The sequence below is a fragment of the Shewanella sp. 10N.286.52.A9 genome (assembly GCF_041468985.1).
Lineage (GTDB): Bacteria > Pseudomonadota > Gammaproteobacteria > Enterobacterales > Shewanellaceae > Shewanella > Shewanella japonica.
In genome coordinates this window covers 57,672-115,342 of the sequence record NZ_JBFRJQ010000007.1, presented here as the reverse complement: position 1 = coordinate 115,342, position 57,671 = coordinate 57,672, and the positions used below count along the sequence as shown (strand labels likewise).

45 protein-coding genes (1 of these 45 only partly in view) are annotated in these 57,671 nt (G+C 40.8%); 17 read left to right on the top strand and 28 right to left on the bottom strand.

Going from position 1 to position 57,671, the window contains the following annotated elements; translation table 11 throughout:
• Positions 1–61: 61 nt before the first annotated feature.
• A complete protein-coding gene (locus AB4128_RS06670; protein ID WP_055023066.1) occupies positions 62–1,120 on the bottom strand; it encodes a glycosyltransferase in 1,059 nt (352 codons plus the stop codon).
• Positions 1,121–1,130: 10 nt separating this feature from the next.
• Complete coding sequence (locus AB4128_RS06665) at positions 1,131–2,462, bottom strand: oligosaccharide flippase family protein (protein WP_055023065.1); 1,332 nt, start codon at positions 2,460–2,462, stop codon at positions 1,131–1,133.
• 419 nt (positions 2,463–2,881) lie between these two features.
• On the opposite strand from AB4128_RS06665, the gene AB4128_RS06660 reads away from it, so the two are divergent.
• Positions 2,882–3,241 carry a hypothetical protein gene (locus AB4128_RS06660; protein WP_055023064.1) on the top strand — a complete coding sequence of 120 codons (360 nt, stop codon included), beginning with the start codon at positions 2,882–2,884 and terminating at the stop codon, positions 3,239–3,241.
• 11 nt (positions 3,242–3,252) lie between these two features.
• Here AB4128_RS06660 and AB4128_RS06655 read toward each other — a convergent pair whose 3' ends face one another.
• The 6 genes from AB4128_RS06655 to AB4128_RS06630 form a co-directional block, all read right to left on the bottom strand.
• A complete protein-coding gene (locus AB4128_RS06655) occupies positions 3,253–4,536 on the bottom strand; it encodes an O-antigen ligase family protein (protein ID WP_372037284.1) in 1,284 nt (427 codons plus the stop codon).
• Positions 4,476–6,074, bottom strand: a complete 1,599-nt coding sequence (locus tag AB4128_RS06650) for an exopolysaccharide biosynthesis protein (RefSeq protein WP_235530839.1) — start codon at positions 6,072–6,074, stop codon at positions 4,476–4,478. Before AB4128_RS06650 ends, AB4128_RS06655 begins: the two co-directional genes overlap by 61 nt.
• Before the next feature lie 10 nt (positions 6,075–6,084).
• Positions 6,085–7,296, bottom strand: coding sequence for a polysaccharide biosynthesis/export family protein (locus tag AB4128_RS06645; protein ID WP_055023062.1), 1,212 nt, complete (start codon positions 7,294–7,296; stop codon positions 6,085–6,087).
• 55 nt (positions 7,297–7,351) lie between these two features.
• Positions 7,352–7,747: an STAS domain-containing protein gene (locus AB4128_RS06640; protein ID WP_055023061.1), complete on the bottom strand. Its 396-nt coding sequence runs from the start codon at positions 7,745–7,747 to the stop codon at positions 7,352–7,354.
• Between the two features lie 617 nt (positions 7,748–8,364).
• Positions 8,365–8,763 (bottom strand): ATP-binding protein, encoded by a 399-nt coding sequence (locus tag AB4128_RS06635; protein ID WP_055023060.1) that lies wholly within the window; start codon positions 8,761–8,763, stop codon positions 8,365–8,367.
• A 200-nt stretch (positions 8,764–8,963) separates the two neighbouring features.
• Positions 8,964–10,151, bottom strand: a complete 1,188-nt coding sequence (locus AB4128_RS06630; RefSeq protein ID WP_055023059.1) for a fused response regulator/phosphatase — start codon at positions 10,149–10,151, stop codon at positions 8,964–8,966.
• Between the two features lie 256 nt (positions 10,152–10,407).
• On the opposite strand from AB4128_RS06630, the gene AB4128_RS06625 reads away from it, so the two are divergent.
• Positions 10,408–13,896, top strand: a complete 3,489-nt coding sequence (locus AB4128_RS06625; protein ID WP_372037283.1) for a PAS domain S-box protein — start codon at positions 10,408–10,410, stop codon at positions 13,894–13,896.
• A gap of 26 nt (positions 13,897–13,922) precedes the next feature.
• Complete coding sequence (locus AB4128_RS06620) at positions 13,923–15,449, top strand: sigma-54-dependent transcriptional regulator (RefSeq protein WP_372037282.1); 1,527 nt, start codon at positions 13,923–13,925, stop codon at positions 15,447–15,449.
• 120 nt (positions 15,450–15,569) lie between these two features.
• On the opposite strand, the gene AB4128_RS06615 is transcribed toward AB4128_RS06620, so the two are convergent.
• From AB4128_RS06615 to AB4128_RS06600, 4 genes are all read right to left on the bottom strand, one after another.
• Positions 15,570–17,039 carry a capsule assembly Wzi family protein gene (locus tag AB4128_RS06615; RefSeq protein ID WP_372037281.1) on the bottom strand — a complete coding sequence of 490 codons (1,470 nt, stop codon included), beginning with the start codon at positions 17,037–17,039 and terminating at the stop codon, positions 15,570–15,572.
• Positions 17,040–17,210: 171 nt separating this feature from the next.
• Positions 17,211–17,669: a hypothetical protein gene (locus AB4128_RS06610; protein ID WP_372037280.1), complete on the bottom strand. Its 459-nt coding sequence runs from the start codon at positions 17,667–17,669 to the stop codon at positions 17,211–17,213.
• 125 nt (positions 17,670–17,794) lie between these two features.
• Entirely contained in the window at positions 17,795–17,950 is a 156-nt protein-coding gene (locus tag AB4128_RS06605) for a hypothetical protein (protein WP_156669144.1), read from the bottom strand.
• A 368-nt stretch (positions 17,951–18,318) separates the two neighbouring features.
• On the bottom strand, positions 18,319–18,930 hold the full coding sequence (locus tag AB4128_RS06600; protein WP_372037279.1) for a LysE family translocator: 612 nt from the start codon (positions 18,928–18,930) through the stop codon (positions 18,319–18,321).
• 199 nt (positions 18,931–19,129) lie between these two features.
• Between AB4128_RS06600 and AB4128_RS06595 the strand changes: the two genes are divergently transcribed.
• Positions 19,130–19,741 (top strand): tRNA-uridine aminocarboxypropyltransferase, encoded by a 612-nt coding sequence (locus AB4128_RS06595; RefSeq protein ID WP_372037278.1) that lies wholly within the window; start codon positions 19,130–19,132, stop codon positions 19,739–19,741.
• Positions 19,742–19,788: 47 nt separating this feature from the next.
• Here the strand turns inward: AB4128_RS06595 and AB4128_RS06590 are convergent, their stop codons facing one another.
• From AB4128_RS06590 to AB4128_RS06580, 3 genes are all read right to left on the bottom strand, one after another.
• Positions 19,789–21,261, bottom strand: coding sequence for an NAD(P)/FAD-dependent oxidoreductase (locus AB4128_RS06590; RefSeq protein WP_372037277.1), 1,473 nt, complete (start codon positions 21,259–21,261; stop codon positions 19,789–19,791).
• Positions 21,262–21,391: 130 nt separating this feature from the next.
• Positions 21,392–21,700 carry a 2Fe-2S iron-sulfur cluster-binding protein gene (locus AB4128_RS06585; protein ID WP_282166910.1) on the bottom strand — a complete coding sequence of 103 codons (309 nt, stop codon included), beginning with the start codon at positions 21,698–21,700 and terminating at the stop codon, positions 21,392–21,394.
• 29 nt (positions 21,701–21,729) lie between these two features.
• On the bottom strand, positions 21,730–22,926 hold the full coding sequence (locus AB4128_RS06580) for a cytochrome P450 (RefSeq protein ID WP_372037276.1): 1,197 nt from the start codon (positions 22,924–22,926) through the stop codon (positions 21,730–21,732).
• 264 nt (positions 22,927–23,190) lie between these two features.
• On the opposite strand from AB4128_RS06580, the gene AB4128_RS06575 reads away from it, so the two are divergent.
• Both AB4128_RS06575 and AB4128_RS06570 read left to right on the top strand, forming a co-directional pair.
• Entirely contained in the window at positions 23,191–23,562 is a 372-nt protein-coding gene (locus AB4128_RS06575) for a hypothetical protein (RefSeq protein ID WP_065109166.1), read from the top strand.
• 150 nt (positions 23,563–23,712) lie between these two features.
• Positions 23,713–24,162, top strand: a complete 450-nt coding sequence (locus tag AB4128_RS06570) for a hypothetical protein (protein ID WP_211028300.1) — start codon at positions 23,713–23,715, stop codon at positions 24,160–24,162.
• An 85-nt stretch (positions 24,163–24,247) separates the two neighbouring features.
• Here the strand turns inward: AB4128_RS06570 and AB4128_RS06565 are convergent, their stop codons facing one another.
• From AB4128_RS06565 to AB4128_RS06520, 10 genes are all read right to left on the bottom strand, one after another.
• Positions 24,248–26,878 carry a glycoside hydrolase family 3 C-terminal domain-containing protein gene (locus AB4128_RS06565; RefSeq protein ID WP_372037275.1) on the bottom strand — a complete coding sequence of 877 codons (2,631 nt, stop codon included), beginning with the start codon at positions 26,876–26,878 and terminating at the stop codon, positions 24,248–24,250.
• A gap of 111 nt (positions 26,879–26,989) precedes the next feature.
• Positions 26,990–27,745 (bottom strand): DUF6445 family protein, encoded by a 756-nt coding sequence (locus tag AB4128_RS06560; protein ID WP_244899784.1) that lies wholly within the window; start codon positions 27,743–27,745, stop codon positions 26,990–26,992.
• Between the two features lie 65 nt (positions 27,746–27,810).
• Positions 27,811–29,328 carry a tryptophan halogenase family protein gene (locus tag AB4128_RS06555; protein ID WP_372037274.1) on the bottom strand — a complete coding sequence of 506 codons (1,518 nt, stop codon included), beginning with the start codon at positions 29,326–29,328 and terminating at the stop codon, positions 27,811–27,813.
• A 119-nt stretch (positions 29,329–29,447) separates the two neighbouring features.
• Positions 29,448–30,461 carry a cupin-like domain-containing protein gene (locus AB4128_RS06550; protein WP_372037273.1) on the bottom strand — a complete coding sequence of 338 codons (1,014 nt, stop codon included), beginning with the start codon at positions 30,459–30,461 and terminating at the stop codon, positions 29,448–29,450.
• Positions 30,462–30,502: 41 nt separating this feature from the next.
• Positions 30,503–31,222: a SapC family protein gene (locus tag AB4128_RS06545; RefSeq protein WP_055023044.1), complete on the bottom strand. Its 720-nt coding sequence runs from the start codon at positions 31,220–31,222 to the stop codon at positions 30,503–30,505.
• A gap of 79 nt (positions 31,223–31,301) precedes the next feature.
• Positions 31,302–32,891: a tryptophan halogenase family protein gene (locus tag AB4128_RS06540; protein WP_372037272.1), complete on the bottom strand. Its 1,590-nt coding sequence runs from the start codon at positions 32,889–32,891 to the stop codon at positions 31,302–31,304.
• A gap of 267 nt (positions 32,892–33,158) precedes the next feature.
• Positions 33,159–36,158, bottom strand: coding sequence for a TonB-dependent receptor (locus tag AB4128_RS06535; protein ID WP_372037271.1), 3,000 nt, complete (start codon positions 36,156–36,158; stop codon positions 33,159–33,161).
• A gap of 664 nt (positions 36,159–36,822) precedes the next feature.
• Positions 36,823–37,827 carry a LacI family DNA-binding transcriptional regulator gene (locus tag AB4128_RS06530; protein WP_065109173.1) on the bottom strand — a complete coding sequence of 335 codons (1,005 nt, stop codon included), beginning with the start codon at positions 37,825–37,827 and terminating at the stop codon, positions 36,823–36,825.
• Positions 37,828–38,067: 240 nt separating this feature from the next.
• The gene (locus AB4128_RS06525; protein WP_211028296.1) at positions 38,068–39,387 is read right to left on the bottom strand and encodes a glycoside-pentoside-hexuronide (GPH):cation symporter; all 1,320 of its coding nucleotides are present in this window, start codon (positions 39,385–39,387) and stop codon (positions 38,068–38,070) included.
• Between the two features lie 56 nt (positions 39,388–39,443).
• Positions 39,444–40,778 (bottom strand): GH1 family beta-glucosidase, encoded by a 1,335-nt coding sequence (locus AB4128_RS06520; RefSeq protein ID WP_372037270.1) that lies wholly within the window; start codon positions 40,776–40,778, stop codon positions 39,444–39,446.
• Between the two features lie 298 nt (positions 40,779–41,076).
• On the opposite strand from AB4128_RS06520, the gene AB4128_RS06515 reads away from it, so the two are divergent.
• The 7 genes from AB4128_RS06515 (at position 41,077) to AB4128_RS06485 (ending at position 51,191) form a co-directional block, all read left to right on the top strand.
• On the top strand, positions 41,077–42,372 hold the full coding sequence (locus AB4128_RS06515) for a sugar MFS transporter (protein WP_372037269.1): 1,296 nt from the start codon (positions 41,077–41,079) through the stop codon (positions 42,370–42,372).
• Positions 42,373–42,434: 62 nt separating this feature from the next.
• Positions 42,435–45,074 (top strand): exo 1,3/1,4-beta-D-glucan glucohydrolase, encoded by a 2,640-nt coding sequence (locus AB4128_RS06510; RefSeq protein ID WP_372037268.1) that lies wholly within the window; start codon positions 42,435–42,437, stop codon positions 45,072–45,074.
• 133 nt (positions 45,075–45,207) lie between these two features.
• Positions 45,208–47,274 (top strand): family 16 glycosylhydrolase, encoded by a 2,067-nt coding sequence (locus AB4128_RS06505; protein ID WP_372037267.1) that lies wholly within the window; start codon positions 45,208–45,210, stop codon positions 47,272–47,274.
• A gap of 325 nt (positions 47,275–47,599) precedes the next feature.
• Positions 47,600–48,421: a 3'(2'),5'-bisphosphate nucleotidase CysQ gene (cysQ, locus tag AB4128_RS06500; RefSeq protein ID WP_225442205.1), complete on the top strand. Its 822-nt coding sequence runs from the start codon at positions 47,600–47,602 to the stop codon at positions 48,419–48,421.
• Between the two features lie 95 nt (positions 48,422–48,516).
• Positions 48,517–49,422 (top strand): fructokinase, encoded by a 906-nt coding sequence (gene mak / locus AB4128_RS06495; protein ID WP_055023036.1) that lies wholly within the window; start codon positions 48,517–48,519, stop codon positions 49,420–49,422.
• A gap of 465 nt (positions 49,423–49,887) precedes the next feature.
• Positions 49,888–50,466 carry an ElyC/SanA/YdcF family protein gene (locus AB4128_RS06490; protein ID WP_327271688.1) on the top strand — a complete coding sequence of 193 codons (579 nt, stop codon included), beginning with the start codon at positions 49,888–49,890 and terminating at the stop codon, positions 50,464–50,466.
• A gap of 35 nt (positions 50,467–50,501) precedes the next feature.
• Complete coding sequence (locus AB4128_RS06485; RefSeq protein ID WP_055023034.1) at positions 50,502–51,191, top strand: DUF2982 domain-containing protein; 690 nt, start codon at positions 50,502–50,504, stop codon at positions 51,189–51,191.
• Positions 51,192–51,283: 92 nt separating this feature from the next.
• On the opposite strand, the gene AB4128_RS06480 is transcribed toward AB4128_RS06485, so the two are convergent.
• The 3 genes from AB4128_RS06480 to galE all read right to left on the bottom strand — a co-directional run bounded on the left by AB4128_RS06480 (position 51,284) and on the right by galE (position 53,436).
• The gene (locus tag AB4128_RS06480; RefSeq protein ID WP_055023033.1) at positions 51,284–51,718 is read right to left on the bottom strand and encodes a polymer-forming cytoskeletal protein; all 435 of its coding nucleotides are present in this window, start codon (positions 51,716–51,718) and stop codon (positions 51,284–51,286) included.
• A gap of 170 nt (positions 51,719–51,888) precedes the next feature.
• Positions 51,889–52,386: a ferredoxin-type protein NapF gene (gene napF / locus AB4128_RS06475; protein WP_055023032.1), complete on the bottom strand. Its 498-nt coding sequence runs from the start codon at positions 52,384–52,386 to the stop codon at positions 51,889–51,891.
• Between the two features lie 36 nt (positions 52,387–52,422).
• A complete protein-coding gene (gene galE / locus AB4128_RS06470; protein ID WP_372037266.1) occupies positions 52,423–53,436 on the bottom strand; it encodes a UDP-glucose 4-epimerase GalE in 1,014 nt (337 codons plus the stop codon).
• A gap of 359 nt (positions 53,437–53,795) precedes the next feature.
• Between galE and phhA the strand changes: the two genes are divergently transcribed.
• The 4 genes from phhA to AB4128_RS06450 all read left to right on the top strand — a co-directional run.
• Entirely contained in the window at positions 53,796–54,593 is a 798-nt protein-coding gene (gene phhA, locus AB4128_RS06465; RefSeq protein WP_055023030.1) for a phenylalanine 4-monooxygenase, read from the top strand.
• 34 nt (positions 54,594–54,627) lie between these two features.
• Positions 54,628–54,966, top strand: coding sequence for a 4a-hydroxytetrahydrobiopterin dehydratase (locus tag AB4128_RS06460; RefSeq protein ID WP_055023029.1), 339 nt, complete (start codon positions 54,628–54,630; stop codon positions 54,964–54,966).
• 220 nt (positions 54,967–55,186) lie between these two features.
• Positions 55,187–56,725 carry a transcriptional regulator TyrR gene (tyrR, locus tag AB4128_RS06455; protein WP_055023028.1) on the top strand — a complete coding sequence of 513 codons (1,539 nt, stop codon included), beginning with the start codon at positions 55,187–55,189 and terminating at the stop codon, positions 56,723–56,725.
• 344 nt (positions 56,726–57,069) lie between these two features.
• A protein-coding gene (locus tag AB4128_RS06450; RefSeq protein ID WP_065109183.1) for a fumarylacetoacetate hydrolase family protein crosses the window boundary here: on the top strand, positions 57,070–57,671 show its 5' portion. Its footprint extends 385 nt past the window's final position; only the first 602 of its 987 coding nucleotides appear in the window; the start codon lies at positions 57,070–57,072; its stop codon lies off the right edge, out of view.

Sequence of the window (57,671 nt, the reverse complement as noted above, 5' to 3'; positions counted from 1 at the left end):
ATCGATAATTCACTCAAGTTTATCTTGGCCTTATAAAGGCATTTTAAGGTCAGTGATGCGTTTACAGTTTGTTGTCTTGCATAAACTCACTTGATACGCCATCTTTCGCAATGCGAAGTTTTTGCATCATGCTAATACATTTTTGACCGACGCCTTCGATAACCAGGTATCCCCAAGAAGGCATTACCCATTGCGCATAAGCTGCAATTAAAGTGGTTACTGTACGACCCGTTTCAGATTGCAAAATACTTGGTGAAGTCGAAATCGCTTGGTTTACCAGTTTTACCGCAGCACCACCATCACCTAAGCGAATCGCTTGTCTTGATAAATAACGTAACTGGTAAGCACGCGCAGCTTTCTCATGGCGTGCAAGTAGCGTAGGGGCGAAATCACGTGCTTTTTCAATCATCTTTTCCCACGAAGCATATTGCTTCATTAGATTTGCAGATAAACCACCATGATTAAGACGGTAATACGTTAGTGGCTCTGGTAAGCCTTCAATTTTCCAAGAGGTAGTTGCAGCAATACGTAACCAACATTCAATATCTTCAGATTGACGGAAGCTCTCATCAAAATAACAGCTATAACGTTCTGCTGTACTCATTGATTGGTAGCGAATGTCATTTAATGTAGTACGGCGAATGACTGGTGCGCTGCCATTACCAACAGGGTTGCGACATAATAAGTGGGCAGCATCAATATCAGTTAGTTTTGGCATTTGATAAAAATCAATAAACTTGCCTGTGTAATCAATGAAACTTGAGCGAGAAAAGCTAACACCGATTTGTGGATCGCTTTCTAAATGTGCCACGTGACGAGCTAGTTTTTCTGAGTGCCATAAATCGTCGGAATCAATAAAAGCGATATACTCACCTAGTGCATGACGTATCCCCGTGTTTCTCGCTGCTGCTAACCCTTTATTTTTAGCGTGACGAATAATGTGCACACGTGGGTCACCAACAAATTGTTTACAGATTTGGATACTGCGGTCATCGCCGCGGTCATCAATAATAAGTAGTTCAAAATTATCAAATGTTTGACTCAATACAGATTCAATTGCTGATTTAACGAATTTTTCAACATTATAAACTGGCATGACGACTGAGATTCTTGGAGACATAGTGTTTTCCTTAACTGTTTATAACAGTTGATTGAGTAAAAGTGATGCGGCTGCTGTACCAGCAAAGCCAAGGCATGATGATTAAGTAAGTCACCATTACGCTGCATGCGACGGTGGTTAAATCAAACTGGCTAGCGATACTGATAACCAGTGTTAAAAGGGCGGTGATAGAGATATTTAGTTTGAAATTTAAATGGCTGTGTCCATGTGCCAACAGTAGTTGGCTGGCTGCTTCAGCCATCGGACGAACTAAACCGCTTAAACATAAAAATACGAAAACCGAAATTGCATCTGTGCTTATCCATTGCTCGCCGTAGACAAAAGGGACATACAATGGCGCTAAACTGGTTTGTAAGATAATGATTGGCGCAGCAATCGCGGTGATTGCTATGACACTACTACGATATTTCTGCTGTGCTGACTGTTCATCTGATGTTGGGTTACTGCCGCAAATGTGAGAGTAAAAAGCAGTGCCAAAACTTTGTACTAGACCAAGACTGACGCCCAAGCTGACGTTGTAAGCAAAGAAGTAAACGCCAAGAGCTTCAACACCCATGAAATAGCCAATAACAAGGTAATCAATGCTCTGTCTTAGGGTATTAATTAAGTCGCTTAAACTTACTGGTACACTAAAGTTAAGCAGTGCTTTAACTTGATTGGCAGACGGCTTTTGAGTGCTTACTGGTAATTTAGTGTCTTTTTTATGGATGTATATCCAAACCAATACCATCACCACTTTTGGGATAATAATGGCCCATAATCCAAAACCGCTTAAGGCTAAGGTTGCTGTTAACACGCCGTCACCTATGGTTTGCCATAAGTTAGCACTTGCCACTTTACGCATATTGTTATTACGTAAGTTGGCCGTTGCGTACATCATCCCAAAAGGTAAAAGTAGGTAGCTTGATGCAACAAAGATAATTGGCAGCACTAATTGCGTATCTTGATAGTAATATGCAAGTGGAACACTGATTAAGCTCATTAAAGCAAATGCAATCACACAGCTGGCAAGGTTGATAAGGTTAGCGCTGGCAAGGTTGTCACTAAAGTCGCTGTCATCCATACGAATTAACGCAGCGGAAGTGATACGTCTTGTAGGAGTGCAGATTAATTCAAATAAGGTTAAGACGATTGCGACTTGACCAAATATCTCTGGGGTCAATAATCGAGCCGTTATAACGCTTGCACCTAGTCTCACCACTCGACCGCTGAATTGTGCACTAGCTAACCATAAAAGGTTTTTACCTAATGAACGTATGCCTTGATTAAGCATCTCATTAAGCGCTAGCTTTTGATTCAGCATTTGCTTCGATTGTGATTGAAGCTTAGTGATGTTCTGCATGACCGCTATCCTTGATATTAAATTGCATTTTGCTGTTTAGCATTGAGAGCAAGTTGCGTTGATACCTAGGTATTACAGTTATTGTGCCAACTTTTAAGTTATTGATTTTGTGTTATTTTGTTTTTAATTTTTAAAGATTAATATGTGAAGTTAGCATTTTGAAAGTGGAGGATTGCAGAATGCAATTTGCAATAAATCTGCTTTTTGGGGGAAATTTCACGCTGTCAGTAAGCAAGTCAGGGGCTTGATGTCTGTCTAGCTCAAGTAATGAGTATGCTAATAATTTAAAAACGTGATGGATATGACTTCATATTAGGTGACTTAATATTAGGTGACTTAATATTAAGTGACTTCATATTAAGTGATATTTAAAGATAAACTTGTGCTGGGATAGAGCGATTAACCTTGAGGTATAAATAGTGATTAAAGTAAGAACAATAAAAGTAAAAGTAGCAAAAGCAATCAAAACGAGCTTCCCAGACCTAAGGTTATTGATTGGTACATTTCTGGTATCTGGGTTTCTGATAGGTTGTGGTGAAGAACAAGACGTTGCTGCAAAAGCACAAGTTTCGGTAGAAATGCAGGAACAGTGTGGAGAGCAAGAGTTTTTAGTTATTGCTGAAAAAGTGAGTGCTGGTGACGGCCAAGGACATGGTCCAGATATTGGCTCAGATGAATGGCAATCAGTCATTGAATTTAAACTTGGCATTAGAGGGCAGGCAGACGTGCCTGCAAGAGATGATGTTCAATGGTGCCAATTTATTCTTAAAAAGCTATAAGCATTCATTTGTTATGGAGCATCCAGTGCATCTGCTTTAGCAAATACGTCGTCAGGCTCTTCAGCGCGAAGGGCCATGCCTAATACAATAAGACCTGGCCAAAATAAATAGGCGAGAATTTCTAAATTTTCCCCAAAGGTATACAGTCCTAGCATAAGTAAGATAGCCATGCCTACTTTGGCTAATGGGTTGCTAAAAAGGCGTATTAGCAAGGTGATAAAGGTGACTAACATAGGGATGGCTAACGCGACAGCACCTACGACCCCTTTAACAAATAGCAATCCGTACCAAGTGTGATGCGAACCTATCGGCATATACTCCACCATATGTGGGCCTCGCTCGACAATACCATGGCCAAAAACAACTGCTTCGTTCATCCACCGTTCAACAGCAATATCTGCCAAAGCTTGTCTTACTCGAGTAGAGTCGGCACGAGCCGCTTTAACGGCATCGATACTTTGCTCAATTTTAGAAATGGTGGATTCACCGATAACACCGACAAATAACATCACAGGGCTGAGCAATAAGTACAACCAAGGAGAACGCACAAATCTCAGCGTGGTAAAAAAGCCAATTAATGCAAGGTAGCAGACAATGGCAAGTCGAGACTGTGACATGAGGATCATCAGTAAACTGCCGCCGTAGCCCCATCTTCTCCATGTTGCATTTTTTTCTTGTAAGGCAAAAATAAAGTACAAATTCCCTAGCATCCCCAGTGCAGGTGCCCACGGAGTAAATAGTCGCCAACGGGGGACGCCGCTTCCAGGGTCAATTTCATAAAGGCTGACACTAAAAAACTCAGGCCCTGGGCCACCAATGATGCTTAAAGGGGAAACATATAAAGTGCTAGGTAAACCAGCGACCCAAGCAAATACAAACACTGGGAATAACATGATGGTATGTTTGCAAACTCGACAACTTGCGCGGTAAATAATTTCAGGTCGAATAGGTAAGCAACCGATTAAAGGGAATATCGCTAATAAAGCCCAACCTTTAGCCCAGCCAATGGAGGATTTTATAAGTTTGCCCGTGCCAAGGCCAAACTGCAGGTGCCCAACGACCAACGCAATTAACATGACCCACATGCCTAGTACCCAAACATAATGTGTGATGCTAATACGAAATGCGGGTTGGTTATCTAACTTTTTGACAAGAAGTCGCAAAAATAGAATCCAAGCAATCACAGGTGCAATGACGTAAAGCGCACCTAATAACCAGAAAAAGTAACTAAAACTTATGCAGTTGTAGATGATTTTTTCGTCAACATTTTCCGTAATAATGGTTTGCGAATCCATAAAATGCTTAGTCCTACTAATGACATGAATGATGCACATATACCGCCGAAAATAATCAAAATAATGGCGAGTTTATCGGGTGATGCAGGCAAACTTGGTGCTGACAGTAACTGCAACATTGGGTAAGCGGTGTAAATATCTGATTTACCAACATCCATTTTTGCCATGGCTGAAGTTAATACTGCCGAAGCTAATTGATGTTCACGCTGTAAGTCTGCAAGTTTCGCTGCATCGTCATTGCTGTGTTGTAAACGTTGTTCCCATTGATTGATTTGAGCAGTTAACGAGTCAACTTCTGACTGGGTCGCTTTGCGATTAGAGGCGAGTGTGATGAACTCTTGCATCATTTCAGCTCGACCATCAACGTCATCAACAGTGAGCATCATGAGTAGTTTTTCATCTTGAAAACCGATCACGGTATTAAAGCGTTTTTTCATGCTGTCTAAAATACTGTCTAACTCTGCTTTTAATGACACTAAAACAGGATGGCGGGCACCTAATCTGCCAGCATTTTCGATATACATAGTGTTTGCTGTATTGTGCTTTTCAACTAATTGTTGGAACAATTTGTCATTATTTAGCTTTAGCAACATTGCTGCTTGGGCATCACTTAAACCCAAGTGGTTTTCGTATAAAAAGTAACTTGCATTTAACCCTTGTAATTCGGCAAGCATAGTGACTTTACTGTGTCTCAGACGTTCGATAGTAATCGCTAACTCTTTAAATTGGTCAAGTGTGACTAAGCCGCGCTCAGATTGAAAATCTAAAAGTTGCTTTTGGGTTTCTTTTACTCGAGTTGAATAACTTTTAAGGCCTTCTTTTATTCCGATTTCACGTAAAGCAATTTCGTCGGCGCGTAAATCATCTAAAATATTTTGCAACGAGCGATACATTGCCCAGCCTCGCTCTTGAGCTGCTTCTGGACTGTCAGCTTTAATACTGTATTCCATTAAGCCTGTTTGACTAGGTAGTTTTAGTTTAGGCTTTTTAATGGCTGATGCTGAAACATCAAGGTAGTGAGCTGCACTTTGCATTAACAAGGTGCTCATTGAAATTGCTTTGTAGTTTTCTCGTGGATCGATGGCAGAGCTCATGTAAGGCGAAATACTAGAGGTACTTGCTTGACCTAAGCTATCAAGGCTTAAAGATGATCCCGCCGCTGCACCAGGTAAAATAAGTACCCACTTGCTTACGTATTGCGTTGGCGTGAGCATAATGAAAATGCCTGCCAGTAACCAGATGATGAGTAATGCGCCAAAACCTGTTTTAAGATAAAGGCGTTTACGCAATTTAGGCGTCAGTTTACTGCCTTCTAATGTGGCGCGTTTTATCCAATATAAGTAAGCAAGTTCAGAGAAACTTGTTTGCTCACTCGTTTCGTCATTGTTGTCGTCGGCTTTTTCTTGTTTAGTATTTTGTTGGTCAGTGTGTTGCTGGCTATCAGCAATGGCTTTTTCAATAGCTTGTTCTATAACAGGAGCCGCTTGTTGGCTATCCGTGCTGGTTTGAGTCTTATCTTCATCATGAATTCGGCTCATTGCTGACTCCTTACAACCATCCAATAAGGGTGGTTGGTACGACTAACTCAGTCACTGTTCTTGCTATTTCGCGCATGTTGGTAACACGAGAGTCATAACATGCAAGACCATCACCAGGAAGTAACACTGGGTTTGATTGATCATTCCAAGCGCTTTGTATTAGTCCATCAATTGAACGCTCAACAACATCAATTTGATTTGAAAGTGGATTTTTGGTTACAAGTATCACATATCGACTTGCGTTAGTTGATTGCGCACCACCCACACAGTTAGCTGCGATAGCCCCATTGAGTAAGCGAGTACCATATGGAAAACGTGTTGCTTCACGATCGACCGCTGACTGACTGTTTGAGCTAGCTGGCTGTGTTAAGTTTGACATAAATACCCTGATCCCTGGAGCTGTCAATTGTGAAGGTCTAGCAAGTTGATCATTAAATGAATGTGTCGATGGAACATGAACATGATCGCCAGCCATTAATGTCATGCTGGGTACTTTTTCACCTGTTAGCATACCACGTAAATCCATATTGAAAACCTGACCATTACGGATAACTTTAATCGCAGAAATATCAGCATCAGGGCGCACACCACCTGAAGATTTTACAGCGGCACCAATACTACGGTTAATGGCTTGGTCACCAGCATAATTACTACCGTCATCTTTTAGTTCTATCGGTAGTTTTTTATTGATCATGTGTTGACCAGGTTCAAATACCGCACCTGAAGTCGTAATTTCAATTGGCGCCCAGCTGATAGGTAAAATACTAATGCGCACTGCGTGAGCTAACATTAATCTTTCATCAATGAGTAGCTTATTGATATATGTATTAAGCTGCTTAAGTGTTAAGCCTTTTGCTGCAATTGCAGGTAAGTAAGGTAGATAAATATTACCATCGGCATCCACTTCAACATCTTTACTGAATTCTTCACCGTTTAGGATGTTAATCGAGATTTTGTCACCTACTGATAATGACAATGCTTGATTACTTGCATCGACAATCATGGCTTTGTCACCAAAGATTGGCGCGGTTGGAAAAGTGGTATGGTTTGAGGTAACCGCACTGACTTTTCGATTGTAAGGTGTTTGCTGACCAAAATAGTGACAGCTAGTAAGTTGCTTTTCTAAATCACAAACGTCCTGTTGCGCTGGCTGCGAAGGGGTGACGCAAGCGGTTAAACTTGCGACCATTGCGATTGAAATTAGAGTATTAATCATTTTCATTGCGTTATTCCCTTTACGTTTAGTTTAGAAAAATTTCAGTTATTGTCAGTTTTTATTAACTGGCTAAATCAGCGATGACACGTTTATCAAAATCAGACTCTTCGACAATGCTGCTGTGACGTAAAAACTCGAGTGCTAATTTTTCCGTTTCAAAGATTTCGAAAATATGATGTAAACGTGTTAGTTCAATCAGTGATCTCACTGCGGGTGTTGGCGATAACAAAACAATGTTGCCTTGATAATTGAGTGCTTGATTTCTTGCAGATATAAGCACTGATAATCCACTAGAGTCGATATATTCAAGGTGCTGCATATCGATGACTAAACGTGTGTGACCTCTATCGATATAATCAACAAGTGCGGCTCTATAAGTTGGTGTGTGCGCCATAAACATTCTTATTGGTAGGGTTACTACGCTCGCATGTTGCGCTACTTTTAATTCAAATTTCATAACGTGCTCCTAGACTGTAATGATGCTTCTATATGTATTGTTTATTTGAAGCTTGTAGTCTTTAACAGCAGGTACTATGCCAACTTTTTATTCGTTTTATTTCAATTGTTTATGTGTTTGTTTTGTTTTTTCGCTATTGGGGTTTGCTGTTTGCGAAGAGGAAAATTGCTGTTTGCAACAGAGGTTTTTGATGATATTTGCAGTTTGCAATTTGCAAAATGAACGCATATCAATTGATCTGAGGCAGAACTGTGATTGGCTATTACACGTTTAAGAGGCTGGAATGTTGATGTTTAAATATGGGGATAAAGCGCAATACTGAAGTTATGTGTTAAGTGATATAAAAGGGTAAAGAAGCAGGCCCAATAAAAGGGAAATATAAATAAGAGGCAAAGAGAAGCAAGTGGTGAGAGAAGTAACAGTGTTTCGATTCTAAAAATGATTATAGGAACGAGAATACGGCATTAGAAGTTGCAATAGTGGAGTGGTGGCAAATAGTAAGGCTACAAGCTTAAACAATAATGATGGAGGTCGAATTCAGTATCATTCAGCAATAAGCTTGTTCTATGTAAACTTGTAGCCAGTCTTGCTCGGGGCTGCGCAATTTTTGTTGGTCATCAAATTGCTGCCTTTTCTAATGAGAGTCGCAGATGAGTGCCTAATACGGTGGCTTTCTTGTTTACCTTGTCCATCCATTGATCCATGATCCACAGGCCTCTGCCATTAGGTCTATCGTTAGTCGGGCACTTTTTAGGCGCAGAAAGCTCAACAAACTCTGCTGTATCAAGAATATCAACGACGATATTGTCTTTGTTGTTTTGCACTAACAAGGTCACATCCTCTGTGTTATCAGGGCAATGCTGCGATACATTATTAACGGCCTCCAAGATACAGAGCATTAATTTGAACCTTTGCAGAGAGGTAATTTCGTTGGCAATTAAAAAGGCCTCAACTTCATCATAAATCTGTTCAGGTGTCATGAGCTGTAAGTTTAAATTCATTTGTAAACTATTCATTGTTAGTCCTTAAAAGTGGCTATAGCACTTCATGGGTTAGGTTACTTTGCAGTAAATGATTTAGTTATCAACGTTGGCATCAATCAATCTTAATTATCTGATTGTCTTGTATCTTGGCATCACAGATCCAAAATAGCGTTAGCCTGTTCATTGCGATACTTTTCTCATTACTATGCCTTTGTAATTCATAAGCTTAGTGACTAAGTTTCGGGTGCTGTAAACAATAACAGCGACATATCATCCTGAGGTTGATTTTGCTTCCATAGGTTTAATACATAAGTAAGGTGTTTAAGTAGTTTATTGGCAGGCAAATTTTTGGCTTCTGCACAACGCTGCTTGAAACGTGCTAAGCCAAACATGCCATGTTGTGGATGATTGACTTCATAAACACCATCTGAAAAAAGTAGTAACTGTTCGCCAGGATAAAGCTGATACTCACCGGTTGAATATTGACTGTTTTTATCAATACCAATAGGGAGACCAGAAGGCACCGATAATGTTTGGACATCATTTTTGGAAATGATTAAAGGCATTGGGTGGCCTGCACTAGACATGTAAACCTGATGAGTTTTAATATTGATTTTACCAAGGATCACCGTGGCAAATTGGCCTAAATTAGCGGGGTCATCAAACAATAAGTTTAATCTGTGCATTAACACTTCTGGTTCAAGCTGCCAATCCATTCTTTGAGGAGATAAGCCTTGAGCTAGGGTGAAACTTAGCATTGCAGCTCTAGCGCCATGACCCGATACATCAATCACATAAAAACCAATCCACTCTTCATCAATTTTAAAACACTGAAAAATATCGCCAGCAAGTTCTGCTGCAGGTTCAAAAAAATGCTTAACATGCCAATTATCGAATGATAAATCTTCTTTGGGCAGTAAAGATTGTTGTAAAGTCGCTGCTTGCTCAAGCTCAGTTTGCTTGTTGTTTAATTCAATTTCTAACTTTTGGTTATTCTCTAATATTTTTTTTTTGGCTTGTATTAACCTCACAGCGGCTAAAACTTTCACCTTTAAAACAGAGGCTAAAAAAGGCTTAGTAATGTAGTCATCAGCACCAGTTTCCATGGCATAAACCATATCTTCAGTTTTATCGTTACCAGTAAGCAAAAGGAAAAAAGCGGGATTATTTGAGGCTTTTAAACGTTTACATAATTCTATACCCGTCATATTGGGCATACGCCAATCACTGATGATTAAGTCAAAATCATGCAGTTTACAGGTATCAAGTGCTGTTAACCCATCTTCACATTGAGTTATTTCAAACTCGATGTCATCAGGTTGAAAGCTTTGGAGTAAACTTGCTATGTAGTAACGCTCACTAAAAGTGTCTTCAACTAATAATATTGACAACCTTTTGGGCGTTGTACTTGCATTTTGCATAGCTGTTTCCTAAAAATATAGAGATATGTCTGATAAAAGCAATTACTGTACCTAAATTGTTTTAGTGTTTAATATCAGTGTTATAGCGTATGTTGTTATTTAGGTTTATTCATGTTTTTTCATTTTGCGAATAATTTTTTGCAAAATGCAACAAGGTGATTCATAGTGAGTTGTGGCGTGGTTATTGTCAGCTCTGTCAGCGCTTTTTCAGCTTGAAAACATGGATTGATTTGCAAAATGCAATAGGAGAAGGAATTTGTCTTTCAGATTAAAAGCCATCATTGCGATTGGGTTGATGCAATCAGCATTGTTATTGATGCTTATCTATAACGCCTTAGGGGTAATAAAGTCCGCTAATCAAGCCGAAATTCAACAGCAGGGGCATCTGTCTGCCATACTCGTCGCCAATAGTGTCGATGTCACTAATCCACGCCAATCTATATTATTACTTAAGCAATCCCTCGAAGAACATCAAATTAGCCACATAGAATCTGTGCAGGTATTTCAAGCTGATAAACGCTTATATGCCGCTGAGCGCAATAATCTTGGTGAGTTTGCATTAGTTGAACAGCCCGTTCGTATCGATAACCTAGTACCTATTGAAGCCCAGTCGAATAACGGTAGTGGGGTTGCTATTAAGGTAATGGTGAATACTGACGAGTTTGATCACAGCGTTAATGGTGTCGCGATTAAATACAGTGCCTTGATGCTGCTCGTGATTGTGCTGATATCCATTTTATCTTGGTATCAGGGACTTAACCTTATCAAGCATGTGTTCAATATCCAGCGGGCATCTAAACAAGTCCTCGAAGGCGATACAGGGGTTCAAGTTAACGAGCCTGGCACTCAAGATATTACAGATACCACCAATGCTTTTAATGAAATGCTGCAATTTTTAGATCAGCAGCGCCACGATCTTCAAGGTGCTAATGTCCGATTAAATACCATTTTAGATTCTGCAGCAGACGGCTTTGTGATAATTGACACTAGCGGTGTGATAACCGAGGTTAATAAAGCGGTAAGTAGTTTATTTGGTTATCAAAAAGAAGAATTAATAGACCAGAATGTATCCATTCTCATGCCGATGGCTGATAGGTTTATGCATGATGGTTATATTCAGGATTACTTAAAAGGCGGTGACGCCAAAATTGTTGGCTTAGGTGGTGGACGAGCATTAAAAGCTCAACATAAAGAAGGCCACCTTTTTCCGATTGAGTTGTCTATTTCCAAAATGGAAATCGATGGTGATGTGTTATTTCTTGGCTTTATTAAAGACATGTCTGAACTTAAAAAGGAACAAGCATCTGCGGCTCGAACTCAATCAATTCATTTAGCAACATTAGAAGCCAGCCACGATGCGTTAATCACGATTAATATCGCCGGGCGAGTAGAAGAGTTTAATGCTGCAGCTGTGAAGTTGTTTGGCTACGAGCGTGAGGAAGCTTTAGGCGAGTTACTTGAGGATTTGATTATTCCTGAAGGGTTCCATAAGGCGCATAAAAATGGCATGGATCATCATCGTAAAACCGGTGAAGGACCAGTGTTGAATAACCGAATAGAAGTGCCAGCACATAATAAAGCAGGAGACGAATTCCCTGTGGAGTTGCGGGTTATACCGATTCAATTAGATGACGAAATGTATTACACCGCTTTCTTACGTAATATTTCAGAACAGAAATCAAAAGAAGAAGAACTGCGCCAAGCTAAAGAGCAAGCCGAAGAGGGCAGTAAGGCAAAATCTCGCTTCTTAGCAACAATGAGCCATGAGATCCGCTCACCACTTAATGCGGTGCTCGGTAGTGTTGATTTATTGCTTGATTCTAGCTTAGAGAAAGGTCAGAGGATGTACGCTAGGACGGCTAAAGAAGCTGGTTCTGTGCTGTTAAGTACCATTAATGACATTTTGGACTTTTCTAAAATTGAAGCGGGCCAAATGGTGTTGGAGCCCAAAGAGTTTGAACCTGACGAGTTAGTGGCGCAAGTATTACAAATCTTATCCCATAAAGCCCATGATAAAGGGGTTCATTTAGCCAGTTATATCAATCGAAATGTACCGCAAAAGCTGGTGGGTGATGCGCAGCGTATTAGGCAGGTAGTGCAAAACTTAGTAGATAATGCGATTAAGTTTTCTACTGAGGGGTGTATCTCTGTTGAAGTTTGGATCCCAAATCGTGATAACGATAAAGTGCAATTATGTTGTCGAGTCACTGATCAAGGTATTGGTATTGGGGATGCCTCGCAGGAGAAACTGTTTAGAGAATTCTCTCAGGTTCATGACACTCATACTACAAGTTACGCAGGCACAGGTTTGGGTTTAGCGATTTGTTCAGAACTTGCTCGAATGATGGGCGGTAACTTAGTGGTTGAAAGTAAGCTGGGTGAAGGTAGCCAATTTACCTTATCTGTATTGTTAGATGAATCTAGTCAAGCCAGTAATCACAATGTTCGCTTACCAGAGCACCCGCGTGTACTACTTATTCACCCCGATGAAACCTTGTGCAAACTGATTAAGAAACAGTACAGTCAATATGGTGTTGAAACGAAGTATGAGCACCATGTTAGCGATATATTTAATAGTAAAATAGTGCGTGGACGATTTGATTTAATCATGCTCGATGATGCATGTCTCTTATCTGCTAAAGAAAAAGACGTCAGTATTTTACACAGTGATTATTTATTCGAAACTGGCTATATCGCAGCTCTTGCCACTGGCGTTAATAATGATGCGCAATCACTGATTGAAAAATTGGGCATTGAAGAATCGGTGAGTAAACCGTTAAGCCGTGCAATGCTATTGAGTTTAATTAGTGGCGCGACAGCTGAAAATAAACATGAAAAGCCTTTAGAGAAAGTCGCTAGTTTACCTCAAGGCTGCCGCCTATTATTAGCTGAAGATAGCCCTGCTAATCAGATGGTCGCAGGTACAATGCTCACCAATGAAGGCGCAGTAATGACCTATGCCAATAATGGCGTAGAAGCTGTTGAATTAGCACTGAGCCAAGACTTTGATTTGATATTGATGGATATCAGAATGCCTGAAATGGATGGCTTAGAGGCATGTCAAAAGATATTAGCTCATAAACCAGATCAAATTATTTTGGCGATGACTGCCAATGTATTTAGTGAAGAAATCGCTGCGTGTAAAGCCGTTGGCATGCTTGATTGTATTGGCAAACCTGTGAATAAATCTGATTTGATCTCAGGTGTGAGTCATTGGTTAGGTCAAGTAAAGCAGGCATCTTCAATGGGAATGGGGATGCAAATAGAGTTAACTCATGACAAGCCGCAAGTTGAAAATAAAGATAAGGTGACAGCTGAAATAAGCGAACAAAGTACTGAATTATCCGCCCCCAAAGTTTCTACAGACACAGACACTGATGAATTGTTCACAGAGGTCATGCTAGATGAGGCTGTTTTTGACGAATTACTCTCAGCTGTGGGTGAAGCTAGCTTAGCCAAAATGATGCAAGTGTTTTATCACGAGACGATAATGCGGGTTAATACACTTAAAGCCTTAACGCCTCAAGGAAGTCGTCATGATATCGAAACGGAAGTGCATACCATTAAAAGTAGTGCAGGTAGTTTCGGCGCTAAGACCTTAGCTGATGTTGCTGTTAGATTAGAAGCGGCTTCAAGAACAGAAGATGAGCCTTTAGATGCGTTATTTAATGAAATGTTTGCCGTTGCTGAACAGAGTTTAAACCTGATCCAGCAACGCTTTAATATTACTCAAAAATCAGAGTAATCGAATGAATGATAAGGAATGAACAAATGGGTTTTAGTGCCATTCTTGTAGAAGACAGTATGTCCTTAGGCGCACTTTATAGTGAGTACCTTTGCGCAGAAGGGGCTGAAGTCACTCATGTTAACTTTGGCGAAGATGCGTTAAAAGAATTAGCGCGCAAGCAACCAGACTTATTAGTATTAGATATCAAGCTACCTGACATGTCAGGAATGGATATTTTAACGAAGGTGCAAAAAGAATACCCAAATATTACCGTTATTATGATCACCGCCCATGGCACGATTGATCTCGCTGTAGATGCAATGCGTGCAGGTGCATTTGATTTTTTGATCAAACCATTCGACAGTAAACGCTTATCGATTACCGTGCGTAATGCTTTAAAGCAAAGGGATTTATTAGCGTTAGTTTCCAATTATGAGAACAGTTTACCGAAAACCAATTTTCATGGTTTTATCGGTGACTCACTGGCAATGCAAACGGTATACAACACCATTGATTGTGTTGCTAACAGTAAGGCTTCTGTGTTTGTTGTGGGTGAAAGTGGCACAGGTAAAGAAGTGTGCGCACAAGCGATTCATGAAGCTGGAATTCGATCAGAAGCCCCATTTATTGCCTTAAATTGTGCATCAATTCCAAAAGATCTCATTGAGAGTGAAATTTTCGGCCATACAAAAGGGGCATTTACTGGCGCAGTCAGTCATCGTGATGGTGCAGCTACTCGTGCAGATGGTGGTACGCTATTTCTTGATGAACTCTGTGAAATGGATTTAGAACTGCAAAGTAAGTTATTACGGTTCATTCAAACGGGTGTTTTTCAGCGTGTGGGTGGCAGCAAAGAAGAAAAAGTCGATGTGCGTTTTATCAGTGCAACCAACAGAGACCCTTGGAAAGAAGTGCAAGAAGGACGTTTTAGAGAAGATTTATATTATCGTCTTCACGTTATTCCGATTGAATTACCGCCATTAAGACAACGGGGTAAAGATGTTATTGCTATTGCTAAAAAGCTATTAAAGCAATACAGCAAAGAAGAGGGCAAAAATTTTAAAGGCTTTAGCAAAGAGGTTGAACGTTGTTTTGGTTTATATTCATGGCCTGGCAATGTGCGGCAATTACAAAATATTATTCGCCAAGTCGTAGTGTTAAATGTGGCTGATGAAGTTGCGATTTCCATGTTACCCGCTCAAGTGACTGCGGCTTTATCTCAAGCCAATGTTAAATCTGTCAAGGTCAGTGAACAGGTTGCACAAACAGCAGTAACGAGCGCAACAGTGACAGATATTCATGCTAAACCTCAAGCGCATGCTGTTGGTGAGAGTACCGTCGCTGCCGCGACATCGGATGATATTGTTGATAACAATATGCCAGTTAATAGTGGAATAAATGCTATTGAATCGGAAGAAGATATTCAACCTTTGTGGCTTACTGAAAAAATCACCATTGAAACCGCCATTGAACAATGTGATGGCAACATCCCCAAAGCGGCTGCTTTATTAGATGTCAGTCCTTCAACGATTTACCGTAAAAAACAGCAGTGGGAAGACAAAGGTTTGTAGGGCATTATTTAATCACTGAAGTAGTTGAACAGAGATAGAAAATAAGCAGATAGCGTAAAAGGTTCGAATAAAAAGCCCATCATATGATGGGCTTTTTATGTAAAAACGACTTTTCAGCAATTAAAAATCTCGTTCCCAACCTGCATAAAAGGTCGTTTCCCAGTCACTACTGGTATCAATTTCTGGGTATTCACTGTAACCAATGGTACCGCCGACTTTTAACTTACCTGCATAGAATGGTCTATGGTAACTGGCATCGAGTTGATATAAGCGCTCGTAACGACCAGGTGAAACTGGGTTTCCACCAGAAGGGTTGCCAGTATCTACTCCATCAAAGTTAAGTTTAGCGTAACGGAATTTGGTGCTTAGGCTCTGCCCATGCTCAAGCTGAGTGATCCCGCCTAATACCACCACTCTTGAGTCATTATCATAGGTGCTGCCGAGACTGCGCCCGTAATAACGATATCCACTTTGGTAAAAACCGTGCTCATACATACAGTTATAAACGTCAGATTCGACGCCACATGATGCTGCAGTATCTGAGTATTCAGCAAAAAATCGAGTGTTTAAATCGGCAATGAAAATATCAACGCCACCCATGTTTGATGCATTAATTAAACGATTTTTACCTTTGTGATAATCTTCATGAATACGCTCGTAGTAAATGCCATAAGGCACTCCCCATGCGGTATCTGACCATCTGAAATCATAACCTGCGAGCATGTTTTCTTGGCCATTTTCTTTATCGCCTTCATAAACACCGCCGTTAAATAAACCATCCCACCAGTCTGAAAGGCTATTACCATAACCTTCGCCGCCCCATTGCATAGTCCATGAAAAACCTACCTCTAGTTTAGATATAGGCTTAAAGGTGCCTCGAGCGCCCCAATGCTGGGTATCTGGTACATAACGCTCACTTTCCATTTGGCTAAAGCTTGTGGTGAAAGTCCACGGGCCAATCCAATTAAGCCACGGCGTTTCAAATGCATTACTGTTGTTACGAGAAAAAGTTATGCCTGGCATTGGGCGTGCATTCGTTGTTTGTATTAAACCTGAGTCCCAACCTGGCCCCCAGTATTTTTGGACTGCACCACCTGTCACAATCCAATTGCCCAGCTTAACCGCAGCAAAGCTATTATCTAATCGGGACTCGTTACCATCAATGGCATCGTAATGATAACTGGCAGCTAATCGCCCACTAAACCAGTCTTTGGTGACTTCAGCGGTGAACTCCACTTCGGCTTTATCGCGGTAATCATTACCATAGCCAATAAAGCGAGCTTCCTCGTTTGCCCCAGATAAGCTGGCACCTAAACTGACCGTTTGATGGTCTTTGTCGTAGGCCCGCATCACCCGATGAAAAGCATCTTTTTGATGCACAGTCATTGGGCTATCAACGGCATTATCTAAATCAGATTTTATCCCTGACCACATTAGAGGGAAGGTGGTGACTGGCTGAAGGATGATACCTGTATCAGCAAGTAATTGAATATCAGCTCGAAGCGGTAAGTCGGTAGGTTCAATCCACCAAGCAGCTTGTGTTGAAAAGCTGCTAAGTAATGCTATCCCTGCTAAAAATTTTAACTTCATTAGGTACTCTTTAAGATGAACAAATACATCAACTAATAAAAAAGGCTGTTATCGTTAATGATAACAGCCTATTGAATTAGAGCACTAATACTGAAGACAATTTTTCAATTTGTTAGGTAAGTATTGAAACAAGTGATGAATTAGATGTGAATAATGTTACTTATTCGCTGCTTACACAGTTTCATTTATACTTTTTGTTGTTTCAATATAAGCATCTAACATGTTTTGTTGATTATTCATATTTGCGGCATTGACAGTTGCAGCTCTGGCATCATCATTATTTTTGATGATATAAGCTGAAGTTGCACTTATCGAATCGTCACTGCCATTGGCTACGCCTGCTAAGTCCGAGTAAAACTGATATTGGGTCTGAGCTTTTTTATAGTGGACATAGTTCTCCACTTTTTCGCCATTATTTGGCAAGCTAGGTTGAGTTTCAGGCTCTGATTGACTTTGTGATAAGGCCATGGCTTGAGCACTTATCGTTACTGAATCTCGTTGAGTCGCATTAAGATGACTGACCGGTTCACTTGACGGCTTATTTACTGACGTATTTTGTTGAGTGCTATTGGCTGGGCTAACAGTATTCGCACTCATTTGTTGAGCGGCAGTATAAGATTGAATTTGCATGATAACCCCTGTTTAAATAATGGTGACGAAAAACTTGATGCTATGCTAATTGGTATTAGCTGTACTGAAGTTGAACAAAACAGGCTGAACAATACAGCTTGAACAATATTGTTAACCAATACTTATTAATACAAAGGAACCGTTTTACCCCAGCTAAATGGGTTGTACCACTTAGATACTGACCGCATTTCGACTATTGTTTGGGTAAAGTCACAATGAGTTTGGCAACTTGGGCATAAGCATCCGCTTAATCCATCAGGATAGTAGCGAGTATTAGTCATGATGTGTTCTTTGCAATGACTGCAGTGCACTTTGACTTCTATTATCATTTTTAGCCCCCTGACTTGTTATTATCTCGCTTGGGACATGATGTAATTAACTCCAACTTGATTATTGAGCTAGTTACATAAGTGGCAAGGCGTAGATAATGTTAAAAAACGTTTGATATTTAATCAATATTTTAACCTTGAATATGTGATGTATTAAGTGTTCTGTTTGCTGATAAGAGAAATAACACCAGCGCTGTAACAAATGTGAAAACTGGCAGCGTGAATGTGGTTGATTATTTAACAATAGATCGCGCGGTTAACATTACTGTGTCTGTGAAATGGAATACGAGTCGATTAATAAGCTGCGCTTTGATGTTGGGCTATAAATTGATTGCGATGAGCATGCCTGCAGAAATCATGATGCTTCCAGCGGTGCGATTAATCACCCGGATGGCTTTAGCTGAACGAAAAACTTTTTTGGCCTGTGTGGCCATTAACGAGTAGCCCAAATTGATACTGCCAAATGCCAATGTTGAAATCAGCATGACAAGAATAACATCGTTTAACGTGGTATGTAGTGGAACAAACGCAGGGAAAAAACCAACATAAAAAATAATCGCTTTGGGGTTACTTAATCCAATCATTAATCCTGTCATTAGGTTTTGATAAGCTGATGTTTTTGTCCCAGTGGCCATTGGATTAGATTGATGCTGAGCTTGAAATAATTGAAAGCCTAACCAACAAAGATAAGCAGCACTGACATATTTTATGACGATAAAACTGGGCCCCATTGCATTGGCTAAAGCAGATAAGCCAAATAAAGCTGTGCAAATGAAAATATAATCAGCAATTAATACCCCTAAAAACAGCTGCATGGCCGCAAGAAGGCCATGTGAGAATGACCGTGAAATAATTGCAAATACCACTGGGCCAGGAATGATTGCCAGCACTAACATGGTAAAGAGTAGGCTTAATGATTGCTGCAATTCCATTGTTTATTAAGTTCCCTACTTATCGCTGTTATCAATCAAGCTGAGTGTGCTTCAAGATATTCCGTCGCTGAATTGTACCTTTTTTTTTCGCTAGTGTATTGGAGCTATCACTCTGAATAGTGATAACATTCAGTTTGTACAACAGACTGTAAATACTGCGATATCCCTATTCTTATTCCTATTTACCTTGGCTCCTTATATGAAGATAGTGCTACTTACTCACCAAAAAGAAATCAGTCGGGTAAATAATACTGGCAGATGCGTGACCACCATTTTAAAAGACGATGCCTTGGTCGTGGTTTGGGATAGAGTAAACCCTGATCTTCAATTATTGAATATGATTAACACCTGCAAAGTGGGATTATTGTATCCTGATAATCAACAACTCAGTGATGCCAAAGTACCAGAAGCGACGGCTCAACAATCACTTTGCCAAATGCATACAAACGTTGCGCAAATTAAAGAACATAGACAAGAACAACACCAAGAGAGAAACCAAGATCAAAACCGAGAGCAAGAGCAAAAAACAAATCAAGATAAGTTTGATGCGTTAATACTCATCGACGCAACATGGCAAGAGGCACGCAAAATATATAATCGCAGTGACTACCTAAAGGCGTTACAAAAAATCTCGATATCTAGCCAGCAAGAGTCGATTTATAAACTTAGACGAAATCAAGTTGAAGGGGGATTATGTACTGCAGAATGCGCAGCACATATACTTTCAGCTGCAGGTGAGTCCCAAAAAGCTGAGCAGATAATGGCACTACTTGTTCAGCAAATTGCTGATGAGCAAAGTTATCGAAACTAAAGTCATCGAAACTAATGCATTACTTAATTAAATCAGTATATTCATTATTAATTTAAGGTGAGCTGCTCCACTTTCGTCGTTAATAAGCTGTCTTGTAATTTAGCTTTATTTACATTGGATTTGTTTTGGATAATCTTAGTAGCAAGCACATAGGCTTTTGCATGATTGATAGCATCGACAGCGAGTAAAGTATCTCCTTTAAAGTACCAAACTGAAAATGACGTTGGCTTGTTTTCTTCAACTTGTTTAATGATTTCATCATAGCCTTGGGCTAAGCCAACCATTTGTAATTTAGTATCAAATTGATCAGACCAAAACCAAGGTATGGCTTGGTATGTTAACTTTTCAATTTCATTCAATGTTGCTTCAATACGCATTGAATGCGCTGTTGAATAGTGATCTTTTTGGTTTTGTGCAATCACCTTTGCTGCAACTTTGGCTTGTTCAACTGCGTTCTGTACTGATTCAAGCCGAATCATACGATCATAATGTGGATTGTGATGATATGTGCAGTCACCAATTGCAAAAATATTCTCGTCACTGGTTTGCAATGAAGCGTTTACCCATATCCCAGATTTAGGTGTGCTTTTAGGTTTATCACGGCCATTTGCTTCATTATGATTAGGCTGCTCATTAGGCATATCAGATGCGAGTTTAATCCCACACGCTTTGGCAAGCTCAGTGTTAACTGTAATACCAACGCCAATCACAATGACATCCGCAATATAGCTGCTGCCATCTGCGCAGGTAATCTTATGTGCTAATGGCATATTTTTATCATTATTCAAATTTGATGTGCTGATTTGTTGAACTAACTTGTCGGTTAATACCTCAACCTGATTTTCTTGATGCAATTGGGTAAAAAATTCAGACATTAGCGGGGCAGTGACTCGAGCTAAAATACGCGGCTCTCTTTCTAATACCGTCACCGTTGCACCAAGCTTTTTTAATGAAGAAGCGGTTTCTAGTCCTACATAACCGCCACCAATAATAACGACGCGTTTTTGCTCACTTGTAGCTAAGGCCTGTTTAATGCGGCTGACATCACTAACGGTTCTTAAACAAAAAGCTTCTTTACAAGCTTTTAAGCCCGAAATTGGTGGAATAAAAGGTCTTGCTCCTGTGGCTAATACGAGCTTGTCATAAGCTTGTTTTGAACCATTACTTAATGTCACTTGTTTGGCGTTTCTATTAATTTCCGTTACCGTGAGCCCCAATTTAAGGCTGATGTTTTGCTTGCGATAACTATCTGGGGATTTTAGTTGAATACTGCTGGGTTCAAGATGGTTTTTATGGCTAGCGCATTCATTCACATTATGATTAAGTAAGAAAGCTTTCGATAAAGGAGGTCTGTGGTAGGGCAAATTTGGATCTGAATCAATCAAGATAATATTACCTTGCCAACCTTGTTTTCTCAGTGAAAAAGCAAGGTTAACGCCGCCATGACTTGCGCCAATGATCACACAGGTATCATTTTGGGTTAACGTCTGTATTGCATTATCAGTAAGTTGAATAGTCATATTTGGCCTGTTTAATCAAATACCGTGGTTGAAGTTAATCGTTATTGGGTGAATTGAGTGGGTAGCGACTATTTCGAAAAACTATTGAGAAAAACTATCGCGCTAACACTTTTGCACGAACACTACGGCGCTATGGCGCTACGGTTACTATAAGACCGTCTAAGTCATCAGATAGCGTTATCTGGCAGCAAAGCCGGCTTAATTCTGTGACATTATCATCAAGCTCTAACATGTCTTTTTCGATTTCACTGATAGCACCTGTTTTATCAAGTTGATCAGAGGCCACATATACATGGCAGGTAGCGCAAGAACAAACACCGCCACAATCTCCATCAATGCCTTCAATGTTATTTTCAACTGCTAGCTCCATGACTGAACCCTGATGTCCTTCAACTGTTGTTGATTGTTCATTTGAAGTAATAAATGTAATTTTTGCCATGGTAAATCCCTTCTATATTTAATGTGGTGTTATCGGCAAGGACTGAATATCGCGTTCAGTTGCTCATAGCCGACTTTTCGCTGAAATGCGCCCCAGTCTTCGATGTTATCTTGTTGTGATAGCACCTCAATCGTGTCAACTTTATTGGTTAGTGTCGTGATGAGCGTCTTGATTATTTGCCTTGCATGGGTGGCTCCAAGACAGTTATGTGTTCCAAAGCCGAAAGCGACATGAGGGTTAATTTTTCTATCTAAAATGACTTCATTTGGTTGTTCGAAAACCGAGGCATCGCGATTTGCTGAAGCCCAGCAAAGTGATATCCGTGAGTCAGCTGTCACTCCCTGCTGAGCCACATCTGTATCTTGGGTAACGACTCGGCCCATATGAGTTAACGGTGAAAAATAGCGAATTAATTCCTCGACAGCTCTGGGTATAATTTCGGGCTCTTTTCTGAGTCGAGAAAGAGACGATGGCTGACTGGCAAAGTAGGCAATGGTATTGGTGACAGCATTAATCACCGTATCTCTGCCGCCTGCAAAGGTTAATATCATCACGCTTTTAATTTGCTCTTTAGATAGCTTTTTACCGTCGATACTGGCACTAAGTAAGGATGAGTAAAGGCTGTCGCTTGGCATTTTTATGGCTAATTCAATTTGATTATCAATATAATCGTATAAGATTGCGGCTTTTTCGCCGTCTAACTCTGACTCGTTACTGCGAAACACATGGGTGCCCCAATTAATCCAGACTAAGGATTCTTCATAAGGTACATTTAAAAGCAAAGTGAGTGCCCGAGATTGTAGTTTTAGCGAAAATTCGCTCACAATATCGGTCGAACCATTGTGAATAACATCATCAACGAGTTCTGCAATGATTTGTTGTAATGAGTTGATATAGCCTTGTTCCAGTGGTCTTTTAAACCATGGATTAAGTAAATCACGAAATTGCTTATGCTCTGGAGGGTCGAGCTCAAAAGGAATTTGCCTTGTCTCTCTAATACTGACTTCTGAAGGAACAACGATGCGCCCTGGAACTGCCCCAGATTGGAATATCTTCCAGTTATGAGCACACTTTCGTACGTCTTTTAACCCTAAAATCATCGTCACAGGATCATCCTGATCTTCAATGAAACCCAATCCTTTTGTAATACGTGCTTGTTCAAAAACATCAGGCAACTGGTCAGTAGGGTTAATAGGGCATCGATTTATCGGGCGATTATTATTCATGTCACTATTCCCCTGTGCTGGCGACTAAAAAACGGTTACCTTGTTAAATTAATAGTGTTAATCCTATGGCATCAATCGATGCCTAAATACGCATATTAGGGCCAGAAGTATCAAATATTTGCACTATTGGCATGGTTGCAGTGAAATAGAAGCAGTCAATACAAGCGCATTAACCTTAAGAACGGATTAACGGATGAAACAGATGGGATAGAGTCAGTGAGTGAATACTTTTTGGCATAGACTCTCGCAAAACAAGGATTGAACGTGGTACACAAATTAACAGCCATCACGCTGAGTATATATGCCTTGATAGCAGGGTGTTTATTATTGTTTTCATATGCAGACAAGACAATTTGGCAACAATTTATTTATGCCATTGTATTTATTGTTATTCCCATTATCGGCACGCTTAGTAGTCTTTATGGTGATAAAGGAGGCATTAGCTTAGTGTTATTACTCATGGCATCACAGGTAATTAGACCCTTGACTCCGTTTGAGGTTTTTCCTTTTCATGCGCCTTTTTCTCTTGCTTTTCCTTTTGGCCAAATTGAGCAAGGAAAGGGCTATTTATTTGATATTTTTGCCTTTGTGATGTTGCTTGTCGTTGCTTTTATGTTGAAACCCAAAAAGCGATAGCTTAAAGATTAGGGCTGAGGGTTGAACTTGAAGCTGACATTAATGTCTTAAAAATGGCCAAAGTTTACATAAAATATGACGTATAAAATACGAGCCTATAGTAAACAGACGTTAGAAACTGAACATTAGATAAACATCAAAGGAAAGAAAATGTGTGCTATCAAAGGATTGTTATATATCGCTGCAAGCGTCGTTGTTTTGTATCCATTATGGGGATTAATTCAACCCGCAAGTTATTTGACTGAAATTGTCGAGGTTTATCCTTTTGCTGGTGATGCTAATGAGGCTCAAGTTAGAGTCGCTGCAGGATTATTATTGTTGAGTAATACCGTGATGGGCTTATCTTTGGTAAGCATTGCTGGGTTTATCGCGCGTCCAACGTCTATTCACCTATTGAAGCTTTCCGCTTTATTACTGATTACGTATCCGTTTCTATTAACTGTCGTTGAGGTGTTTTCTGCTAAAGCACTTTCAAGTCACCTTGAGGCATCTGCTGTAACAGTAGAGTTTTCAGCAATGAAGTTGTTTTATGTGATTTTTGGTATCGGGTTATTGGGCGTATTTAAAACAATTTCACTTAATGATGTTACAAAGGCCTAAATCAAAAACAGCGTAAACCGTGAGTCACTCAATCGGTATACGCTGTTTTAAATGCTGGATAAGATTCGTCTAGCAAGCCGTCTTGCTATTTTTGATAGTTAAAGCTTTTTTGCAAACGAATATCTTCTACTGATGAGCCAAGCATTACAGTAAATTTCCCCGCCTCAGCAAGCCAATTATTTGAGTTAATATCCCAAAAAGACAGGTCTCGCTGAGTTAAAGTAAAGCTAACTTGGCCCGTTTCGCCCGCTTTGAGCCATATTTTATCAAAACCTTTTAGCTCTTTTTGTGGACGCGAGACGCTGGCTTTTACGTCATGAAGATATAGTTGCGCGACTTCGGCACCATCAATGCCACTAGTATTAGTAATGTCTGCTGTAATGGTCATTGTGCCACCTTCAGCCATTGTACTTTTAGATAGCTTGATATTGTCATAACTAAATTGACTGTATGATAAGCCATGGCCAAAAGGGAATGCAGGAGCAATTTTTTGTTGCTCAAACCAGCGATAACCAATAAATACGCCTTCGGAATATAACGACTCCGTTTCATTGTAATCATTCAACGCTATCGGTGCGGTGTCCTGTAATGACTTAGGTAAAGTGATAGGCATTTTTCCATTTGGGTTGGCATCGCCAAAGAGGATGTCACTATAAGCATGGCCCGCTTCCATTCCGCCGTACCAGCCCCAAGCAATAGCGTTAGCTTTGTCTGCCCATGGCATTTCAACTGCCGAGCCTCCAATGATAAACACAACAGTATTCGGGTTAACCGCAAGGAGTTTATTGATAATTTCATCTTGTTGACCTGGAAGCTTCATATCTGGGCGATCAATGGACTCACGATCATCAGCATGGCTCAGGCCGCCAAAATACAACACGGCATCGGCATTTTTGGCTGCTGCTAAATATTCAGCTTCATCGTTATATAAACTGTTTGGCGTTTCCCAGCCTAAAGTGACTTGCTGTTGACCTTGATAAATTAATCTAATGGCATAGGTCTCTTCAGCGGTGAGCTCAATGACATAATCGATAATGTTGGCTGGATTTGCTTTTTTATTGACTAATACCTTGTCATTAACAGCAAGGCTAACATCGCCATCCGCTAGTATTTTTAAGGTATGCTTACCTGATTCAACTGGCTTAATATTGGCTTTTATCTCAACATTTTGAGGCTGATTTTTGGCATCGAATTGGGGATCGGCAATCCAAGATTCACTGGTTAGCTGATTAAGTTGTTTATCGGCATAGTAGTTAATCTGCCAAGAAGGGGTGCCTGTCCAATGACGTGTCGTAAGGTAATCATTAGGGATAGGCATAAACTGACTACTTGCAGGGCGCATATGCTGAATATTAACGTTTTTTCCTGCTTGTTTAAACTTGGCCTTGAGTCCGTCTAATGGGCTGATTTCGTACAATGCTTTTACTTCTGATGAGCCGCCACCAAAGCCGTGACGTTTATCTGCATTAGGGCCAAGCACTAAGATATTGTTAACTTTTTTGGCATCTAAAGGCAGCACTTTACCGTCATTTTTAAGCAGTACCACGCCATTAGTAGCGATGGTGCGCGCATTATTTCGGTGAGCCTGAGTATTACGCTCACCTGACAATCGCTGTTTATCCATCATGCCAATACTTAATTGTACTCTAAGAATTCGGCGTACTTTATCATCAAGCTCTGACTCAGGCACTTTGCCAGCTTTTATCATGTTTAGCAGCGGTGTTGCGAGAAAATACTCATCATAACTTGCGACATCTGTGCCCATTTCAATATCAAGGCCATTCATCGCAGCGTCATAGGTATTAATATCGACATTCCAGTCAGTCAACAACACGCCCTCGTAGCCCCATTCACCTTTTAAGATGGTTTTAATAAGGTGATGACTTTGGTTAGCGTTAGTTCCGCGAAATTCATTATATGCTCCCATGATGGCATAAACGTTGGCCTCTTTAACTGCAGCTTCAAAAGCGGGCAGGTAAACTTCACGTAATGTGCGTTCATCGGGTTTTGCATTCACTCCAGTGCGATTTAGTTCTTGAGTGTTTAGGGCATAGTGTTTGACAGTTGCACCAACATCGTTGGCTTGAATGGCTTTGACTGTGGGGACAACCAAGGCTGCAGCGAGATAAGGATCTTCACCCATGTATTCAAAATTACGACCGTAAAGAGGTAAACGAGCCAAGTTGACACCTGGGCCGAGTATGAGGTCTTTATTACGGTGGCGAGCCTCAGCGCCAAGCACATTGCCATGTAAGCTCGCCATGTTCGGATCCCAACTTGCTGCGACAGCGGTAAGTGGTGGTAAATAGGTCGAGTAGTCATTAGTCCAGCCTGCTGGTGCCCAAGAATTTCTGTCAATTTCATAGCGTACGCCGTGAGGCCCATCCGACATCCACATTTCATGAATATTGAGTCTCTCGATAGCTGGGATATGAAATTTACTCCCTGCATGCACTAAGGAGACTTTTTCTTCTAAAGTCAGTTGTGGCAGTAATCTTTCAATTTCAGCTTCTACTTTCGATAGTCGTGTCTGTAAACGCTGCTGCTCAGATTGGCTTAATACAGAAAGCGCATGGTTCTGATTAGTGTTCATCCCATCTGATTGAGCAAAACTGCTGGAAGTACTGATAAGCATTGATGCCGAAAGGGAAACAACCAGGGCGTGTTTAATATCTTCTGTAAGCGCTTTCATTTTATGGCGATGTTTCATTGTCATGTCAGAGTCCTTGCTGATTATTTTTATTTAATTTGGTTATTCACTGCAGCTGGTTTCGAATTAGTGGATTCGAATTAGTGAATTCGAATAACGAGATAATTTGCTCAACGCTTATGTCACATTGATAAATATATTGGCGGTTAAGCGCCCGGAACTTGGATTACTATCTATATCCGTTTGTTGATCAACTAAGGTTGAGTGCAATAAGTTTCCAGGGTAAATGACTAATCGATGTTGTTTGTAATCGACTTGATGGTATTGCTGGTAGTATTCATTACTGTCAACGAAGTATTTCGCAGGAAAGGGCGCTAACGCCTGTAAATAGGGCTCAGCAGCGCGAAAATAATTATCCATATTCGCTTGTGTAATTCGCTCATAACCTGTTGGTTGATGCTTAAAAAAAGCCGTGGCGCCATGTGTACTGTCATTAAGGTATTGTAATAATGCAAAATAATATGGCGCTGGGGTGTCAAAATGAGGAATACGCTGCAAAGTCGTTAAACTTTCCGGTGGTCGGTTTATCAATGAAAAGTAGGTCGCTTGCGGCTTGATACGCAAGTTTTTAGGGATTTTATAGACATCGTAAATCAGCTGAAATACCTGATTTAGCACTTCAATGACGTAGTCTCTAGGGAGCTTGGCTCTAACACCTGGATAGTAAGAGCCTTTATCGAGATTAAAGTCGATTTGGTTAGCATAATTCTGTAACGCTGATAAATCGGTTGTAAAGTCATCGATAACAATCACAGGCGTTTGCAGCTCACCGATATAATGGATCTCAGGGTTCAAAGGCTTGTTGATTAACACCAATGAATCGAGATTTTTCATATCTTGCGCCCGCTGACGCTGTGATTGAGAACTTGTCATACTCTACCTTTACACTTCATTTAGTGACTTAATAACGTTCCTAGCTTACTCACTGCATTGCAGACTTACAGCATTTTTGACTTGCAGTAATGCTGCACGAAATCATAATGATCAGGCAAGTTTGCTACTTTTTGTTTTGCTTTTGCCTTTATTGATGCAAGGAAGTTTTCTAGCTCATCATCTTCCATCATGTCAACAATTGGGTGGTATTGTTTTGGAGCAAGACCCTGTCCCATCATGACTTGAATCCAAGAGCTCTCACCAAATAACTCATTACCATGTTTATATACTTTGCCAGATGCATCAAACATATCGATTCGGTGTTGAAGTGATGCAGGTACGCTCATGTTTTTACAATAACGCCAGAATCGGCTATCAGTTCGGTCAGTGACTTTGTAATGCAAAACAATAAAGTCGCGAATATTTTCAGTTTCGGTGCGAGTTTGTTCATTAAACTCATTAATGTCTTCTTCAACGAGCCCTTGAGAAGGGAACATTTGCAATAAGCGCACAATGCCACGTTGAATTAAATGAATGCTGGTGGACTCTAGGGGTTCTAAGAACCCGGAAGATAGACCTATAGCAACACAGTTCTTATGCCAGGTTTTACGGCGGCTACCTGTGCGGAATTTGATGACACGAGGGTCTGTTAATGGTTCACCTTCGATATTGTCCATCAAGGTGGCTTTAGCTTCTTCATCGCTCATGTACTTACTGCAAAATACTAAGCCATTGCCTGTACGACTTTGCAGTGGAATGCGCCATTGCCAGCCTGATTCTCGCGCAATTGAGCGAGTATAAGGAATCGGTTTTTCAGTGGTTTTAGTTTGCACCGCAATGGCGCTGTCGCAAGGTAACCAGTGACTCCAGTCATCAAAGCCGGTATTGAGAGTCTGCTCAATTAACAGCGCTCTAAATCCAGTGCAATCAAGAAACAAATCACCCTCGATAACGTCTCCTGATTCAAGGGCTAATCCGCGAATATTACCAGTATCATCATGCTGGAGGACTTCTTTAATTTTGCCCTCAATTCGGGTGATGCCATGTTGCTCAGCAATACCCCTTAAGAACTTGGCGTACAATGTGGCATCCATATGGTAGGCATGGTTGTAATCTTGATTAGGTAATACGGCAAAACGCCCCTCACGAGCCGCTAAATGCTCGGTACAGTAATCACCAATTTGGCTGACGATACCGCGTTGTTGCCCTTTGAGCCAAAAATGTTGAAATCCACATGCCCAACAGTCTTTGCCTAAAAATCCAAAGGAGTGAATATAATCTTTACCTACGTCATGCCAGTTTTCAAATGCAATTCCGAGCTTAAAGGTTGCATTGGTCGCAGCCATGACATCTTGTTCTTTTATGCCAAGTAAACGGTGAAAGATGTGTAGCGTTGGAATCGTGGCTTCACCAACCCCAACGGTGCCTATTTGGTCTGACTCAACCAGCACCACTTCTAGGTGTTTTCCCAGTAACTTTGTTAATGCAGCTGCAGCCATCCAGCCCGCAGTACCACCACCGGCAATCACGACTTGTTTAATCGGTTTGTTTGAACTTGTTGTATTTGAAGCTTGCTTTTGCATAACAAAATGTCCTTTGAATCAACTTATACCCGAGGTAATTTTATTTTCGTTGTTGATTTTGTTCGTTAAGTTGCTGTTTGTGTAAATCAAATGGCCGCACATTAGTATCACAGAGGCGATTACCGCTTGAGCTTGTTTATTAAGTCTGCTCTTAACTTACGTGCGTTTAATTCATCCAGTGGCTTAGTTTGCATGCCCTGAGCTGAATCTGGTATGTGCGAAACGTCATCGTCATCATGGTCAAAAATATAATGATTAAAATGCGCCTTCCAAGCTTGTCGTTGCGCTTTAGGTAAAGAGCGTAAGCTGAGCATTGCCAGTGCTAGGGCGTTATTGGGTCTTCCTAGGTAAGCGGGTGTATCTCGCCACCAATGGGTAATGAGTACATTAAATGCTTCGATACCACTGACTTGATGCCACCACATGCTTGGAACATACAGTACATCGCCAGGCTCTAGCTCGGCAGTTTGAGCAGCGTTGAGGGCATGTTGGTATTTGGGGAATTTTTCAAAGTCAGGATTTTCAAAATCCACCATACTGATTTCTTGGCCGCCGGGTGCAAATTCCATTGGGCCAGTATATAAATTGCCTACTTGCTCAGGAGGGAATAAGGTAAATGTTCGCTTTCCCACAACGTTACAGGCTAGATTCTGAGGAAAATCAAAATGCGTCGCAATGCGAGATTGATTGCCTAACCACACACTTGTCAGAGGATGAATCTTGTCAAATGTTAGACTGTTTTCAGCAGCAAGCCCTGGCAGAAACTGATTAATTTCTGTTGATCCCATATAAATACTGGGTGGAAGGGCATCGTCTTTATGGGTAAATAGCTTATCAATGACTTGGCGTAAGTTTAGCTGCGCTGCTTGATAGTTAAAACCATTGACTTGCTCGTTATAAAAAACGCGCCCTTTATGCTCTGATGAAACATAATAGGCGGTAACTGGTGCTTCTTGATAAAATGTCAGTAAGTATTGTGCTGCGGCTTCTGCACTTTGTTGTCCTGCTTGCACAATAGGCCAATGGGCACATGCGCCTTTAAAAATCACAGGCTCATCTGTGTTATCAATCACTTTTAAAATATGACTGATTTCAGTGTTATCAATGACCCTGACTGCCTGCTTTTTTTCCATTGACTACAACCTTTTAAATAATCCTAACGAGACATTGCTATCTATTGTGCATTTTTAAAGTTGAGTAATTGTCTGATATTGGATTGTGATGCCAACGTCATATAAATTGCGCTCAAATAGCCGTTTTGATGCAGCTCACCTAAAGTTTCGGCAGGTAAGCTTGCTAAGGTTTCTTCATTGATGGTGTAAAAACCAATCATTTGGTGCTTGGCGCCATTATCAAGTTCAATATCTAAAGTGAATGATTCGAGCAGTTCTAGCTTGATGAGCGTTTCAATGAACTGTTTACTGTCAATTAACCCATGATGGATCACTTCAAGCATTTCACCGACTTCATCTAAATAAGGCGTATTACCGCCGTATGGAAAAAATAGCGGCTCACCTTCAGTTTCATTAATACGAGGATGATTAGGGTCAAGGTGAATCACACGTTGTACTTGCTCTACACCGTCTTCTTGAATAGTTTGTTGGCCGATTAAAAATGGCTGACGACGAACGGTAAGCGGGATATAAGATGCTTGCCATTTGCCATCTTGTAAAAACAAATTCTCTTTATGTTGAAAACCAAACATGGCAACAGAGTAAAACTGACCTGTATTACTGTCTTTTTGAAAAAAGATGGGATAGTGCGCTTGAACACTTCTGAATTCAGCCGGAAAAGTCACTGTATACCATAGGTTATCACCGTACTTTTCTGAGCGTTCGGTAATAATTTTAATATCTTTATGATCGACACTGTTGAGTAATACTGGTTTGTTCATGCTGACATCCTAATCAAATATTATTGGTTTTTGCTGTTTTTCAATTGTTCAAAAGAAAACAGATATTGTTATTTTGTTGCTAAATATGGGGCAAGCCATATTGACGAATTTTATTGAGCAGCTCGCGATTGGTTGGCAGGATTTGCTTTAATCCCTGGGTTCGCTTGATATTTTCAGTAAACAACTGCTGAGCACGCTGTTGAAGCGTTGGTTTTAGGTGAGTTGGCACATGGGTCTCAAACGCCATTCCGTATAATACAAACTGAAAACTTGCAGCGGGAAATAACACGTCAGTGTGCTGAATATCATGCTTATTGGGCGTTTGGGTTCGCCATAGCGCTATCTGCTGTTGCAATGATTCTGGTATGGTCGATGACTCTCGATGATCATGCCAATAATCACTATCGCTGCGCTGACTTAATACGTAATGTAACTTTAAAAATTCAATAATTTGTTGCCAATGCTGAGAAAATCGTTGATTGACTCTAGTGGCAACAATATCCATAACTTGTCTATTGGCAGGTAGTTGCTGCGCTAAGGTATTGGCGCTCCATTCAACTAATGCTAATGCAGAGGCTTCTAACGGCTCAATAAAGCCCGATGCCATACCAATTGCCATACAATTGTTTTTCCAGCAAATTTTTCGGTGACCTGGTGCTATTGATAGTTTTCTAATATCAAGGTTATCGAGGTCAACATTGACACTGGGTCTTAAGTAGTCAATCAATTGCTGTTCAGCTTGCGCTTGATCAGTATGGCTAGACGAATACACATGGCCCACACCACGTCTTGTCGGTAAGCCGATATCCCATATCCAGCCATTGGTTTGTGCGGTTGAATGAGTGCATGAAGCAATCTCAGTATCATCAGTTGGGTAAGGGACTTGAATCGCTAACGCTGAATCGTTAAATAACACTGATTTTTGACATACAAACGGTACATGCATTTGCTCACCGAGTAGCAAAGATTTTACCCCTGTACAGTCAACAAAGAAGTCTGCTGTCAGCTCGCCTGAATGTTGAGTGACTAATGAACGAATATCGCCATTCTCAGCTTTTTGAATATCGCTGACATGGTCTTGAATATGAGTTACACCGAGCTTTTCGGTACAATGTTGTTGCAGTAACTGACTAAATTTACCCGCATTGAGATGGTAACCGTAGTTGTTTTGAAACTGGTATTCACCGGTAGTAATTTGTTTAGGTGCCAAGCCCTGCATACTCAGTTGGTTTTGTTGGCCAACAGCGTCAGCAAAACTGACTTGTTGACGGTGAGGCAGCCAAAAAGGGCATAAATCAATTTCGTTAGTGCCAATTGGTAAACTGAATGGATGAAGGTAATGATCTCGGGGTTGCTTGGTTAGATCAGCGTCTGGGCTATGGGTCCAATTGATAAAACGAGAGCCTTGTTTAAAGCTTGCATCGCAGCTGATTAAGAACTCAGTTTCACTGATACCGATTTTTTTCAGCGTCGTGCGCATTGAAGGCCAAGTGCCTTCACCAACACCAATAGTGGCAACATCTGGTGATTCAATTAATGTAATGTTGAGCTTAGGGGTGGGCGATAATTTGCCATTGTCAGCGTTATGTTCAGCAGCCAAAATGCCAGCGGTAATCCATCCCGCAGTGCCGCCGCCAACAATAATGATGTCTCTTATCGCGTGTTCCATAATCTGCCTATTATTGTTTTGTTTTATCGTTAAGGCTGTATTGAAATGTTTGTTACTAAGAATAATGTGATTTTGAGTTTATTTAGCATTGAATATTTTTCAATCACTTACAAGAGGTATAGCGTAATAATTTGTATTAATAAAAATCAAAATGAAATTTAAAAAAGGTGCAACGTCCTTGTTGCTAACGGATGTAGCTTAAAAAAGAGGTGACCATAATAGTCACCTCAAACGACCTTAGTTTACATTTTGCAAAAGGTGCACACGTTAGAATGTATAACGAGCGCCAAGACTGTATCGAGCTCCTGTTTGTGTGTAGTTAAGTACTTGAGTACTTGAACGACCATGAGTTCGAGTATTCTCTTCAGTAATGTTTAACCCTTCGAAGAATACTGTTAAGCCTTCAACTGCGGCGATGTCGTAACCAATATTGAAGTCAACTTGCGAGTATTCTTCAGTGTAAGATGGGTTAGCACCTGTACCGTCACCAGTTGAGTTCAAGAACTCATCACGCCAGTTCCAAGCAAGACGAGCTGAGAAACCGTAGTTTTCATAGATAGCAACAACGTTCGCTGTATCACTGATATTAGTTAATACGTTTTGTGGCTCATCACCTGGACGGTTTAAGTTGAAGTTGTCATAAGAATCACCCGCATTCACTAACGTGTAGTTAGCTTGCATACCGAAACCAGACTCTCCAAAGAAGTGCTGTACCGCAAACTCCCAACCATCAATAACTGAGCTGTCGCTGCTATTAGACGGTGTGGTAATCACGAAGTTTAAATCAGGGTCACCAGGGTTACCTGTAATTTCGATATTACCGTTATCAGGGTTTAACGTAACGTTTGGATCTGTTGCGCCGTAGTTATCATAAATCCACTGGCGTTGCTCAATTGCGGTTGTTGCACCTGCAGCAATGGCTTCTTGAACGTAAACACCATTTGATGGATCCGGAATGTTGTAGATATTTGAATTAACAGGGTTACTGTCAATGAAGTTTGTTACGTCTTTACGGAAGTAACCAACAGAAACATAACTGCCTTCAGCATAGTACCACTCACCAGAGAAATCATAGTTAGTTGATTCAAGCGGTAATAAACTTGGGTTACCACTTTCACCACTACCACCACCACGGTTAGCGAGTGTGCCTACCGACGTACCACCTTGAATAGAGGTATAATCTGGACGACCAATGGTTTCACTGTAAGCTGCACGTAAATAGATATCTTCTACCACTTCAATGTTGAAGTTAAAGCTTGGTAGTAAGTAATCGTATGAGCCTGTTTGAGTACCAAATACGCGGTTATCAGCCGTTGTACTTTCTAGAGCAATCTCAGTTTCCGCAATCCAAGTCGCTTGATCGTACGATGATACTGCGGACTTAGATTCAACATCGGTTTTCTCGTAACGCAAACCTAAGTGAACATCAAATGGCATATCACCAAGCTCGCCTTCGTAGTTATATTGTACGTAAGCAGATTGAGATTCTTCTTGAGTGAAGCGGTCAGTATCGCTAGCGTAATCAGTCGATGGGCAGAAACCATTACCACAATCACCAATCGCCGTTGAGCCGTATAATTCAGCTGCACGTGCTCTTACTGCTTCAAAGTCCCATAAGAAGATAACGTCTTGTGGGTCAATAGAGGCAGAACCTTGATAATCAGAGAAGTCACCTTGTGAACCATCAAACTTATCTTGAACACTATCTGCAGGGAACCATGAAGGGTCAAAGTCGCCTTCAGCACCTACACCACCCCAGTCATTACGTTGAACGTTAACTGATTGAGAATGGTTATTAACGTCAGTTGCAGCGATACCGAAATCAATACTACCCGCTTCTTCAAATACGTAAGTACCGTTAATTTGTAATTGTTCAATTTCAGATTTATTACGAGCGTTACCAAATACAGAACCGGTCACGCGCATATCTTCAGGGCGAACGGCATTACCGCCACCCACAGCGAGAACGGGTACATCACCAGTAAAGTCAGTCGCTGCACTTGTACGAATAAATGCTGCTGTACTTAAGTTACTGTTACTACCATTTTTGTTGTTTGGTGAGCGTTCAGCTTCTGAAGTGTGGTAATCCAATGATAAGAATAAATTATCTGTTGCATCCCACTCTAAGTTAAAGCCTAATGAGCCACTTTCATCTCGGGTACCGTAATCACCAGCTGCCATTGATAAATCGGCGCCGCCATCAGGATAAGTTTCAGAGTAAACAAGTGGCGAAGATACTGGGCCGTCAGACCAAGTACTTTCTTGTGTTGGTACGAAGTTAAACCATGCAGAAACATCATGAGATTGAGTATCAACATCATTTTGCATGTAGGTGTAATCTAATGTTGCACGTAATGAGTCAATTGGCTCGTATTGCAGTACTAATTGACCATTTGTACGAGTACGTTGCTGCTCTTCAAAACGGTAAACCGTGGTTTGAGGAACTGCATATACGTCATCTTCGCCAGGGCGGTTGATTTGGTTATCGTCTTTTGGAACACCACCCCATTCAGCGTTATCGCCACCCCAGTCTTGGTCAACAATACCAGGGAAACTTCGCCAGCCTGTACCCACTTGCGCTTGCTGATTACCGCTTTCACGTTCTTGGTAACTTGCAGAGATAGAAATACCAAATTTGCCATCAGCAAAGGTATTTGAATATAAACCTGATAATTCAGGTGTTACAGAGCCTTCATCTGTTGATGTGTCATCAACGGCTTTAACACCAAATGTGGCTTTAAGACCTGGAGAGCTTAAAGGGCGATGAGTTAGAACATTAATGGTTGCACCGATACCACCGGTTGAGTTTTTCGCTTGGCTGGTTTTTTCAACTTCAACAGCACTAATTGCTTCAGAAGCAATATTGGCGAAGTCGAATGAACGCGAACCTGTGGTTACTGGCATTTGACGATTGTTCAGCATAACCAAGTTTTGGTCTGCACCGAAACCACGAACAGACACTCGGCTACCTTCACCATTTTGTCTGTCGATAGATACACCAGTAATACGTTGCAGAGATTCTGCTAAGTTACTATCCGGGAATTTACCAATATCTTCTGCGTTAATCGCATCAACGATACCGTCAGAGCTTCTTTTTAAATCCATTGATTTAATTAAGCTTCCACGAATACCAGTGACCTGAAGCACCTCGATGTTTTCATCTGCAGCGACTTCGTCTGCTGCAAATGCAGGCATTATGGTGCTTGCACTCAGTACTACCGACAAACTAGTGGCAATTCTGGTCTTTTTGAATGTTCTAGATTTCATCTAAGTCTCCCCTCGACTAGATCTCAGGCTACTACTCTCTGATTTTTTTATTCGGATTACGCATTCACGTAATGTGTTTTATTCATCATTTGTAAACGCTTTTAAAAGCCTTTATGTAAAAGTTAATGTAAGCGCTTACATAAAACTAGATTAATTTGTTAACAGCGTCAACAATAATTACGACAAAAAGTCACAACTTGTTAACCTTGTTTTTATAAAAGGATAAAGTAAAATTTTTTAGTTTATTGTTTTAATTGATTTAAATTTATTTTTTGTGCTTTTTTTTGTAGAAATAAAAAAGAAATATTTTTGTGATAGCGCTTACATTTTTATTGTAAATTTTAAGGTAGGGAGTTTGGTTTGTTGCAAATTTAAAATCATCATTTTTAAATCAAGACAATATACTGATTTAACGGGTTCCGATTTAAGGTTTCTTTGCCCGTTATTTGGTGCGATTACTCATGTTTCAGCTGGCTACTTAGGGCACCTAAAAAGAGACGTTATCCTCTGGGCAACGCTGAAGCACTTTTGAGCTTTAAAGGAATAGGCAGAGAGGATATTGGCAAAGTATTAAGGTTATCGGGGTAATATAAAGCGTATAGGGAAACAATATATGAGGGAATAGCGAGTTAGACTATTCCCTTAACGTCTTCAATTTCGAAGGTTACTTGTGTGGTGATGTCGCAGAGTCTCTCACTATCAGTTGCGGGATGAAGGTGTTTTCGACTATCGCCTTAGGGTCATTATATACATGCTTAAGCACCCAAAATGCAGCCATTTTACCCATTTCATGGATGGGGTTGTTCACTGTGGTGAGTTTTGGTGAAATATATTGTGGAAAAGGAATATTATCGTAGCCAACAAAAGAGAGTTCTTGAGGGATTTTCATGCCTCTTTCTAAGCAAACTGCAATCGCTCCTGAAGCCATCTGATCACTGGCACATACCACCGCTGTGAAAGGCTTATCGATGGTTAATAAATGATTCATCGCATCACTGCCGCCAAATTCACGGAAGTTACCTTCATAAAATAATGTCTTATCAAAGTCGACATTGAACTCTTTTAATGCTCGTTTATGTCCGAGTAAACGGTCTTGAGCATCTAGCTTGTATAACGGGCCTGAAACGTAAGCAAGATCAGTATGGCCTTGGCTTAAAATATGTTTAGTTGCTAAATAACCACCTAACTCATTATCTAAATAAACGCAGCAATCACTGATTTCTTCAATATAGCGGTTAATGAGCACAATGGGAGTGTTGCCTTTATGTAGATTTATCAAGTATTCATCATCGACAGCTTCAACGTCTAGAATCAACGCATCACAGCCACGGCTCATTAAAAACTCGACACCATCTTTTTCCTGTGATTCAACACTATGGCCAGCAGCAATAATAACGTGCTTATTGCCAGCTCGAAGCGCGGTTTCAATCTCAGTCATCATAGGGCCATAGTATGGTCCATCAAGTTGAGAGACTAAGACTCCAACACTGTTTGAGCGACTAGACGCTAGTGATTGAGCGATGGTATTAGGTCGATAACCTAACTGATCCATTGCGCTTAATACTTTCTGGCGTGTTTTTTCACTGACCTTAGTATTGTTATTCATCACTCTTGATACCGTTGCCAGCGAAACACCTGCTAACACTGATACATCATATATAGTCGCCATATATCCCTATTTAATACTTGTTTTGCTAGTCAAAATCGAAAAACGCCGATAAGACTAGCATGAACCTTCTAGCATAATCATCAAAAAAACAGATAAATTGACGAATGTAACTCAATCATCAGGCCAATTTGACAGCATTTTCTTTTGATAGTGTAAATTGTATCAAGGCTGTTTGTTGTTAACTATATACAATTCTGAGTAAATTTATACTAACAGCTTTATCTATTAACCCATTGATAGTTATTCTGTAATCTCAGCATGAACCTGACTTACCGCTTTGTTATCTAAGGTGTACCATTTCATTACGATGGCTACGATGATAGAGCCGACAGCAGGGTAAAGGGTAAATGACATCAAAATACCGTGTTGTGTCGCTTCTGTTTGCTCTACATCTGCTTGATAGCCATAAAAAGCCAGTAACCAACCAGCAGCTGCGCCACCAATTGCAACACCAAGCTTAATAAAGAAAATGATTGAAGAATAAATCATGCCAGTAATTCTAACGCCTGTTTTGTACTGGCCGTAATCGACAACATCCGCCATTTTAGCCCATAGCAATGGGGTGCCCATATTGAAGGTGAAGCCCCAAACAATGAACAGCGCAAATGCCAATTCCACTTGTTCACCCGATACAAAGTAGGCTGCTATACATAACGCAGCAGCAATAATTTGAATGGTAATATAAGCTTTTACTTTACAGACTCGTTTGGCTAAAGGCTCAGCTAAGATACAGCCAAAAATATTACCTATCATTCCAAGCGTGATAAATAAGGTAATGGAGTCAGGCATATTCAAATAATACTTAACGTAATAAATCGCTAAACTGGTTTTTAATACCATACCTGATAATAACCAAATCGCAGCGATTGAAAGAATGCGCCACTGATCGTTTTGCCAGAGTAATTTAAAGTCTTTTTTGAAGCTGAGGTTTTGATCTTTAGGAGGATGTAAGCGCTCTTTGGTTCCTAAGAAGCACAAGATAAACATCACTACGCCCAAGGCACTCATTGCCGCAATCGTAAGCTGATAACCTTTAGCTTGATCACCTTGTCCGAAATATTCAACTAAAGGTAAGGTTAATGCCGACACCATTAATCCACCAATCATGGCAAACACAAAGCGATAAGACTGGACGGAAACACGTTCTTTTGGATCTGCGGTTAATACGCCGCCTAATGCACAATAAGGAATATTAATGGCGGTATAAACCATCATCAGGGCGGTGTAGGTAACAAAGGCATAGATCATCTTGCCTTCTTCCGCTAAATCTGGCGTGGTGAAGGCCATAACACTGATAATACCGAAGGGCAGGGCAAACCAAATAAGGTAGGGGCGGAACTTACCCCATTTTGTTTCGGTTCTATCGGTTAATGCGCCCATTAGCGGATCGGTTATTGCGTCGATAAATCGTACTGCAAGGAACATGGTGCCGACAAATGCCGGCGAAATTCCAAAAATATCAGTATAGAAAAAGGTTAAAAATAACATCACGGTTTGAAACACGATGTTACTGGCGGTATCACCTAATCCATAGGCTATTTTCTCTTTAACGCTAATCATTGAAAACCTCTTTCGGGTTATTATTCTTTTTAAGTAGGGTTTTGAGTATGTATCGATTAATCAATGCGTTGATTAATAAAGTCACGGTAAGCTAAGCCACTGCGCTTTATGGTGCGTTTTTGTGTTTGGTAATCAACATACACTATTCCGAAGCGTTTTAAATAGCCTTCCGCCCATTCAAAGTTGTCCATTAAGCTCCAAGCAAAATAGCCATCAACTTTCACGCCTTGCTCTATAGCATTATTTACAGCGTTTAAATGGGCTTGATAATATTCTAGGCGGTCAATATCGTTAACGGCGTTATCTTCAATGTGATCGTCAATTGCCGCACCATTTTCAGTAATATAAATAGGAGGTAATGAGTAGGTATTATTGAGACTGGTTAATAAGTCAGTGAAGGCTTCTGGATAAATTTCCCACCCAATATCTGTTTTAGGGGCATCCTTCATATCTATTTGGAAAAATTGATTGTCGCTACATGCTTGATAAACGGCGCGGGTATAAAAGTTAATGCCTAAAAAGTCGATTGGCTGACTAATGATTGCCATATCGCCTGGTTCAATGTCGGGTTTATCACCAGCTGCAAAATCGTTAATGATTGCTGGATACTCACCATCCATAATGGGTTTGATATACCACTGGTTAAAGTAGTCATCTGCAATCTGTGTCGCTTTTTTATCTTCTGCGCTTTGGGTCAGTGGATAGCAAGGCGTAAAGTTAAGCACAATACCATTAAGAGATTGGGGACTATTTTTTTGAATCACTTGCATAGCCAATCCATGTGCAAGTAATAAATGGTGCGCAGATTTGCGGCCAAAAGCTTTGGTAGCAAGCCCTGGTGCATGAATACCAATTTCATAACCTAGATATGAACTACAAAAAGGTTCATTTAAGGTGGCGTAGGAATACACTCTATCACCTAAGGCTTTAGTAATTTTGTCCGCGTAGTCTTGAAAAAGGTATGCCGTATTTCGATTAAGCCAGCCACCTTCATCTTCAATATGTTGAGGTAGATCCCAGTGATATAGGGTGACGTACACTTTAATATCACGACGGTTTAATTCATCCATTAAGTTGATATAAAAGTTAACCCCATCTTGATTTAAGCTGCCATCTTGGTTAATCACTCTTCCCCACGAAAGTGATAAACGATAAGCATCGACACCTAAAGATTCGATTAAATTGACATCTTCTTTCCAAAGCGCAACGTGCTCGCAGGCTTGCTTACCGTCTGAACCATCTCGAATTTTATCTGGAGTCGCACAAAAGGTATCCCAAATACAAGGCAAGCGAGAATCTGCTGCTCCTTCAATTTGGAAAGAGGCAGTTGCCACTCCAAACGTAAATGATTTTGAGTGCATTTTAGAATTTTCGGGTAGAGAAATTTTCATATTTATTATTCACTTAATATGTTTCAGGCGTATTTGTGTCAACGAAACTACAGCGTCTTTTACTCAGGGTAATACCTAAGTGTTTTTACAATGATTACTTACAAAAAGCGTTGACTTTCGTTATCGATATGTTAAAAATGAAAGCGCTTACATCGAGATTAGTGATTAATTAACAAAAGGTCAATAATTGATTTAGATAAATCTTGAAACAGCCTATCTGCGTACTACTAAAGGTGTACAGCTACAGTGCTTAGATAGTCATCGACCATAAATAGATAATAATTAAAGAGGGAATGACATGGCCAGTGCACCATTAAATGCAGAGTCTGCAGAAATGGGAAGTGTTCATCAAAGCGGTAACTTTAAGTTTGCGTTGATGGCATTAACCTCATTATTTTTTATGTGGGGATTTTTGACCTGCTTAAATGACATCTTAATTCCATATTTAAAAAGTATGTTTGAATTAAGTTACACCCAAGCCATGTTAGTGCAGTTTTGCTTCTTCGGTGCTTACTTTATTGTTTCCGTACCTGCTGGTGCTTTAGTTGGCAAAATAGGCTATCAAAAAGGCATTGTGACAGGGCTTGCGATTGCCTGCGTTGGCTGCTTGATGTTTTATCCATCAGCTAGCTATGCCTCTTATTGGATGTTTTTAAGCGCGTTTTTTGTATTGGCTGCTGGTATTACAATTTTACAAGTTGCAGCGAACCCTTATGTCAGTGCGTTAGGCCCAGCTGAAACCGCTTCTTCTAGACTGACGATGACCCAAGCATTCAATGCGCTTGGTACCACTGTCGCGCCGTTTTTTGGCAGTTACCTCATTCTTAGCAATATGAGTCACAGTGATGATTCAGCTGCTGTTGAAAGTGCAACCATTGAAGCCGTTCATCAAGCAAGTACTGTGCAAGTTCCTTATTTAATGTTAGCTGGTGCATTGTGTGTGCTGGCGATAATTTTCTTTGTTTTAAAGCTACCTGTACTTGGTATCAGTGAACAAAACACCCAACAGTCTTCTTCTGATACTGGCAGCGCTTGGAAGTTTCCACACCTTGTTTTAGGTGCAGTAGGTATTTTTGTTTATGTGGGCGCTGAAGTGGGTATTGGTAGCTTTCTGATTAACTTTTTGACTCAGCCTGATATTGGTGGCTTTACTGAAGCGCAAGCGGCTAAATACATTGCGTATTACTTTGGTGGTGCCATGGTCGGACGCTTCATTGGCGCATTAGTCATGCAAAAAATTGCGGCGGGTAAAGTACTCGCCTTTAATGCAACTTGCGCCGTGCTATTAGTTGCCGTTGCGATGCTTGCTGAGGGCACGACTGCGATGTGGGCTCTGTTGTTGGTTGGATTATGCAATTCAATCATGTTCCCGACGATTTTCAGTTTAGCACTGACCGATTTAAAGCAACACACCAGTCAAGGTTCAGGCGTACTGTGTTTAGCCATTGTGGGTGGGGCTATTGTGCCGCTACTACAAGGCATGCTAGCTGACTCATTTGATATTCAAATGGCGTTTATTTTACCGTTAGTTTGTTATGCCTTTATTGCCCATTATGGCCTTATTGGCAGTAAGGCAAAGCGTCCACAAGTGTAATACCACAAGTTTTTTATTAATTAATCTTCTGCGAAGGCAGATTGGATAGAAAAGGCAATATTATGGATAAGGCAACTCACGTATTCGCAAATAAGCAAATAACCTTGCCACTCACTCTGCTAGCTGTCGTGATGGGTTTATCGGCATGTGGCGAAGATGATACAAAGAAATCAGTACCAAAGGTAAGTGATGATAAACCTGCACCTGTAGCTGAAACGTCACAAACGGTGTCCAATAAGATTGTTTCTGGGACTGTTTCAGGTGACATTTCTATTTGGCCGGAGTTAGCGATTCCATTTACAAAAGACGCTGCGCTTGAGAAGCGTATTTCTGATTTGATGGCGACAATGACACTTGAGCAGAAAGTTGCGCAGATGATCCAACCAGAGATCCGTGATATTACCGTTGAAGATATGCGTACTTATGGATTTGGCTCTTACCTTAATGGTGGTGGCGCCTATCCTAATAATGATAAACATGCCACGCCTGCAGATTGGATTAAACTCGCCGAAGATATGTACCAAGCATCTATAGATGACAGTATTGATGGCAATGCAATTCCAACTATGTGGGGCACAGATGCCGTACACGGTCATAATAACGTTATTGGCGCTACGCTTTTCCCTCATAACATTGGTTTAGGTGCGGCGAATAATCCAGACTTAATTCGTGAAATAGCCGTCATTACCGCTAAAGAGGTGATGGTAACAGGTATTGATTGGGTATTTGCCCCCACGGTTGCTGTTGTACGTGATGATCGCTGGGGACGTACTTACGAAGGCTATTCTGAAGATCCACAAATAGTTAAAGCCTACTCACATGCTATCGTCGAAGGTCTTCAAGGCAAGGTCGGAGATGACTTTTTATCTGATCAACATGTTATTTCCACAGTGAAGCATTTCTTAGGAGATGGTGGGACTGAAAAAGGGATAGACCAAGGACAAAACCTAGATTCTGAGCAAGAACTATTTGATATTCATGCTCAAGGTTATGTGGGTGGATTGACTGCTGGCGCTCAAACCGTCATGGCGTCGTTTAACAGCTGGCAAGGCAAAAAAATTCATGGCGAAAAATACCTACTGAATGATGTGCTTAAAGACAAAATGGGCTTTGATGGCTTTGTTGTAGGAGATTGGAACGGTCATGGACAAGTCGATGGCTGTACTAATGAGTCATGTGCGCAAGCGGCAAATGCTGGGTTAGATGTGTACATGGTACCTACAAGTGCATGGAAACCATTATATGAGAATACGATTGCCCAAGTGAGAAATGGTGAAATCCCTCAAGCAAGAATAGATGATGCAGTTAGCCGTATACTCAGAGTGAAAATTCGTGCTGGCTTGTTCGAAAAACCCAGTCCTGCTAACCGTGAAATTTCAGGTAAAACTGAACTTATTGGTGCTAAGGCACATCGTGATGTCGCCAGACAAGCAGTACGCGAATCGTTAGTTTTACTGAAAAACAATAATAATGTGTTACCACTTTCTCCAAAAATGAACGTTTTAGTCGCTGGTGATGGCGCAGATAATATTGGTAAGCAATCTGGCGGGTGGAGTATCACTTGGCAAGGCACCGATAATCTAAATGAAGACTTTCCAGGTGCAACCTCTATTTATGCTGGTATTGCTAAAGATGTGACAGCGGCTGGTGGCCAAATAACACTTAATGTTGATGGTCAGTTTGAAGAAAATAATAAACCAGATGTTGCTATTGTCGTATTCGGTGAAGAACCTTATGCAGAAGGTAATGGTGACATTGATAACCTTGAATACCAACGTGGTGATAAACGTGATTTAGCATTACTTCGTTCACTTAAGTCTCAAGGTATTCCTGTTGTGTCTATCTTTATCAGTGGTCGTCCTATGTGGGTGAATCCTGAGCTAAATGCATCGGATGCATTTGTTGCTGCTTGGCTTCCCGGTACTGAAGGTGATGGTGTTTCACAAGTGCTATTTAGTGATAAAGACGGCAAAGTTAATCATGACTTTACCGGTAAACTTTCATTTTCGTGGCCAACTCGACCTCAGCAAACAGAAGTTAATGTCCATGATGAAAATTATCAGCCTTTATTCGCTTATGGCTATGGCCTGAAGTATGGCGAGAAGAGTGACGTGTCTAATGCGCTCTCGGAAGATAATTTTGCAGCCCAGGAGAAGTTAACTTCATTAGCATTGTTTGAACGTGCAGTAAAAGCGCCTTGGCGATTAATGATTGGTACTGAATCATCGTCCGATACTGTCAGTAGCAGCATTCAAAGTAATGATGTTGTGACGATCAGAACTTTTGATAAAGTTGTTCAAGAAGATGCTCGTTTAGTTAGTTTTAATGGTACAGGCCTTGGGTTTGTTGGATTAATCAGTAACTTCCCACGTGACTTACGAGCATACTCAAACACCGATTCAGCGCTGTCAGTGTTAATTAAAACCACCAATAAAGTTGAGCAGCCTGTGATGTTAGGGGTTGCATGTGACCGAGATTGCCGCGCAGATGTGGATATTGCTAATGCCTTAAATACAGCTGTAGGTGAGTGGCAAACCATCAGTGTTGATTTGAAGTGCTTTGCAAATAAAGACGTCAATTTCGGTAACATCAATACACCTTTCTATTTGGCAACCAATGGGAGCGCTGAGATTAACTTTAGCGACTTATTGATTGTGCCTAATGCGGCAGAAACAGCCACAATAACCTGCCCAGACGCCTAATATAATTTTGTTTTGCCGGCTAGCATAATGCTAGCTGGCAAGTTATTCCTGCACTGTTGTGAACTTGCAATTAATTTTGTAGGGGATTTTGCTGGATTTTTTTCGTATTTTTTGAGTATTCCTTGGGGGGAAAATGAAAAAAAGAGCATCAGTTTTAACTATCACAAGTGTGAGTCTCGCTGCAGCCATGTTATTAGGGTGCGGCTCTGACAGTGCCACAGATGTTGTTGAAGACACGGCACCTGTCGATAACAGCGAAGAACAAGAAAACCTATGGAATTTGGTATGGAGCGATGAGTTTGATGGTACCACTATCGATTTAGACAAGTGGAACCTCGCATATAATTGTTATGGCGGAGGCAATGAGGAGCAGCAATGTTATACCCAGCGTTCCGAAAATAGCCAAGTTGCTGATGGAAAGTTAGTGATTACTGCACAGCGAGAAGATTTTAGTGGTCCTGCTGTTGCATTGGGCGATCCTAATTATGATGAAAACGATACGTCAAAACAGCAAGCGTACACATCAGCACGATTAGATTCGACGAACAAAGGTGACTGGAAATATGGCCGTTTTGAAATCCGTGCCAAAATGCCGCAAGGGCAAGGTACATGGCCAGCGATTTGGATGTTGCCAACAGATTGGGTTTATGGCCCGTGGGCTGGTTCCGGCGAAATCGATATTATGGAAACGGTTAACCTTAAAGTGGTGACAGAAGGCTCTGTTCCAGAAGCTAAAATTCATGGCACCTTGCATTACGGTAAAGCCTGGCCTGGCAATGTGTACTCTGGCGCTGAATATAGCTTACCTGATGGGGCTAACCCAGCTGACGATTTTCATGTTTATGCCATTGAGTGGGAGAAGGATGAAATTCGTTGGTATGTTGATGACGTCCACTTTGCAACTCAACGTTCAACAGGTTGGTACAGTCAATACGTCGATAGTGATGGTAATCTCGCTAATGCAGCGGAAGATGCTCCTTATAATCAACCATTTCATATGATTTTAAATCTAGCAGTTGGTGGAACTTGGGCGGGTAATGTCAATAACACTGGGGTTGATGAAAGTGTTTTCCCGCAAGTATTAGAAGTGGACTACGTTAGAGTTTATGAGTGCAGTGTGTCACCCGAAACTGGGGCTGGTTGTGCCAGCGTAGGTGACAATGCTGAGATTGTTGAAGGGCATGTTGCCCCTGAAATCACTGTGCCATCAACTGATATAGGTGCGGGGCCAGAATTCATACTATATGACGAAGGACTCGCTGAGGGGTTAAGTCTTGATAGCTACAACCCTGATAATGCGATGACATTACAAACGCTAACTGTTGAGGGAAAGGGGGAAGTGCTTCAGCTAGATAAAGTTGGCGCGACAGGTAATGCTTATTTTAGTTATCCACCTACTGCTGATTTGTCACATTGGTCAGCAAACGGCACTTTAGTTTTTGACTTAAATCTATTAAGCACAGACAACGACGTTGAGTTATTGGTCAAAATTGATAGTGGTTGGCCAAATGTTAGTGATGTGAGTGTTAGCTTACCTGAATTGAATACTTGGACAGATATCCGTATACCTATTGCGGAACTTGTTGCCAGTGGTAATCGGTTTTCTCCAGGAAGTTTCGTTGATTTAGCATCAGTATCAAATCCCTTTGTCATTGAACCATTAGGCAATATGAGCTTACAAATCGATAATGTCCGTTATGAATATCAAGTATCAACGGCTAATGAGCTTATTATTTATGATGATGAAGTAAAAGCTCCTTTTACTATTGGTCATTATGCGGCTTCAGGCAGCGTTGCAATTGAGCAACTAGATGTCGGTGCTGACCATGGCATTGTCAACCAGTTTAGTTTTAATACCGATGAGGCTGTGGTGTATTTTCAAAGTACAGGCTTGCAGCAAGATGTCAGTAGCTTTGCTGCGGTCGAATTTGATCTTAACGTCATAACAGACCCTCGCGAAGTACGCGATTTTAATATTAAAGTCGATTGTGGCCACCCATGTAGTTCAGGAGATTTTGCCATCCCAGCGCCTGAAGTTGGCACATGGACACATTACCGTATTGCGTTAGCTGATCTCGTCGCCAATACAGGTTCAAGCTTGGTATTAACGCAAGTGGATACGCCGTTAGTTATTTTCCCTGCATGGGGCAATCAAAATGGTGTTGTAATGCAGGTAGATAACGTGCAGCTGGTCAAATAAATGGGACAGTATTTTTAAGATAACAAGTGTTCGTTACAGTAGCGTCACTGGATAACTCCAGCCTTTTAGCCACCATTTTGTGGCTAAAAGGATAATAACATTCAGGTTTGAATACGAATGCAGCCAAGGGTTAGAGGCTTTCAAGCTTATCCGACTTGGCTTACTATCAAACCTGTTATTACAAATGAGTAACAATAGCGGTATTAGCAAGGCTAATGATTAATGTCTAAGACAAGCTAAATAGTTATAAATATTTACCTTGTTCAATGGCATAATGTGTTGATTATTTACGACTTAATCGTCGATATTTTCCAAGGAGTTACCTTTGAGTAGCCAGAGAATAGATCAACCTTTTGATATAACAGAAAATCAGTTACAGCAAGTTATCAGCATCGCTAAAGACGCTGGAAATGCCATTATGCAGGTGTATTCATCTTCAGACTTGCAAGTCGTCACTAAACAGGATGACAGCCCAGTCACGGCTGCTGACATTGCAAGTCATAATGTTATTGTCGCAGGACTTGAAAGTCAGTTTGCAGGTATTCCAATCATGAGTGAGGAAGCTGCAGATATCCCGTGGGAAGAACGTCAATTATGGAACACCTATTGGCTTATAGACCCACTGGATGGAACGAAAGAATTTATAAAACGAAATGGTGAATTTACTGTCAATATTGCGCTAATACATCATGGTAAAGCCATCGCTGGAGTGGTGTACGCGCCAGTCCTAGAAACGTGTTATTCAGGTATTTGCCATCAAGGTGCTTGGCTAGAACAAGGTGATAAGCGAGTTAAGCTCGATATCAGCCAACGTTCTATTAGTGAAAACCCGATTGTTGTCGGTAGTCGCTCGCACATTAGCCCTGACGTAGCAGCGTATGTCGCTAATATTGGTGAGCATGAGATGCAAAGCGTCGGCAGCTCACTTAAGTTTTGTTTAGTGGCAGAGGGTAAAGCTGATGTGTACCCAAGAATGGGGCTAACAAGTGAATGGGATACCGCGGCGGCGCAAGCAGTATTAGAAAGTGCAGGTGGACAAGTGTTACGCCACCCAGATTTAGCACCGTTAGATTACAACCAAAAAGAAGATATTTTAAACCCGTATTTTATTGCGGCATCACCGAAATGGTTTGAGCGACAGTCCTGACTTCGTCATACATGACAGCTCATTATCACTCGTTGGGTTAATGCCGTGAATCTACGTGTTAAATGATAGATTATAATTAAATGGAGAGTGAAGCTATGATGCGCATGGGTGTTGACCTTGGCGGGACAAAAATCGAGTTAGTAGCGTTAGCGGATGATGGCAGTGAGCTGTTTCGTAAACGTGTTCCTACCCCAAAAAATTATCCTGGAACCTTAGATGCGATAATTGGACTCGTTTCTGAAGCTGAAGCTGAAACTCAGCAAACAGGCTCAGTTGGTGTAGGGATCCCTGGCGTTGTTTCACCTTTTACAGGATTAGTTAAAAACTCAAATTCTACTTGGATTAATGGACATCCATTAGATAAAGATTTGAGCGCCCGTCTTGATAGAGAAGTACGAGTTGCCAATGATGCTAACTGCTTTGCTGTATCTGAGTCAGTAGATGGCGCCGCAGCAGGAAAAGGCGTGGTTTTTGGTGTGATTATTGGAACGGGTTGTGGCGGTGGTTTATCTATTAATGGCAAAGTCCACGGCGGGGGTAATGGTATCGGCGGTGAATGGGGGCATAACCCATTACCTTGGATGACGCCTGATGAGTTCAACTCAACATCGTGTTTTTGTGGCAATAAAGATTGTATTGAAACCTTTATTTCGGGGACTGGCTGGGTAAGAGATTTTCGCCGAGCAGGAGGTGAGGCTGACAGTGGAATACAAATTTCACAGATGATGGCTGAAGGGCATCCCTTGGCTACTCAAGCTTTTGTTCGTTATATCGACCGTTTAGCACGCTCTCTTGCCCACTTAATCAATATGATTGACCCTGACGTTATTGTATTAGGTGGCGGGGTATCGAACATTGATGCCATTTACAAAGAGTTGCCTAAGGTGTTGCCTAAATATGTCGTCGGCCGTGAATGCGACACGATAGTGGTCAAAAACCAGTTTGGTGCGTCATCAGGTGTACGTGGCGCAGCGTGGCTATGGGGTAAAGATAGCCATTAATGAACCTTTATGATTTGTTTTTGTATTGGTTATTTAGATCATAACACTTCAAATTCAGAGCATATAGAAACATGTTAGCGACGCTTATCATAGGGTCGCTTTTTTATGCTTAAAGCAATTTTATGTTCATCGTATTGGTGACGATATGATGTTGGTGAAATGTGGAGCGTGACTGGATAACATATAGGTATTAGTAATCTATTCCTTAACAAGCTAATATATTGCTGCGAATAATCTTTGGGTATCTTAATGTTTTGGCTTAAAAAAATACTTTCACAATTAGTCATGCCTGTGCCATTTACACTTTTGTGTTTGCTCATGGCTCTACTCATTTGGCGTTACTGTAGTAAACATAAAAAAGTTATTGGACAGCTGTGTCTATTTTTAGGCTTTTCAACCTTATTGGTCTTCAGTAACTCATATGTATCTGCTGCGCTATCCCATAGTTTAGAGTCAAGGTACTCAGTGAACGAAATTCCGCTGTCTTTTGCTTATGACGAAAATGAAAATTATCAATGCTATGTGATGGTGTTAGGCTCAGGCCATACTGAAAATAACGAGAACAGTGCTGTACAGCAGTTATCATCGACCGCACTTGCAAGGTTGATGGAAGGTCTACGGCAGCTAGATATCGCAGACAGGCCATGTACCTTAGTCGTCAGTGGTTGGAGCGGCGGAATTACCCCAACGCCCCATGCGATGATCATGAAACGTGCAGCCATTGAACTTGGGGTGCCAGCTGAAAGCATTACTATTTTTCCAACAGCGTTAGATACCATAGAAGAAGCACAAGCAATGAAGCAGCTGGTAGGAAAAACACCATTCATACTGGTTACTTCAGCGACTCATATGCCAAGATCGATAAAAATATTTAGCCAAGAAAATCTATTCCCAGTAGCTGCGCCAACGAACTTTATCAGTTCTACAGGCTATTGGTGGCGGTTTAGCGCTGAAAACTTGTTTATTTCTCAACGGTCGATTCATGAATATGTCGGGATGGAATGGCTAAAAGTAAAACGGTTTTTGATTGAAACCTTTGAATAACAACCTTTAATCCTTACAAGCTAAACGTTGGCAACATGACTCAAGAAAACACATTATTAATCAGTCCATTTGGTAAGCGTAATGGTATAACCTTAACCGTGTTTGGTTCGCTAGCGTTATTTATCAGCCTAGTGCTCTTTATTACTGCAAAACACCTATTTGGGATCGGCATTGTGTTGTTTGGTTTTGGAAGTGTGAGTTTAATTTTAGGTATCGCTAAAATTAACCAACCTAGTGCCAGTTTTAAGTTAACACAGGCAGGAGTCGAATATTTCCATCGACGCGGTACTGTCCATATCGGGTGGAACAATATCCAGCGAATTGATGTATCAAGAGTGACTCAAAACCTTGAATTAATCGAATTGCCTTACATTGGCTTTAAGCTCAAAAAAATTAACCCCATTCTAGACAATATTTCCCCACGATTGGCGACAGGTCTGTTAACTGAGCAGCGCCCGTTATTGATGACGGCAGCGACACAAGATGAAGACTTACAAAGTTTAGAAACCTACCTAGGCGCTGAGTTTACTCCTTTGGTCGTTAATGGGGATCGTTACAGAGGCGTGTTAGCAATGTTTGGCCATCGCTGTCAGACACTTGAAAGTCATCTCGGGTTTCATTTATATATTTCTGTAGATAGCCTTGATAGGGCACCAATGGCGTTTGTGGCTTTACTAAGGGAGTGGCAGCAAGAGTTTGGTGGAGAAGGAGAAGAAATAACGTAAACTTTGTTATTGTCTCGTGGGTGATGGTTCAAACATCACTTGAAACAACAACAAAGCTTATTAATACAGTTATCAACAAATTTAGGTGAAAACTAAGCTGTCACAGCAGCGGAAAGTTGTGGGTTATCAGTTTTTTCTTCTGATGAATCACTGATCACTTTTTCATTTGAGATTAACTGATGTTCTGCGCTTTCGTCATAAGCTTTGCGGTATCCGATAAACTGACCATTATCTAAGATTTCCATACGCTTACTGTAAACTTCACCATCAAAAGTACCTGTATTGGTGATTGATAATTTATCGCACGTAATATTACCTGTCATCAAGCCTGACACTGACGCTTCAACACAAATCACGCCACCAGTCACTACACCTGTTGATTCTACTGTTACGTTACCTGTTGCACGAATTTCACCGTTGATTTTGCCTGCAATCAAGACGTCCCCAACAACTTTGATATTACCCGTGACTTCACAGTCGTTTGCGATAAAACTGAGGTTGTTTGCCGGACTTTTTTTACTAAACATGTAGACTCTCTTTTCGCATAATTAGGCCGCAATAAAACTGATAAGCGCGGCGAAAATGACTTTGTTATAGATATTTAACATTTAATATAGCGACAATTAAATGCAAAAAAAACAATTAAATTTTGACTGTTAGGACTTTTTTTTGACGGCGGTCACTCAATTAGCCTCAATTACTCGGCTTTAACGTGAGTTTCTGTCACGGTAATTGACTGTGCAGGACAAGGAGATACGCATGCGCCGCAGCCAGTACAAGCATCAATATCAATAATGGGTTTAGGGATTTGACCGACTGCCATCTTAAATGTAATCGCTCTAGGATCGCATGCATCTTTGCAACTTTGACACCACACACCTCTGTAGGTCAGGCATGAATCATTGATTGACGCTTTAATTGTCCATGGTAAAGCTTGAGATACATCGAAAATCTTTTCTTCGCAGACGGTTGCACACTGCTGACAAAAAGTGCATTCATCTTCAGAAAATTTAATTTCTGGAAAGCCGCCATCTCCTTTAATAAGCACTTTGGTTTCGCAAGCATCGATACAGGCATTACAGCGAGTACATTCGTCAGTAAACTCGATAGAATCTATCACCCATGGCGGACGTTGAGCACTGTCTTTTCTGCGTCTGAATAGATTTCTACGGCTATGATTAATGGATTGGCTCATGATTTATTTCCAGCCTTACAATGATTCATTTCGTGTTTATTCTCGATAACCTTTAGGGTTTTTTGATTGCCATTGCCAGCTACTTTTAACCATTGACTCAAGGGTATGAGTGGGCTGCCAATCAAGTTCTTTTTGCGCCAAAGTCGCATCAGCGAAATAGGCGGCTAAATCTCCTGTACGGCGATCGGTAAAGCGATAAGGTATAGTCTTACCACTGGCTTGTTCAAATGCCGTAATTAACTCGATGACGCTATAACCTCTACCTGTACCGAGGTTGTAAGTCACAATGCCAGGGTTTTCAGACAGTTTATTTAAAGCCTTGATGTGGCCTGTTGCGAGATCTTCGACATGAATATAATCTCGAACACCAGTGCCATCAGGTGTGAGGTAATCATTCCCAAAAACGCGTAATTCTTTGATATTCCCAATCGCGACTTGGCAAATAAATGGCATTAAATTGTTGGGTATATCACTAGGATCTTCGCCTATTAACCCACTTTTATGGGCACCAACTGGGTTAAAATATCGTAATACAGCAATATTCCATTGGCTATCTGCAGCGTATAAGTCAGCCAATAGCTGCTCAACCATAAGTTTAGATTGCCCATAAGGGTTGGTAGCACCTGTTGCAAAATCCTCTCGAATTGGCAGACTTTCAGGTAGGCCGTAAACAGTGGCTGATGAGCTAAAGACTAATTTTTTTACATTATGCTCAGCCATGACTTGGCAAAGTATGATGGAACCTGTGACGTTGGTTTCATAATATTGCAATGGGTTAGTGACAGACTCACCTACCGCTTTTAAGCCTGCAAAATGAATCACTGAGTCGATAACATGATCGGTAAAGATTTTGTGTAACAGGGCTTTATTGAGTACGCTACCTTGATAAAAAGTGCAATCTTTCCCTGTAATTTGGCGGATTCTGTCGAGCGCATTAACGTTGGCATTCGATAAATTATCAACAATGATCACTTGTTGATTGGCATCTAACAGTTCTACGACAGTATGAGAGCCGATATAGCCAACACCGCCAGTCACTAGAATTGCCATGGTTTGTCCTTAACACTGTGGAGTAAAAAGTAATTGCTCATACTATTGTACTTAACTTAGCGTGATGAATATAACTTTTGTTACTGATATCCATTCGAATAATCAGTAAATAGCAGCATTCATTCTAAGATGCGCTACAAAAAAGTCTGCAACATTGATAGCCTTTAACTCATTCGTCAAACTATAACTACATTTTAAGTCTCTGTTTTTAAATTACTATTCTTTATCAATATTGACTTTGTAGCGAATGGTTTACGTTTTTAGCTAGCAAACTGCCAATCAATAAAGTGTGAGCCTGTTAACAAATATGAAACCTTAGCTCACTATGAAGGCAGAGAAGTTTACGTAAAGTGACACTTATGAGTAAAGCAACAAATTACACAGCTAAAATCCCCGATAGTCAGGGTTATATTCAGTACACTGATGAAGAACATGATGTCTGGCATGAGTTATATCAGCGTCAGATGGTTAACATGCCAGGACGTGCATGTGATGCGTATATGCAAGGCCTTAAGGCGCTCAATATGCCGACCAACAGGGTGCCGCAATTACAAGAAATCGATAAAGTGCTAACCGAAACGACTGGTTGGAAAACCGCGGGCGTGCCGGCTTTAATTTCTTTTGGAAAATTTTTTGAATTGCTAGCGAGTAAACAGTTCCCCGTCGCCACGTTTATTCGTACCAAAGAAGAGTTTGATTACTTACAAGAACCGGATATTTTTCATGAAATTTTTGGCCATTGCCCGTTATTGACGAACCCAGCATTTGCGCGCTTTTCACATATTTATGGTCAGCTAGGTTTGGCTGCATCAAAAGAAGAGCGGGTATATTTAGCTAGACTGTATTGGTTTACTGTGGAATTTGGTTTAGTCAAAAGTGCTGACGGCGGTCTTAATATTTATGGTGGGGGGATTTTAAGTTCTCCTGGCGAGACCTTATATGCGTTAAGTGATGAACCTGAACGTAAGCCATTTGATTTGATAGAAGTGCTAAGAACGCCTTACCGAATCGATATTATGCAACCTATTTACTATGTGATTGACAGCGTCGACTATTTGGATGAAATCGCTCAAATGGACATTATGGCTGCAGTGACAAAAGCACGTCAGTTGGGGTTACTTGAACCTAAATTTGCCCCAAAGACGATTGCAAGTTAATACGAATAAAAGAACAAAAAACTCAGGAGTAGTTATGTCTGATTTATCAGAATTAAAATGTGAAGCTTGCCAAATTGATGCCCCAAAAGTGACCGAGCAAGAAATGGTCGAGTTCAGTCAAATGATCCCAGAATGGACCGTAGAGAATCGTGACGGAATTAATCAGTTAGAGCGTGTGTATAAGTTCAAGAACTTCAAATTGGCGATGGTTTTTACCAATAAATTAGCTGAACTTGCTGAAGAAGAGTTTCATCACCCTGGTATTTTAACGGAATGGGGCAAAGTGACAGTGACTTGGTGGTCACACTCAATTAAAGGACTTCATAAAAATGATTTTATCATGGCGGCGAAAACCGACCAGTTGATAGACTAGCCAGCTTCATTATTAATTTCAGCAGGTTACGTTAACGTAACCTGCTGGAATACGTCATCTGTTACAATTCCGCTGTAAACAACACTTGCCACAAGCCGCATAACCTTTTAACGTATCGCTCACAAATAAAGAAGGATGACAATTTTCATTCAATTTTGAATGGTTATTGCCTTGAATCCTCGTATATTGCTGCAAAATGACTGATAGGGAATAGTTGTATATGCGTTTGGAAGTGAGTTGTTTAGATCGCATTGGCCTTGCGAAAGATATTCTTGAAGTATTAGAGACTTATGGCATTAATTTGATTGCAATTGATGCTAGTAACAAAGGTTTTCTCTATTTACAATTCGCTGAAATTGGGTTTGAAACCTTAAGCGAATTAATGCCACTTATTAGAAAAGTAGAAAGTGTTCATGATGTACGAACCGTATCGTTTATGCCTTCTGAGCAAGAGCATTATGCATTAAAAACCTTGTTAAAAACGTTACCCGATTCGGTATTTTCTATTAATTCCAAAGGGCGTATTCGTATCGTCAATGAATCTGCATTGTTGACCTTGAATATGCAAGAGCATGAAGTTATTGATGAATCACTAAATCACTGGGTTCAAGGCTTTAACTTTTCTCGTTGGTTAACAGAAGCACCTGTCTTAGCTCAAGCGACCCGAGTACAAATTGGTAGTAACGAGTATCTAGCTGAAATGCTCCCGATTTATTTACCAGATGAAAACAATGCCAGTATCTTAGCTGGTGCTGTTGTATCACTTAAATCGCCTGCCAGAGTAGGTAAACAGTTTAATGCACTTCAAAATCAAACAACGGGTTTTGATAATGTTCTTGCTGTTAGCGATAAGATGAAAGATGTCCTTAAGCAAGCTAAACGTATGGCACAACTTGATGCGCCTTTATTGATCACAGGTGAAACAGGAACGGGTAAAGAGTTAATGGCTAAAGCAAGCCATGATGCCAGTATGCGCCGTGAACATCCGTTTATTCCAATTAACTGTGCAGCTTTGCCTGATAGTGTGGCTGAGGAAGAGTTATTTGGTTTTGTTTCAAATGGTGATGTTATAAAACGTGGCCTATTTGAAGAAGCGAAAGGCGGCACCGTCTTTTTAGATGAAATCGCCGAAATGTCAAAAGCGGCACAAGTTAAGTTATTGCGCCTTTTACAAGATGGCACCTTCAGACGAATTGGTGGCGATGAAGAAGTCCGTGCTGATGTACGTATTATTTGCTCCACTCAGAAAAACCTAGCAGAGCTTTGTCAGTCTGGAGAGTTCAGAGAAGATCTATATTACCGAATTCATGTACTCAGTTACCACATGCCGTCGCTGCGCGAGCGAAAGGTTGATGTTATCCCATTAACTGAAATGTTCTTAGAGCATTACAGTCAGCAGCTATCAAGCCCACTTCGCCGTATTTCAGCATCTTGTCGTGATTACCTGTTTACCTATGCGTGGCCTGGTAATGTTCGTCAGCTTAAAAACGCTATTTTTAGAGCGGTTTCAATGTGGGATGGATCAGCTGAATTAACTGTTGAACAGCTTAAACTGCCGTCTTACGCTGAAGGGTTTGGTTATTTTGATGAAGAGTTTGAGGGTAGCCTTGATCAAGCAATGAAAGAATATGAAGCGTCATTGTTAAGGCGTTTATATCCTGCTTATCCAAGTACCCGACAATTAGCCAAAAAGTTAGGTGTTTCTCATACGGCGATTGCAAACAAACTTAGAGATTACAAAATCACTAAAAAGCGTTAGCCGTGAACTTAAGGTTCATTAGGTAAAACTGACTGTAACGATATAATGCCAGCAAAATGCTGGCATTATGGTATTTTTCAGGCATATATTGCTGATATTGCCACTATCTTGCACTGTGTATTAAAAGCTTTACAAAATCACCGCCAACTAACCAAAGTGTGATTTATCTCACGCTATATTAATTTGGCTGAGCTTAATGTATTCCTAGCGTTATAACGCTATTTTCGTTGATATTAACCCGCAATCTGTTCGGCAAATGCTTCATTAGCGTCTTAGGTACAGATTGCTAGAAATAACAATTTAAAATCTAGTATCAACTTTATTTGTTCCCTTTAGGAGTCAAAATGAAACTTGCAAGTTACAACAACGGCCGCCGTGATGGCCAACTTATGTTGGTGAGTAAAGATTTATCAAAAGCCGTTGCCGTTCCTGCTATTGCCAATACCATGCAGCAACTATTGGATGCATGGGATTTACTTAATCCTCAATTGCAAGAGCTGTATGAAGCGTTAAATGCTGGTCAAATGGATAATGCTATCGATTTTGATGAGTCACGTTGTCTGTCACCTTTACCACGTGCATACCAGTGGGCAGATGGTAGTGCTTATGTTAATCACGTTGAGTTAGTTCGTAAGGCTCGTGGTGCTGAAATGCCTGAGTCTTTTTGGACAGATCCGTTAGTTTACCAAGGTGGCTCTGATTGCTTTATCGCACCTAAAGCGGATATTGAAATGGCAAGCGAAGAGTTTGGCATTGATTTCGAATCTGAAATTGCCGTTGTTACGGATGATGTTGCAATGGGTGTTGATACCGATAATGCAGCTAAACATATTAAATTACTGATGCTAGTGAATGATGTGTCACTGCGTAATTTAATTCCTGGTGAGTTGGCTAAAGGATTTGGTTTTTTCCAATCTAAGCCTTCTAGTGCATTTTCTCCTGTTGC

Coding starts and splice junctions, on each gene's coding strand:
- AB4128_RS06670 (WP_055023066.1), bottom strand. CDS start 1,120: ATGTCTCCAAGAATCTCAGTCGTCATGCCAGTTTATAATGTTGAAAAA.
- AB4128_RS06665 (WP_055023065.1), bottom strand. CDS start 2,462: ATGCAGAACATCACTAAGCTTCAATCACAATCGAAGCAAATGCTGAAT.
- AB4128_RS06655 (WP_372037284.1), bottom strand. CDS start 4,536: ATGGATTCGCAAACCATTATTACGGAAAATGTTGACGAAAAAATCATC.
- AB4128_RS06650 (WP_235530839.1), bottom strand. CDS start 6,074: ATGAGCCGAATTCATGATGAAGATAAGACTCAAACCAGCACGGATAGC.
- AB4128_RS06645 (WP_055023062.1), bottom strand. CDS start 7,296: ATGAAAATGATTAATACTCTAATTTCAATCGCAATGGTCGCAAGTTTA.
- AB4128_RS06640 (WP_055023061.1), bottom strand. CDS start 7,747: ATGAAATTTGAATTAAAAGTAGCGCAACATGCGAGCGTAGTAACCCTA.
- AB4128_RS06635 (WP_055023060.1), bottom strand. CDS start 8,763: ATGAATAGTTTACAAATGAATTTAAACTTACAGCTCATGACACCTGAA.
- AB4128_RS06630 (WP_055023059.1), bottom strand. CDS start 10,151: ATGCAAAATGCAAGTACAACGCCCAAAAGGTTGTCAATATTATTAGTT.
- AB4128_RS06620 (WP_372037282.1), top strand. CDS start 13,923: ATGGGTTTTAGTGCCATTCTTGTAGAAGACAGTATGTCCTTAGGCGCA.
- AB4128_RS06615 (WP_372037281.1), bottom strand. CDS start 17,039: ATGAAGTTAAAATTTTTAGCAGGGATAGCATTACTTAGCAGCTTTTCA.
- AB4128_RS06610 (WP_372037280.1), bottom strand. CDS start 17,669: ATGCAAATTCAATCTTATACTGCCGCTCAACAAATGAGTGCGAATACT.
- AB4128_RS06605 (WP_156669144.1), bottom strand. CDS start 17,950: ATGACTAATACTCGCTACTATCCTGATGGATTAAGCGGATGCTTATGC.
- AB4128_RS06600 (WP_372037279.1), bottom strand. CDS start 18,930: ATGGAATTGCAGCAATCATTAAGCCTACTCTTTACCATGTTAGTGCTG.
- AB4128_RS06595 (WP_372037278.1), top strand. CDS start 19,130: ATGAAGATAGTGCTACTTACTCACCAAAAAGAAATCAGTCGGGTAAAT.
- AB4128_RS06590 (WP_372037277.1), bottom strand. CDS start 21,261: ATGACTATTCAACTTACTGATAATGCAATACAGACGTTAACCCAAAAT.
- AB4128_RS06585 (WP_282166910.1), bottom strand. CDS start 21,700: ATGGCAAAAATTACATTTATTACTTCAAATGAACAATCAACAACAGTT.
- AB4128_RS06580 (WP_372037276.1), bottom strand. CDS start 22,926: ATGAATAATAATCGCCCGATAAATCGATGCCCTATTAACCCTACTGAC.
- AB4128_RS06570 (WP_211028300.1), top strand. CDS start 23,713: ATGTGTGCTATCAAAGGATTGTTATATATCGCTGCAAGCGTCGTTGTT.
- AB4128_RS06565 (WP_372037275.1), bottom strand. CDS start 26,878: ATGACAATGAAACATCGCCATAAAATGAAAGCGCTTACAGAAGATATT.
- AB4128_RS06560 (WP_244899784.1), bottom strand. CDS start 27,745: ATGACAAGTTCTCAATCACAGCGTCAGCGGGCGCAAGATATGAAAAAT.
- AB4128_RS06555 (WP_372037274.1), bottom strand. CDS start 29,328: ATGCAAAAGCAAGCTTCAAATACAACAAGTTCAAACAAACCGATTAAA.
- AB4128_RS06550 (WP_372037273.1), bottom strand. CDS start 30,461: ATGGAAAAAAAGCAGGCAGTCAGGGTCATTGATAACACTGAAATCAGT.
- AB4128_RS06545 (WP_055023044.1), bottom strand. CDS start 31,222: ATGAACAAACCAGTATTACTCAACAGTGTCGATCATAAAGATATTAAA.
- AB4128_RS06540 (WP_372037272.1), bottom strand. CDS start 32,891: ATGGAACACGCGATAAGAGACATCATTATTGTTGGCGGCGGCACTGCG.
- AB4128_RS06535 (WP_372037271.1), bottom strand. CDS start 36,158: ATGAAATCTAGAACATTCAAAAAGACCAGAATTGCCACTAGTTTGTCG.
- AB4128_RS06530 (WP_065109173.1), bottom strand. CDS start 37,827: ATGGCGACTATATATGATGTATCAGTGTTAGCAGGTGTTTCGCTGGCA.
- AB4128_RS06525 (WP_211028296.1), bottom strand. CDS start 39,387: ATGATTAGCGTTAAAGAGAAAATAGCCTATGGATTAGGTGATACCGCC.
- AB4128_RS06520 (WP_372037270.1), bottom strand. CDS start 40,778: ATGAAAATTTCTCTACCCGAAAATTCTAAAATGCACTCAAAATCATTT.
- AB4128_RS06515 (WP_372037269.1), top strand. CDS start 41,077: ATGGCCAGTGCACCATTAAATGCAGAGTCTGCAGAAATGGGAAGTGTT.
- AB4128_RS06510 (WP_372037268.1), top strand. CDS start 42,435: ATGGATAAGGCAACTCACGTATTCGCAAATAAGCAAATAACCTTGCCA.
- AB4128_RS06505 (WP_372037267.1), top strand. CDS start 45,208: ATGAAAAAAAGAGCATCAGTTTTAACTATCACAAGTGTGAGTCTCGCT.
- mak (WP_055023036.1), top strand. CDS start 48,517: ATGATGCGCATGGGTGTTGACCTTGGCGGGACAAAAATCGAGTTAGTA.
- AB4128_RS06485 (WP_055023034.1), top strand. CDS start 50,502: ATGACTCAAGAAAACACATTATTAATCAGTCCATTTGGTAAGCGTAAT.
- AB4128_RS06480 (WP_055023033.1), bottom strand. CDS start 51,718: ATGTTTAGTAAAAAAAGTCCGGCAAACAACCTCAGTTTTATCGCAAAC.
- napF (WP_055023032.1), bottom strand. CDS start 52,386: ATGAGCCAATCCATTAATCATAGCCGTAGAAATCTATTCAGACGCAGA.
- galE (WP_372037266.1), bottom strand. CDS start 53,436: ATGGCAATTCTAGTGACTGGCGGTGTTGGCTATATCGGCTCTCATACT.
- phhA (WP_055023030.1), top strand. CDS start 53,796: ATGAGTAAAGCAACAAATTACACAGCTAAAATCCCCGATAGTCAGGGT.
- AB4128_RS06460 (WP_055023029.1), top strand. CDS start 54,628: ATGTCTGATTTATCAGAATTAAAATGTGAAGCTTGCCAAATTGATGCC.
- tyrR (WP_055023028.1), top strand. CDS start 55,187: ATGCGTTTGGAAGTGAGTTGTTTAGATCGCATTGGCCTTGCGAAAGAT.